Origin of the sequence: Frankia sp. CgMI4 (assembly GCF_001756285.1) — a bacterium.
Taxonomy (GTDB): Bacteria; Actinomycetota; Actinomycetes; order Frankiales; family Frankiaceae; genus Frankia; species Frankia casuarinae.
Window position 1 is genome coordinate 1 of record NZ_MAQZ01000070.1, and the last position, 57,671, is coordinate 57,671.

48 protein-coding genes (1 of these 48 running past the window's edge) are annotated in these 57,671 nt (G+C 69.4%); 18 read left to right on the plus strand and 30 right to left on the minus strand.

What is annotated here, in order from left to right:
- Positions 1-52 precede the first annotated feature (52 nt).
- Entirely contained in the window at positions 53-481 is a 429-nt protein-coding gene (locus Manayef4_RS11660; RefSeq protein WP_070131594.1) for an organic hydroperoxide resistance protein, read from the minus strand.
- 917 nt (positions 482-1,398) lie between these two features.
- Entirely contained in the window at positions 1,399-2,727 is a 1,329-nt protein-coding gene (locus tag Manayef4_RS11670; RefSeq protein WP_070131595.1) for a lipase family protein, read from the minus strand.
- Positions 2,728-3,212: 485 nt separating this feature from the next.
- Between Manayef4_RS11670 and Manayef4_RS11675 the strand changes: the two genes are divergently transcribed.
- Positions 3,213-4,019: a VTT domain-containing protein gene (locus tag Manayef4_RS11675; RefSeq protein ID WP_011434507.1), complete on the plus strand. Its 807-nt coding sequence runs from the start codon at positions 3,213-3,215 to the stop codon at positions 4,017-4,019.
- 400 nt (positions 4,020-4,419) lie between these two features.
- Here Manayef4_RS11675 and Manayef4_RS11680 read toward each other — a convergent pair whose 3' ends face one another.
- Positions 4,420-4,758, minus strand: a complete 339-nt coding sequence (locus tag Manayef4_RS11680) for a P-II family nitrogen regulator (protein ID WP_070131596.1) — start codon at positions 4,756-4,758, stop codon at positions 4,420-4,422.
- A 146-nt stretch (positions 4,759-4,904) separates the two neighbouring features.
- Between Manayef4_RS11680 and Manayef4_RS11685 the strand changes: the two genes are divergently transcribed.
- On the plus strand, positions 4,905-5,447 hold the full coding sequence (locus Manayef4_RS11685; RefSeq protein ID WP_070131598.1) for a YbhB/YbcL family Raf kinase inhibitor-like protein: 543 nt from the start codon (positions 4,905-4,907) through the stop codon (positions 5,445-5,447).
- Between the two features lie 40 nt (positions 5,448-5,487).
- Here Manayef4_RS11685 and Manayef4_RS11690 read toward each other — a convergent pair whose 3' ends face one another.
- From Manayef4_RS11690 to Manayef4_RS11710, 6 genes are all read right to left on the minus strand, one after another.
- Positions 5,488-7,638, minus strand: a complete 2,151-nt coding sequence (locus tag Manayef4_RS11690; RefSeq protein WP_070131599.1) for a conjugal transfer protein TraC — start codon at positions 7,636-7,638, stop codon at positions 5,488-5,490.
- Positions 7,635-9,137, minus strand: a complete 1,503-nt coding sequence (locus Manayef4_RS11695; protein WP_070131601.1) for an SCO6880 family protein — start codon at positions 9,135-9,137, stop codon at positions 7,635-7,637. The genes Manayef4_RS11690 and Manayef4_RS11695 overlap by 4 nt, the downstream gene beginning before the upstream one ends.
- A 47-nt stretch (positions 9,138-9,184) precedes the next feature.
- On the minus strand, positions 9,185-10,567 hold the full coding sequence (locus Manayef4_RS11700) for a hypothetical protein (RefSeq protein WP_083282406.1): 1,383 nt from the start codon (positions 10,565-10,567) through the stop codon (positions 9,185-9,187).
- Complete coding sequence (locus Manayef4_RS22920; RefSeq protein ID WP_254665601.1) at positions 10,564-11,301, minus strand: hypothetical protein; 738 nt, start codon at positions 11,299-11,301, stop codon at positions 10,564-10,566. The genes Manayef4_RS11700 and Manayef4_RS22920 overlap by 4 nt, the downstream gene beginning before the upstream one ends.
- A 117-nt stretch (positions 11,302-11,418) precedes the next feature.
- Positions 11,419-11,835 carry a DUF6112 family protein gene (locus Manayef4_RS11705; protein ID WP_070131605.1) on the minus strand — a complete coding sequence of 139 codons (417 nt, stop codon included), beginning with the start codon at positions 11,833-11,835 and terminating at the stop codon, positions 11,419-11,421.
- The gene (locus Manayef4_RS11710) at positions 11,832-13,049 is read right to left on the minus strand and encodes a hypothetical protein (protein WP_023840585.1); all 1,218 of its coding nucleotides are present in this window, start codon (positions 13,047-13,049) and stop codon (positions 11,832-11,834) included. The genes Manayef4_RS11705 and Manayef4_RS11710 overlap by 4 nt, the downstream gene beginning before the upstream one ends.
- Before the next feature lie 1,492 nt (positions 13,050-14,541).
- On the opposite strand from Manayef4_RS11710, the gene Manayef4_RS25965 reads away from it, so the two are divergent.
- Genes Manayef4_RS25965 through Manayef4_RS11725 form a run of 3 tightly spaced genes read left to right on the plus strand, consistent with a single transcriptional unit; the run spans position 14,542 to position 16,672 of the window.
- Positions 14,542-14,985 (plus strand): helix-turn-helix domain-containing protein, encoded by a 444-nt coding sequence (locus tag Manayef4_RS25965; protein ID WP_254665602.1) that lies wholly within the window; start codon positions 14,542-14,544, stop codon positions 14,983-14,985.
- Positions 14,986-15,025: 40 nt separating this feature from the next.
- Positions 15,026-15,670: a hypothetical protein gene (locus Manayef4_RS11720; protein ID WP_023840588.1), complete on the plus strand. Its 645-nt coding sequence runs from the start codon at positions 15,026-15,028 to the stop codon at positions 15,668-15,670.
- A gap of 6 nt (positions 15,671-15,676) precedes the next feature.
- Positions 15,677-16,672, plus strand: a complete 996-nt coding sequence (locus tag Manayef4_RS11725; protein WP_070131609.1) for a bifunctional lytic transglycosylase/C40 family peptidase — start codon at positions 15,677-15,679, stop codon at positions 16,670-16,672.
- A 45-nt stretch (positions 16,673-16,717) separates the two neighbouring features.
- On the opposite strand, the gene Manayef4_RS24975 is transcribed toward Manayef4_RS11725, so the two are convergent.
- The 3 genes from Manayef4_RS24975 to Manayef4_RS11735 all read right to left on the minus strand — a co-directional run bounded on the left by Manayef4_RS24975 (position 16,718) and on the right by Manayef4_RS11735 (position 21,335).
- Entirely contained in the window at positions 16,718-16,876 is a 159-nt protein-coding gene (locus tag Manayef4_RS24975; protein ID WP_023840589.1) for a hypothetical protein, read from the minus strand.
- Positions 16,877-17,201: 325 nt separating this feature from the next.
- The gene (locus Manayef4_RS11730; RefSeq protein ID WP_070131610.1) at positions 17,202-18,800 is read right to left on the minus strand and encodes an FAD-binding oxidoreductase; all 1,599 of its coding nucleotides are present in this window, start codon (positions 18,798-18,800) and stop codon (positions 17,202-17,204) included.
- 123 nt (positions 18,801-18,923) lie between these two features.
- Positions 18,924-21,335, minus strand: a complete 2,412-nt coding sequence (locus tag Manayef4_RS11735; protein WP_070131611.1) for a serine/threonine-protein kinase — start codon at positions 21,333-21,335, stop codon at positions 18,924-18,926.
- 269 nt (positions 21,336-21,604) lie between these two features.
- Here Manayef4_RS11735 and pgi point away from each other — a divergent pair, with 269 nt between their 5' ends.
- Both pgi and Manayef4_RS11745 read left to right on the plus strand, forming a co-directional pair.
- Positions 21,605-23,275 carry a glucose-6-phosphate isomerase gene (pgi, locus tag Manayef4_RS11740; RefSeq protein WP_070131613.1) on the plus strand — a complete coding sequence of 557 codons (1,671 nt, stop codon included), beginning with the start codon at positions 21,605-21,607 and terminating at the stop codon, positions 23,273-23,275.
- Between the two features lie 93 nt (positions 23,276-23,368).
- Positions 23,369-23,710, plus strand: coding sequence for an STAS domain-containing protein (locus Manayef4_RS11745; RefSeq protein WP_011434522.1), 342 nt, complete (start codon positions 23,369-23,371; stop codon positions 23,708-23,710).
- Positions 23,711-23,752: 42 nt separating this feature from the next.
- Here Manayef4_RS11745 and Manayef4_RS11750 read toward each other — a convergent pair whose 3' ends face one another.
- A complete protein-coding gene (locus Manayef4_RS11750; RefSeq protein ID WP_070131614.1) occupies positions 23,753-24,058 on the minus strand; it encodes a hypothetical protein in 306 nt (101 codons plus the stop codon).
- Between the two features lie 242 nt (positions 24,059-24,300).
- On the opposite strand from Manayef4_RS11750, the gene Manayef4_RS11755 reads away from it, so the two are divergent.
- The gene (locus tag Manayef4_RS11755; RefSeq protein WP_011434523.1) at positions 24,301-24,624 is read left to right on the plus strand and encodes a hypothetical protein; all 324 of its coding nucleotides are present in this window, start codon (positions 24,301-24,303) and stop codon (positions 24,622-24,624) included.
- A gap of 21 nt (positions 24,625-24,645) precedes the next feature.
- On the opposite strand, the gene Manayef4_RS11760 is transcribed toward Manayef4_RS11755, so the two are convergent.
- Positions 24,646-27,915: an adenylate/guanylate cyclase domain-containing protein gene (locus Manayef4_RS11760; RefSeq protein WP_254665603.1), complete on the minus strand. Its 3,270-nt coding sequence runs from the start codon at positions 27,913-27,915 to the stop codon at positions 24,646-24,648.
- Between the two features lie 155 nt (positions 27,916-28,070).
- Entirely contained in the window at positions 28,071-28,406 is a 336-nt protein-coding gene (locus Manayef4_RS11765) for an ATP-binding cassette domain-containing protein (RefSeq protein WP_011434525.1), read from the minus strand.
- Positions 28,407-28,536: 130 nt separating this feature from the next.
- On the opposite strand from Manayef4_RS11765, the gene Manayef4_RS11770 reads away from it, so the two are divergent.
- Both Manayef4_RS11770 and Manayef4_RS11775 read left to right on the plus strand, forming a co-directional pair.
- Positions 28,537-29,163, plus strand: a complete 627-nt coding sequence (locus Manayef4_RS11770) for a nitroreductase (protein ID WP_011434526.1) — start codon at positions 28,537-28,539, stop codon at positions 29,161-29,163.
- A gap of 155 nt (positions 29,164-29,318) precedes the next feature.
- The gene (locus tag Manayef4_RS11775) at positions 29,319-29,855 is read left to right on the plus strand and encodes a hypothetical protein (protein WP_049760795.1); all 537 of its coding nucleotides are present in this window, start codon (positions 29,319-29,321) and stop codon (positions 29,853-29,855) included.
- Positions 29,856-29,889: 34 nt separating this feature from the next.
- Here the strand turns inward: Manayef4_RS11775 and Manayef4_RS11780 are convergent, their stop codons facing one another.
- On the minus strand, positions 29,890-33,234 hold the full coding sequence (locus Manayef4_RS11780; protein ID WP_070131617.1) for a patatin-like protein: 3,345 nt from the start codon (positions 33,232-33,234) through the stop codon (positions 29,890-29,892).
- Positions 33,235-33,428: 194 nt separating this feature from the next.
- On the opposite strand from Manayef4_RS11780, the gene Manayef4_RS11785 reads away from it, so the two are divergent.
- Positions 33,429-35,273 carry an acyl-CoA dehydrogenase gene (locus tag Manayef4_RS11785; protein ID WP_070131661.1) on the plus strand — a complete coding sequence of 615 codons (1,845 nt, stop codon included), beginning with the start codon at positions 33,429-33,431 and terminating at the stop codon, positions 35,271-35,273.
- Positions 35,274-35,336: 63 nt separating this feature from the next.
- Positions 35,337-35,723, plus strand: coding sequence for a hypothetical protein (locus tag Manayef4_RS11790; protein WP_254665604.1), 387 nt, complete (start codon positions 35,337-35,339; stop codon positions 35,721-35,723).
- A 121-nt stretch (positions 35,724-35,844) separates the two neighbouring features.
- On the opposite strand, the gene Manayef4_RS11795 is transcribed toward Manayef4_RS11790, so the two are convergent.
- From Manayef4_RS11795 to pdhA, 4 genes are all read right to left on the minus strand, one after another.
- The gene (locus Manayef4_RS11795; RefSeq protein ID WP_070131621.1) at positions 35,845-36,081 is read right to left on the minus strand and encodes a hypothetical protein; all 237 of its coding nucleotides are present in this window, start codon (positions 36,079-36,081) and stop codon (positions 35,845-35,847) included.
- 130 nt (positions 36,082-36,211) lie between these two features.
- Positions 36,212-37,786, minus strand: coding sequence for a dihydrolipoamide acetyltransferase family protein (locus Manayef4_RS11800; protein ID WP_070131623.1), 1,575 nt, complete (start codon positions 37,784-37,786; stop codon positions 36,212-36,214).
- Positions 37,787-37,838: 52 nt separating this feature from the next.
- On the minus strand, positions 37,839-38,900 hold the full coding sequence (locus tag Manayef4_RS11805; protein WP_083282409.1) for an alpha-ketoacid dehydrogenase subunit beta: 1,062 nt from the start codon (positions 38,898-38,900) through the stop codon (positions 37,839-37,841).
- The gene (pdhA, locus tag Manayef4_RS11810; protein WP_070131663.1) at positions 38,897-40,096 is read right to left on the minus strand and encodes a pyruvate dehydrogenase (acetyl-transferring) E1 component subunit alpha; all 1,200 of its coding nucleotides are present in this window, start codon (positions 40,094-40,096) and stop codon (positions 38,897-38,899) included. The genes Manayef4_RS11805 and pdhA overlap by 4 nt, the downstream gene beginning before the upstream one ends.
- A gap of 126 nt (positions 40,097-40,222) precedes the next feature.
- Between pdhA and Manayef4_RS11815 the strand changes: the two genes are divergently transcribed.
- Together Manayef4_RS11815 and Manayef4_RS11820 are read left to right on the plus strand one after the other, a co-directional pair.
- Positions 40,223-41,134 (plus strand): LLM class F420-dependent oxidoreductase, encoded by a 912-nt coding sequence (locus Manayef4_RS11815; RefSeq protein ID WP_070131625.1) that lies wholly within the window; start codon positions 40,223-40,225, stop codon positions 41,132-41,134.
- A gap of 231 nt (positions 41,135-41,365) precedes the next feature.
- Positions 41,366-42,478 carry a CapA family protein gene (locus Manayef4_RS11820; protein ID WP_254665605.1) on the plus strand — a complete coding sequence of 371 codons (1,113 nt, stop codon included), beginning with the start codon at positions 41,366-41,368 and terminating at the stop codon, positions 42,476-42,478.
- Between the two features lie 77 nt (positions 42,479-42,555).
- Here the strand turns inward: Manayef4_RS11820 and Manayef4_RS11825 are convergent, their stop codons facing one another.
- On the minus strand, positions 42,556-42,984 hold the full coding sequence (locus Manayef4_RS11825) for a Fur family transcriptional regulator (RefSeq protein WP_011434537.1): 429 nt from the start codon (positions 42,982-42,984) through the stop codon (positions 42,556-42,558).
- Positions 42,985-43,339: 355 nt separating this feature from the next.
- Here Manayef4_RS11825 and Manayef4_RS26670 point away from each other — a divergent pair, with 355 nt between their 5' ends.
- Positions 43,340-43,435: a hypothetical protein gene (locus tag Manayef4_RS26670; protein ID WP_023840601.1), complete on the plus strand. Its 96-nt coding sequence runs from the start codon at positions 43,340-43,342 to the stop codon at positions 43,433-43,435.
- A gap of 90 nt (positions 43,436-43,525) precedes the next feature.
- Positions 43,526-44,251, plus strand: coding sequence for a hypothetical protein (locus tag Manayef4_RS11830; protein ID WP_070131626.1), 726 nt, complete (start codon positions 43,526-43,528; stop codon positions 44,249-44,251).
- On the opposite strand, the gene Manayef4_RS11835 is transcribed toward Manayef4_RS11830, so the two are convergent.
- From Manayef4_RS11835 to Manayef4_RS11845, 3 genes are all read right to left on the minus strand, one after another.
- Entirely contained in the window at positions 44,193-45,824 is a 1,632-nt protein-coding gene (locus Manayef4_RS11835; protein ID WP_254665606.1) for a hypothetical protein, read from the minus strand. The genes Manayef4_RS11830 and Manayef4_RS11835 overlap by 59 nt on opposite strands.
- 61 nt (positions 45,825-45,885) lie before the next feature.
- Positions 45,886-47,133 (minus strand): pyridoxal phosphate-dependent aminotransferase, encoded by a 1,248-nt coding sequence (locus Manayef4_RS11840; protein WP_070131628.1) that lies wholly within the window; start codon positions 47,131-47,133, stop codon positions 45,886-45,888.
- A 133-nt stretch (positions 47,134-47,266) separates the two neighbouring features.
- A complete protein-coding gene (locus Manayef4_RS11845) occupies positions 47,267-47,449 on the minus strand; it encodes a hypothetical protein (RefSeq protein WP_035910939.1) in 183 nt (60 codons plus the stop codon).
- Positions 47,450-47,773: 324 nt separating this feature from the next.
- Between Manayef4_RS11845 and Manayef4_RS11850 the strand changes: the two genes are divergently transcribed.
- Positions 47,774-48,109, plus strand: coding sequence for a type II toxin-antitoxin system VapB family antitoxin (locus Manayef4_RS11850; protein WP_035729259.1), 336 nt, complete (start codon positions 47,774-47,776; stop codon positions 48,107-48,109).
- Here the strand turns inward: Manayef4_RS11850 and Manayef4_RS11855 are convergent.
- The 4 genes from Manayef4_RS11855 to mscL all read right to left on the minus strand — a co-directional run bounded on the left by Manayef4_RS11855 (position 48,088) and on the right by mscL (position 54,539).
- Positions 48,088-48,444: a hypothetical protein gene (locus Manayef4_RS11855; RefSeq protein WP_070131629.1), complete on the minus strand. Its 357-nt coding sequence runs from the start codon at positions 48,442-48,444 to the stop codon at positions 48,088-48,090. The genes Manayef4_RS11850 and Manayef4_RS11855 overlap by 22 nt on opposite strands.
- Positions 48,445-48,570: 126 nt before the next feature.
- Positions 48,571-49,941, minus strand: coding sequence for a DUF222 domain-containing protein (locus Manayef4_RS22925; RefSeq protein WP_349257441.1), 1,371 nt, complete (start codon positions 49,939-49,941; stop codon positions 48,571-48,573).
- Positions 49,942-52,264: 2,323 nt separating this feature from the next.
- Entirely contained in the window at positions 52,265-54,004 is a 1,740-nt protein-coding gene (locus Manayef4_RS11865; RefSeq protein ID WP_070131631.1) for a trypsin-like peptidase domain-containing protein, read from the minus strand.
- Positions 54,005-54,143: 139 nt separating this feature from the next.
- The gene (mscL, locus tag Manayef4_RS11870) at positions 54,144-54,539 is read right to left on the minus strand and encodes a large conductance mechanosensitive channel protein MscL (RefSeq protein WP_011434546.1); all 396 of its coding nucleotides are present in this window, start codon (positions 54,537-54,539) and stop codon (positions 54,144-54,146) included.
- Between the two features lie 1,087 nt (positions 54,540-55,626).
- On the opposite strand from mscL, the gene Manayef4_RS24190 reads away from it, so the two are divergent.
- Complete coding sequence (locus Manayef4_RS24190; protein ID WP_083494738.1) at positions 55,627-56,310, plus strand: hypothetical protein; 684 nt, start codon at positions 55,627-55,629, stop codon at positions 56,308-56,310.
- Between the two features lie 28 nt (positions 56,311-56,338).
- Here the strand turns inward: Manayef4_RS24190 and Manayef4_RS11880 are convergent, their stop codons facing one another.
- A complete protein-coding gene (locus Manayef4_RS11880) occupies positions 56,339-57,538 on the minus strand; it encodes a PHB depolymerase family esterase (RefSeq protein WP_070131632.1) in 1,200 nt (399 codons plus the stop codon).
- A 27-nt stretch (positions 57,539-57,565) separates the two neighbouring features.
- Positions 57,566-57,671 carry the 3' end of a hypothetical protein gene (locus Manayef4_RS11885; RefSeq protein WP_254665607.1) on the minus strand. Its footprint extends 293 nt past the window's final position, so 106 of the gene's 399 nt are visible here — the last part of the coding sequence; its start codon lies beyond the right edge, outside the window — the gene reads right to left on this strand; its stop codon occupies positions 57,566-57,568.

Consider the following 57,671-nt stretch of genomic DNA (forward strand, 5'->3'; position numbering starts at 1 on the left):
CGAGCGTCGTCCCCGCACGCGCGGGGATCTTCCGGTGAGCAGGGGAGCCGGGTCAGTCGCTCTCGACGAGGACCACCTCGGAGGGGATGTTGCCCCGGGTGGCCACGGAGTATGGGCACAGGGCGTGCGCGGCCTCCAGAATCTCCTGGGCGCTCGCCCGCTCGATGYCGGGGATCTGTGCCTCGATCCGCGTACTCAGCCCCAGGCTGYCGTTGTCGTTCCTGATCAGCCCGACGGTCACGGAGACCGCCGAGTCCTTGATATCGATCTTCTTCCCGCGCGCGATGGCCTTGAGCGCGCCATGGAAGCACGCCGCGTAACCGGTGGCGAACAACTGTTCCGGGTTCGTGCCCGGTCCGTCGTCACCACCGAGGCCCTTCGGGGCGGAGAGCTGGAGGTCGACCCGGTTGTCGCTGGACACCACCCGTCCGTCGCGTCCACCCCAGGYGGTCGAGGTGGCGGAGTAGATCGTGTTCGCCATGGTTGCCTCCGTGCATCAGGTGTTGCCGAAGCTCCGGAGAGCCTGTGACATTTATGCAACCAAACTGGTGCCCTAAAAACTTCGCGGCCCACACCTTCGATTCCCGCCTAGCCTGAGCGGACGGCGGAGGAGAAGACCGGTGAGCTCGACCGACCGCGACGGGGACGGCCCCGGGATACGACGATCGACACTCGCGTGATCTCCGCCGCAGTCGCCGAGTTGGCCGAGCACGGCGTCGGCGGATTCCGCGGGTTCCACCGGTCCCGCACGCTGCCCTCCGATGGCTGCCCTCCCATGGGCAGCGTGCGGGCGATATCTCCAGGCGGTACGGGATCCCCAGGCGGTACGGGGCCGTGCTCAGGTGACGATGCCCCACCCGGGCAAGAGCGATATGAGCTGACGATCAACCAGCTCGGGCAGGGTCCATCGGCTTTGGCCGCCCGTGCCCACGCTGCCCGTCTCCGGACGATGGTTGACGGTTCTGCCGGTCACCTGGCCTGGTGCTGGTGGCCGGATTGCCCCTTCGCCGTTGATGGGCACGGTGGGGACGGTCAGTGGAAGGTCGAGGGACGGTCGGTCGACGGTGCTCCACACAGCCCGGGGTGGGAGAACGACGGCGGTTTCGTCGGTCACCGTCGTGGGTGCTGGTGAGCGGATTCATCGCTTATCGCCTCGGGGCAGTGYGACCCGAGGGGGCTCTGCACCGCGCCCGCGGACTTATCCACAGGGTGGGTGTGTCGCCATGGGCAGCGGGCGGCGACGTTTTCCACATCAGCTACCCGATCAGCTACCGGATCAGCCACCTGACGGTCCCCATAGATGGGCAGGGTGTGCTCGGGCGCACGGTTGTCCACAGGCCCTGTCGTGAGCCGGGCCCTGCCGTGAGCCGGGGACGGGCCCGTTTAGCCGGGGACGGGTYATCCGAACCGAGCTGCGCGCATCTCGCAGATGTCGGTGACCGGCGGCGGGTGCGGGGCGAAGCGCTGCGCGACCCAGGCGGTGAGCTCGGCCATCGATGCGCCGAGGACGGTGCCGTGGTCCGCGTCGGGGTAACGCCGGTAGTCCACGGTCGTGCCCTTCCGGCACAGCCCGGTGACCACGCTGTCGGTCACCGGGCGTCGGATCACCAGGTCGAGGTCGCCCTGGAGAACGAGGGTCGGAGCCATCTTCCGCAGGGCCACCTCTCGCTGCCGGGCGAATCCGGCTGCGAATGGCTGATGATCCAGTGGATTGACGGTAAAGGCGGTGCTGACGGACGTACCGATGCTTGCCCTGATGAGGTCGGTGGCGCAGCGGTCGCGGGCGATCGACAGCAGTCGCCGRCCGGTCGGGGTGAGTACCCGGTCCAGGTTGATCGTCCGGTCCTCGACGGACAGCCCGATCATCGCCAGYAGGACATAGGCGACCCCGTCGGCATTGTGCTGCAAGGTGGCGAGGGACGCCGGCAGGTCGGCCAGGGGGGCGGTTGCGACGACTCCCCGGATCCGTAGCTCGGGTGCGTAGGCGGCGGCAATCGCTCCGGCGGCCAACACCGCCTGGCCGCCCTGCGAATAGCCCCAGAGGACGACGTCGCGACCGGCACCGGTCGCCTTGAGGGCGGCGGCGGCGCGCGCCGCGTCAAGCACGGCCCTGCCCTCYGGCTCGGCAACATAGATCGCGTGTTCGCCGGGACTCCCCAGCCCCGGATAATCTGTGAGGGCCACGACATAACCGGCCCGGACGAGCGGAAAAGTCGAGGCGGCGGCGATCAGCGCGGGTCGTGCCGCCGACGGTGCACAGGCATCCTTGAGGCCCGTGGTGCCATGCCCGAACGCGACGATTCTTCGGCCGCCCGGCGGAACCGGAACGTTCTCCTCCGGGGCCAGGATTATCCCGGACACCGGAATGTCGACGCCCGACGTCGCGTGGGATCGGTACATCACCCGCCACGCCCGGATGCCGGTCGGGGCCGGCGCGACCACCTGACTGGACAGAATTTCCCCGCGGGTTCCCGGTGGTAACGATGCACCTCGCTCATCGGGTCCGCCGGCACTGATTGCGGGGGATGATCCGTCRTTGCCATCCCGCTTTCCGCAGGCCGCAAGGGGCAGCAGTCCGAGCAGGAGCCCGAGCAGAAGCAGGACCATGAGCAGCGGGGTACGGACCGGGTGGGAAGGGCATCGGTGCGCCCCGACAGGGGTGGCCCCCGCAGCCGGTCGCRTCGGTCTCCCTGACCGCGCTGACCGCGCTGACCGCGCTGACCGCATCGGCCGGGAGCGCGGGGTCCGTGGCGTTAACGCATCCGGCCAGGCCGGCGGATCACTCGGATCACTCGGATCACTCGGGACAACAGGCCGCTGATCCTGGCTTGGCCGCCGATAACGCACGAATTAAGCCTAATGAGGCACATCCGGCCATCGACGTCGGCGGTCCACCTGGGCCGGCCAGATCTTGACTGGCGGCGGATCGCTGCACTGGACAATTTGGGAACTCATGATCGGAAACTCATGATCGGGCACCTATGGTGGGGAACCTATGAGGGACGTACCGGGCGCACCCGGGCATGCCGCAACCTGCCGGGACGCGCCCGGGACGCCGGGGAGCCACTCTTGCGGGTGCCCGGTGGGAGACGGGAGAGCGCTCGATACCCTTACGGTGTCCTCGGGCGGGTGCGGTGGCGGTCCCTCGACGGTTGCCGCGGTCTCACGGACGTGTCCAACCCGTCGTCAAAGCCTGTCGGAGGCCCGCGATAGTGAATGCATTCGCGTCGAACACCCTCGCTCTCGGCCCTGGCGTCCTCAGCGCGGACAGCTTGGCCAAAGCGGGYCTGGCTGTCGTTCTGCTGATCGTCTTCGCGGAGTCCGGCCTACTGGTCGGGTTCTTCCTCCCGGGTGACTCCGTGCTGTTCACCGTGGGTATGCTGATCGCCCGCGACGAGCTTTCCACCCCGCTGCCGGTGGCGGCTGTCCTGATCGGGCTCGCCGCGGTGACTGGBGACCAGGTCGGCTACCTAATTGGTCGAAGAGTCGGTCCGGCGTTGTTCCGACGCCCCGACTCGCGGCTGTTCAAACAGGAGTACGTCGAGCAGGCACACGAGTTCTTCGAGAAGTACGGGCCGCGGTCCATCATCCTGGCGCGGTTTGTTCCCGTGGTCCGCACCTTCACTCCGGTTATCGCCGGCGTGAGCCGGATGAACTACCGCCTCTTCATCACCTACAACATCGTGGGCGGGGTGGTCTGGGGTTGCGGCATCACGGTTCTGGGTTTCTACCTCGGCAAGATAGACTTTGTACGGAACAACATTGAGCCGATGTTGATTCTGATTGTCGTCGTCTCGGTGCTTCCCATTGCTTTCGAATTTCTCCGGGCCCGCCGTAGGAAGCGGGCCGGGAACGGTGCCGTGCGGGAGGGCTCCGCTGGATTCGGCGGGAGTGCCCCGGTCGCCGACGAGGCTGAGACCTTCGCGGTACGGCCACGCCGCGGCGGCGGGCGTCACTCGGTCGCCCATCAACGTCAGACGCCGGGACTGACCGAGGCTGATCGAGAAGACCGAGGCTGATCGAGAAGACCGAGGCCGATCGGGATACCCCGATGGTCATCGCGGCCGCGCGAACGGTTACCTGCGATGCGGGCCAAGTCGCGAGGACAGGTCCCGGCGGGCTCCGCACCGATACGGGGGGAGTCGGCGAGACGCCCGCCGGGACCCGTCAACCGTATCGGGTCAACGGGTCATTGTCGCCTCTCCTCGTCACCCAAAGGTGGGAACAGCCGCTGGTCGCACACCGAAAGCATCGTTTGTATGACGATCGTCTCACTATTGATGGGTGGTGCCGTGGCCTTGGGGACCATCGAGCGATCGCGGCAATCGAGCTGGTCACGGTCGGTGCAGTCTGCTGGTCACCGTCACCGCAGCCGGGTGACCGCAGCCGGTCGCGTCCGGACTCACAAGGCGTCCGGACTCACAAGGCGTCCGGCCCGCGTTCCCCCGTGCGGACGCGGGCGATGGCGTCGACGGGAAGGACCCAGATCTTGCCGGCTCCGCTGGCCGCCGATCCGCCCGATCTCMGGATCACCTCGATGACGTCCTCGACGTCGCAGTCCGCGACGACGCACTCGACCCGCACGGCGCTCACCGACTCATCGTGGAAGGTCTGCCCGCGATACGTCTGGGTACGCCACAGTTCGATGCCGAATCCGGTCACCTRGCTGACCGTCATACCCTGAATACCGAAGGTCTCAAGGGCGGTGCGTACGTCATCGATGCGATGTGGACGCRGGATGGCGGTGACCAGTCTCACCGGGACCTCACCAGGTTGTCTGGAACCGCATGCCGACGGCCCGGCGCACCTTCGGGATGAGGTTTCATCGCGGAGAAGCGTAGAGCCGGCAAGCGACGGTTCCGTCTCGGGAATGTCATCGAATGGCGTAACGGAAGGAATGGYAGATGTCCCTGCTCGACCGCGGTACACCCCCCGACCCGTTCGACGTGCTGCCCGCCAAACCGCTGTTCACCGTGACCAGTACGGACCTCGTCGACGGTGGAGTCGTTCCGTCCGATCAGGTGCACACCAGCGCCGGGGGCGCCGACATCTCCCCACAGCTGGCCTGGTCCGGTCAGCCCGCCGAGACCAGGAGCTTCGTCGTCACCTGCTACGACCCGGACGCGCCCACCGGCAGCGGATTCTGGCACTGGGTCCTGGTGGACATCCCCGCGGCGGCGACCGAACTTCCCCGCGGCGCGGGCAGCGGCGACTTCACCGGCCTGCCCGCCGGCGCGTATCRCGTGCGCAGCGACTGGGGCTCCAAGGCGTATGGCGGGRCCGCGCCGCCGCAGGGCGACGTACCGCACCGGTACATCTTCACCGTCCACGCGGTCGACGTGCCGAAACTAGAGATCAACGACGAGGTCTCACCGGCCGTCGTCGGCTTCAACCTCACCTTCCACACTCTCGCCCGGGCCGTGCTGCGGGTGACCTTCCAACGCTGACGGGGCCGCCCTGCCGGCGCGGCGAGATCCCCGGGGATCGTCAGCCGGTGGAGCTGGGACTGGGCTCCACAGGCGGGTAACCGAACCCGCCCGTGAGGTCGGCGGCCCGTGGGACGGCCGGGCCGCCGGCGAGCTCCCGGCCGGCGAGCTCCCGGTCGCCGAGGAGTTCGTCGGCCATCCGGCGCAGCCGGCCGGGACCGAGATCCGGCGGGTCCAGCTCGGCCGGATCCAGATCGTCGGGGGTCAGGTTAGTGTCGTCGACCTCGCCGTGCATCTTCGAGCCGTTGAGCACCACGGGGATCTCCAGGTCGCCGACGACGTGCTCGACGTAGAAGGCGCGGGCGCCGATCAGCCACAGGGCGTAGCCCGGGTCGAGCCTGGGGAGCAGGTCGGCGGCGACGTCGGTGAGCCCGAGCGCGGCCTGCGTGTCGGCGATCTGATCGGACGCCTGCTTGTAGAGGATCCGGATCGCGGTTTCGGCGAGCAGGCCTTTGGCGATCTCCACCGAGTCCGGCGAGGCGGACAGCAGGTCGGAGATGCGGTGGGCGACGATCGCGTTCGCGCATCCCCACTGTCGGGCGAGCTTCTGCTGGGCGGACAGCCGGCGGACGAGGCCGGCGAACCGCRTCAGCCGCCAGCACTCGTCGTAGACGACGTAGCGCTGCACGCCGTCCTGGCGCATGAGTGCCGCTTCCATCCACGCCTGCGCGCAGGTCATGATCAGGGCGATCATCTCATCGCTGCCCTGGACCCGCTCCAGGTTCAGCACGGCGATCGGACGGTCGAAGTCCAGGGGAGAGGTGGTCGGCCCGTCGAACAGACCGCCCAGCGCGCCGTGTGTGAGCCGGCGCAGGGTCAGCGTGGCATCCCGGGAGGCGTCGCGCAGCTCGGTCGCGGTCATCGGGAGGTTGACACAGTCCTCCTCGGTTGGATCCGTCATCGCCTCCAGCACGTGYGGCAGGATCGGGGTTGCCCACCGGTCCGGGGACGCCCCGGTGATCTGCCGGGTCACGACGTCGAGAGCCAGGTCGACCGCGGTGTGCTCGGCCGGGGTGAGCGGCACCCCCTTCGCCGTCTCGATCAGGGACGACAGCAGCGCCGAACGAGCCCGCTTCACCTCACGGGCCCAGTCCTCGTCGGCGATGCCCATCGGACGGGGTGGGGCGTCGAGCGGGTTCAGCCGGGTGGCCATGCCGGGCCCGATGTAGGTGGGCTCACAGCCGAGGCGCCGAGCCAGCCGCGTGTACTCGCCCTTCGGGTCACAGGGTACGGCGGCCTGGTAGCCGAACGCCGCCCCTCGCGAGATCAGCGTCTTCAGCAGCGCCGACTTGCGGGAGCCGACCGCGCCGAACACGGCGAAGTTCGGATTCTCGATGACCTGCTRGCGGTACAGCTCGAAGACGTCGAAGTCGAACGAGTTCCCGGACCAGACGTGCCGACCGATGTACATGCCGGGCGCGGCCAGGCCGGAGTCGACGACGAACGGGTAGATGCCGGCGATCTGCGCCGTCGTCTCCATGTGCGCGGGAAGCCGCAGCTTGTGGAACGTTCGCCCGCCGAACGGCCCGAACAGCCGTGGCGGCTGTGCGMCCCGGCGCAGGGCTATCTGGGCCCGGCGCATCGCAGCCTTCTCGGTGGCCGCCGCGGCCCGTTCCGCGCGCCGGCTGCGCCGGGGGGGCTCCGCGGATAGGCGTCCCTCGCGCCGCCGCCGCGGACCGCCGCCGAGGTCCACATAGCCCTCGGCATCGCGTCCCGGGTCGTGGGAGGTGGCCTCGTAGTCCGCCGCCTCGTAGCCGTCGGGGTCGTAACCGGTCTCGTCGTAGCTGGGCGGGTCGTCGAAGTCGCTGTCGTCGAAGTCGCTGTCGTCGAAGTCGCTGTCGTCGAAGTCGCCGTCGCCGAAGTCGCCGTCGGGGCCCTCGTCGTCGGGGCCGCCGGGGCTGCTGTCGGCGCGCTCGGGGTGACCGGCCACGGCTTCACCGGCTGGATAGCCGRCCGGCACGTAACCGCCCACCGCATGRCCGTTGCCCGCATAGCCGTTGCCCGCATAGCCGTTACTCAGCTGGCCATTGCCTGGCTGGCCATGGCTCGTGTTGCTGTTACCCGGATAGTTGTTACCCGGATAGCCGCCGGTCGGGTAGCCGGTCGGGACCGGGTACCCGCGCGCCGAGGCGTCGTCGTGTGCTGAGCTCACGAAACCCCCACCGCCAACGGTAGCGCTCCGACGCTGAAGCCCTGATCCTGCTCGCCGACGAGACGCACCATCTCCAACCGGCTGCGTGAGGCCAGCGTTTCGGCCTCACCGCAGGCGTCGGCGAGCCCGTCGAGGTCGTCGGCGGAGACCGTGACGAAGCCGTGGAAGCGGAAGGCGCCGAATCCGGCGATCAGCTCCTGCTCGCGGCGTTCGACCTCGTCGGCCTCGGCCACGTCGCGCTGGGTGGTGACCTTCCCGACCTTGTCCCGCATCTGCTGTTCACCGAGGTGCGCCATCCGCCGTCGGTTCACCGCCTTCTCCGCCTTCCGGCCGGGCAGCGGCTCGACCATCAGTGAAACCGTCCGCCGACAGGTCGTCTCCATCAGCAGCGGAGCGAGGAACGCGGCGGGGGAGGGCACACGCGGCCAGCCATTGATCCAGTACGTCGTGTGGAAGCCAGAGTCGGTGCGGTAGTGGTCCCAGGCGGTGACGGCCCGGACCGGGCCGGCGACCGCCGGGTCGATGCCGGACGCCAACCCCTTCAGGCCCCCGGCGAGGTCCGTACTCGCACCACCCCGCGCGTCAATCATCTCGATCGAGTACGGATCGTAGGTGGTGYGGATGACCGCGGCGAGCGCCCGTGGCGGCAGCCATCCGACCGTGTTGATGGACGCACGGGCGAGAGCCGCCTCCATCGTGCGCAGTTCGCCGAGCAGGACGGCGCAGGCCGCCTGGTCACCGCCCCCGGCCCGCTGGATCGCGCGCCGGGCGTCCCTGGTCCGAAGCTGGAACGAGAGGTAGGTCTCGTGTCGCTGCGCCACCGGACCCGCCGCGTCGATGACCTGTTGGTAAGCGTCGGCGGCCCAGGAGTCGTCGTGATGCCCGCGGACCCGCCAGTGCCGCTGAAGCTGGTCGCCGGAGTCGGGCAACGTGCGTTCCAACCACTGGATGCGCGACAGTTTGCCGCCCCCGGCGGTCAGTCCGGCCAGCAGTTCCCCCCAGGCGTCCACCCTGGCCTGCTGGTCACCGGACTCCAGCAGGGCGAACTGGCTACCCTGCACCTGCAGGACGGCGGTGTAGGTCTGCTGCTTGKCATCCTTTACCACCGCCACGTACCGGCCGCCGCCGACCGGTACGGACAACATCACCAGCGACGACAGYGGCCCCGGGAGGACCGTTCGGCTGAGCTGGTCCTCCCCGGCGCCCAGYCGGAAGAACGCGCCACGGAACACCGTTTCGCCCGTCACCTTCTGCATCGTGAAGCCGAAGAGGATCGGCACCCACTGGTCGAGATTACGATCCTCCACCCGGACGAACGCAACAAACAGGAGCGTTACTCCCACCAGTACCCAGAGTGGGATGAACAGGAGCGGAGAGCGAAGTGCCCCGAGCACACACAGCATCACGCCGATCATCAGGCCGAGCTGCGGCCAGCGCATGCCCAGCATGACTCCGCCGCGTTCCAGCGGTCCGAAGCGGTAACTGCGTTCCGCGATCATCGACTACCTCGCTACCTCGCYACCTCGCTACCTCGCCACTCAACTACTCACGTGCCGCCGGTGCGGGACGGCGGCACCGCCGCCGTCATCTTCGGAGGCCGGGACGCCGGCGGGGGCACGGGTACCCGCCTCGTGGCCTGACCGGTCCCGCGTGCCCCGCCCGTGGCGGAACCCGGGCGCATCGTCCTCGTGGCGCCGACCGGCCTGGAATTGCTGCCGACCGTGACCGTCGCCCTGGTGGGGGTGGCGGCTCTTGCCGGTTGCCGGGTACTGCCACCGCCGGCCCGGGGCCGGCCGGCCGTCGAGCCGCGCACCGCGGCCGTGGCGGCACCCGTCCGGGATGACGTGCCCGCCGGAGCGCCGAGGCCGCTGCCACGACCGGTCCGTAGCCCGRCTGGCCGGGGCAGCGCGGGCTCGCTGCCGACGCCACCGACGCCACCGGCGTCGCCGAGCATGCCGCGGTTGCGGGTCTGCAGCCGTGCGCCGATTCCGCGGAAAGTCTCCCGCGACGTCGATCCCAGCAACGCACCCGCCCCTTGGCCGAACGACGCCGCACTGCGCCGACCTGCCGAACCGACGGCGCGCATCAGGTGGATGTCGGCGAATCCCATCAGATGCAGCAGGACGAAGGGAGCGAACACCGCCGCAATCATCACCACGGCCCCGCCGAGGATCGTCRGTGTCTGATCGACTGTGGAGCCGCTCGAGTCGCTTGCCACACCGGCACCGAGTGTGAAAATCGCGTAAATAACCGGCTTCGCGAAAATCAGCGCCAAGAGGATCTCGGTCGCCCGCTTGATCCAGGCGCTCGTGGACATCGTCGGCTGCCCGGCCAGATACACCGGGATGAACACCGCCATCACGATGATCGCGACCTTGCGGATGTACAGCACCACGAAGAGCGCAAACGAGAACAACGCCACCAGCAGCGACAGCACGATGTCGAGTGCGAAGTTCCCCTGCTCCGGTAGGGCCCGYAGTTGGGTTACCAGGGCCGAGCCGAGTGGCTTCCCGTCACCGAAGGCGTCGGCGATCCCATCCGAGGCGGTGAGCACCATCTGTAGCAGGGTGAGTGCGACGAACGAGCCGAGGATCGCGGTGCCGGTGGAGGCGAGCGCGCGTGCGAAGATGTGAGGATCACCGCGCACGGCGCCCATGATGCAGGCGCAGATGAACAGGCCGGTGACGATCAGGACCGCCACCCCAAACGCGATGTTGTAGTTCTGGACGACGTAGTCGGCATTCAGGTTGATGGTCGTCTTCTGCGCCGCGAAGCTGAATACGGAGCTGGACAGGTCCGCCGCCATGCCGCAGAAGGCCTTGCCTGTCGAGTTGAAGTACGCATCCGCACTCCCCGCTATCGCATCCTTGATAGCACCGAGTGGGTGAAATGGGAGGGCTTGCAGTTGATTATCCACGGTCACGGTCACTGTCCGGCTCCGACCAATAGAAAATCACGGAAACTCTCGGCTGCTCGTTCGGTGATGGCTGGCGTCCAAGGTCCATCGCTTGCATCTTTAAGCTTCCAGTCCCCTGAACTCCATACAACCTGACAGTTATCCGTTCCCCAGCCTTCATGTGGGGCAAGCCTTGGATCGGGATTTCCGTAAAGCCCGATWCCAACTAGTCCCCAGAGTGTTATGTTAGCTTCATCGTTGCGATATGAGCGAACCGTGTAGCCCGTGACCCGTCCAATCCAGTTTACCGCCGGAGATTGAAGAGAGTTCAATTTAAAATATTTTGCGTTTTCCTTGTCGATTGAAATAACGGTGTTAGCAAGTCTGTCGGCTTCTTCTGGAAGTGCCATCGATTTGAAGACATCTTTGACGCGGGAAGGTGTGCGATTCGCGGGATTTCCATAAGCTCTGTCGTAGTTGGCGCAGGCGCTGACGGCGCCGGCTTCGGTGTGGGGGTAGCCGACCGGGATACCGAACTCGTTGATCCGGGTGGGGACACCGGGGACTGAGGTKGGGGCGGCGGTGTTGGCCGGTTGGCTGGACGGTTTCGRCGAGGGGACCAGCGTCGGCGTCACTCCGGGCGGGGTAGCGCTCGGAGAGGTCTGCGGCGCGACGGACGCGGTATCCGGGCCATTCGAACCATTGTCTGGGACCACGTAACGGCCGATGACCAATCCGCCGATCACACTCACCGTGCCAGTGGTCACGATGATGATGATCAGGCGTCTGGCCGCCCACTCCACAAGGCTTACCAACGYCCACTCCCCTCACAAGACGGCACGGTCATCATCGCAATGTCCGCCCGCTGGTATCCGGGGAACAGGTCAGAAGAGCGTTGACGATGGGTCATGGACCACGCCGGGGTCAACGGCAACGGTGAGCTCTACGGCGGGTTGACGCTGGCCAGCCGGGTTAGGGTCGGGTGCGGTGGCCGTTGCACCGGTGGCAAGGAAGAAGTTGACGAAGGCTGCCGCGGYACCGACGAGGAATGCGAGACCGAAGCCTGCGATCACACCGCTCTTGCCGACCATCGACGCGCGTTCGAGGCCCATCCGTTCGCCGAGTGCCCATGCGATACCGCCCAGTAGCACAGCGGCGACCGCAGCGATCACCGCATAGGCCGCCAGGCCGTTGACCAGGTCTTTCAGAGCATTGATGCCAGGCGCCTTGGAGTCATCCGGTTTGACCTGTACCTCAGCGAGGACAACGGTCGCCTTGACGGCGGCGGCGTCCAGGATCATCTCGGTTCCTTTCCCACAGGCGGGGGGCCGCCCGGCCGATCCGGTCCGGCGATCCTTGTGGGTGCCGTTGGTGACCGTAGGTCGCCAAATGATACGCCCTGCGCCGCAGGGTGATCCTCGGTAGTCGCTCGTGGGCCGCCGGAAGCGCCAGAATCTGCACGGGTGGTGACCGCTTCCACAGCGCCGCCGGCCGCAGCCCCCGGCTGATCGACAGCGCCCGCAGCAGCCGTGACCTCGGCTTTCGCGAGAGTGAACAGGGCTTCCACGGCGGCCGCGGCCAGCTGGAGGTAGGCGCGGCGAGTACGTCGGCGTAGTCGAGGAATCCGCACCGGAGTATGCCTGCTGGGGTCGAGCCGGGCGTCGTACGGGATTCGGATCAGCGTGTCGACCTGGCGCCCGAGCCGGGCCGCCGCCGCGCGGGTCCGGGGCGAGGGACGGCCCCGGCGCGGCGCAATCATGGCTGCCACGATCATCGGCCCGCCGTGTCTGGCTGAGCCACCACCCGCCGCGTCCCGCAACGTACGCAGTCCGGTGAGTGTCGCCTCCAGATCGGCGGCGGTCGCGAGTGTGACGAGGATGATGAGGTCCGCGGCCTGGAGCGCCGCAGGCGTCAGCGGTGCCTTGGCCGGCGCGTCGACCAGCACCAGCGGATAGGAATGCGCGAGCAGGCCGAGCACGGACCGCAGTCCGGTCGGGGCGACGGTGTCGTCCGCGGGGACGACGGCGGCCGCCTCGTCGCCGGAACCGCCGCCGCCGTGCCGGTCGGATCCTCCGCCAACACCGCGTCGCACGGGAAGCACGTCGAGGTCCCTGGTGCTGCCTGCGGGACGACCGCTGATCATCAGAGGTAGATCGGTCACCGTACTGTCGGAGGCTTGCCGGCGGGCGACGTCGGCGACCGTCGTCGTTCCGGCCGCGCCGACCCGGATCGCGAGCGGATCACCGCGTGGTTCGTCCTCGTCCTCGGTGCCGGCGCCCACAGGCGACGATGGCGCCCCCCCGGGAGACTCCCCCGGCCAGAGATCGACCGCGAGGACCGGCTGCGCCCGCACCCCGGCGAGGGTCAGCCCGACGACCCCGGCAAGGGTGGTGGTCCCGGAGTAGGGGAACAGCGAGGTCACCGCGATCCGCCACGAACCGGGCAACGGGATACGGGCCCGGTCGCGCAGAGAGAGCCGTACCGGGATCTCTTCCCATGGCTCGAGATCGCGCACGCCGGCCCACGGCTCCTGCCACGGCCACAGCCGACCGTCCGACGACGGCCGGCGACGCGAGACGGTCTGGCCGCCTGCCGCCGCGGCCTCGGGGGTGGATCGAGACGCCGGGTCCGGCTGCGGTTGCGCGGGGGGGAGCACTGGAGCCGTCGGCTGCTTCGTGTCCGCGGCTGGCGCGGCCGGCGTGTAGCGGGCGACCGGCGGTGTGACCGGCACCGCGCAGACGTGGCCCGGGACGGACGATTCGGAGGGGACCGGATCGTCCGTGGGAGGGGCCTGCGCATCCCCGGGGCCGGTTACCTCGATCGGGCCGGCCGCGGCTGGCCGGCTGGCCGCGGCGGATGGAACGGTTGCCGTCGGCGGATCGKTCGGGCCGCTGATCGGCGCCGCATCCGTCGGCGCGGCCGGTGTCGGCCGCGGAGGCTGCGGATGGCGGGGCGCGGAGGCGCGCGGCGGCCGGACGCGTGGCCCGTTCGGGGCAGGCAATGGCCCGTTCGGGTGTGGTGGTACCGCAGTTGGGTCGCCACCGGCACCAGGACTCGCGGCCGGGCTGACGCCTCGRCCTGACGCGCTGCCACCCGGCGCGCTGCCACCCGAGGCGGTGTCCGCCTTCCGCGAGGATTCCACCGCGCCCGGGGGGATCGGGGTCGAACCGCGGGGATCTGCCGGCCGGGTTGGACGGCGGGAGGGATCAGCCTGGTTACGGGGCGGAATCGCCGACGGGCGGCCGGCGCGCCGGGCAGCGGCGCCGCGGGTGCGCCGGGAGCTGGTGTCCGCGCCCGTGGTCGCCCGGCCCGGCCCGGCGCCGGGTGCCTCGGTCCTGGCGCCCGGCACCGATGGCGGTGTGTCGTCGGACGTGTTTGTACGGTCCGCACCCGAACGGGCCGCCGATGTCGCATCATCGAGGTGGAATGCCTCGCTCTGCCACGCTTCGTCGAGTGGCTGCGGCGAGCCCGTCCCGCCCCGCCGTCGATGCCGTCGGCGCCCGGATCGTGAATGGGGAGGTGACTCTACGTCTTCGGTGCCTGCTGCTTCGTCCCGTACGTACTGATCGTCTCGTATGTACTGATCGTTCCGGATGGGCGGACCGTCGGGAGGGGAGACCGACGAGGGGATGCGGGCACCAATGAGCGAAACGGGCCGCGCGTCGCCTTCCTCACCGTACGGTGCCTGTGGCACATCGCTCACGCGCCGTCGACCTCCCGGCCTTCTAAGGTTAGCTAGTGCCAGTTAAGGTTACTTACTGTTATCTGCGCTCGGCTGCGGTCGGATCGATGTAACACGAGTCATTCGAGTATGACAAGCTCTGGTCGAAGCTACCCATCATGGGTGGGTCGGTGTACCTTCCGGAACCGGAGATGTGCCGTCCGGATTGAGGGGACGAACCGGCGGACGGTTTGGCGGACGGTTGGCTGTGATCCGCGACGTGGCGGGCTGGGGGCGGCCTGGACGACACGGCACCGTGCGTGCGGCAGATGGGAAAGGAGCGTCGGTGGCGCAGGACGGCTTCTCGATGGCGACGCCTCGGCCATCCCAGCGCTCCGGCGCACCGCAGGGGGTGACGCCCGCGAAATCCCCGGTCGGCTCGGCCCCGGCCCGGTCTGCTCCGGCGGCATCCGGCCGGGTCCGCACGGCCTCGGCCCGCTCGACCGGCATGTCACCGACCGTCGCATCCCGCGGCACACCGGCGCCCGCCGCCGCGGCGCCTCCGCTCGCGCCCCCTCCGCTCGCGCCGACGTCGGCCGGTGGCGTGCCGTCCCGACCCTCCGACGACGACGAAGTGCTCACCGTTGACGAACTGGTCGCCTGGTTGCGGTTGTCGGAGAGCACCGTCCTCAAGCTGCTTTCGGAACGGGYCATCCCGGCTCGCAAGGTCGGTCACCAGTGGCGGGTGCGTCGGGGGCGGGTGCGGGACTGGCTGGACGGTCGGGAATGAGCGCTCTCACCCCGGTGCCGCCTCGCTCCGGCCGGCCGCGGTGAAGCCCCGCCCCTGGCTGGCCGTCGGGCTGCTGCTCACCGTGGTCACCGTGGCCGGATGCGGCGTGTCGGGTAGTACTGCCGGTCCGTCTCCCGCCCCGTCCGCCACCACGGGGCCACCGCCCGGGGCGAGTCAGGCGCCGGGTCCGCCGCTGGCCACCGCGTCCGCGCCACCAACCGGCGAGGTGGACCGGAAGGACCCGTCGGCGGTAGCCGCCGACTGCTTCACACGCTGGCAGTCCTTCGACGCCCGGACGGACCCCGGCCCGGCAGCCGGTGTCGAGCGGGCCCGCGACTGCCTCACCGAGGACTTCGCGGCCAGCCTGGGCGCCGGGGGCGCGGGCGCCGGGGGGTCCGGAACCGCTGCCGGTGGGGACGGTCAGGCGTGGCAGGAGGTGCGCGCCGCGGGCACCCACTCGCGGGTGACCGTGCTGGCGACCACGCCCCTGGGCGGGATCGACACGACGGCCACCGGTCGGGTGGTGCTTCAGCTGAACGTGCGCCGCGAGACGGCGGCGGGCGGCGCCGCCCCGGTGGTGACGCTGTCCACCCCCGCGCTCACCCTCCTGCGCCAGACCGACGGGACGTGGCGGGTCGCCGGTGCGGATCTGTCGAGCGTCGCCGGTGACGCACCGGGCCGGTGAGGCGTGATGGCCCGCGGCTTCACCCRTAAGCGTTCCCGCTGGCTGGTCTGGACGGGGGCGGGCATGGCCCTCGCCGTCGGCGGCATCGTCATGCTGGTCGCCGTCCTCATTCTGATCATCACCGGTCCCTTCATCCAGGATCAGGGCGGGGGTAACCGGACCATCAGGAACTCCGACGGCATCCCGGCCGAGTACCTGCAGACGATCATTGATGCGGCGAACGCGGCCGGGTGCGCCGAGGTGACTCCCGCCCTGCTGGCCGCCCAGTTACATCAGGAGTCGGGTTTCAACCCGCGGGCCCGGTCACCCGTGGGCGCGATGGGGATCGCCCAGTTCATGCCCGGGACGTGGGCGTCCCACGGGCAGGGCGACGTGTGGAACCCGGCCGACGCGATCCCCGCGGCGGCCCGGTACGACTGCGCGGTGGCGGCCTCGGTCGCCTCCGTGTCCGGCGCGGCCCAGGAGAAGATGCTGGCCGCGTACAACGCGGGAGCGGGCGCGGTGCTCGCCTTCGCCRGCATTCCGCCGTACACCGAGACGCGTAACTACGTCCGCACGATMCTCGCGCAGGCGCAGGTGTACGGTGACGCCTTGGAGCTCGGCGTCGACATCCCCGCTGGTTCGGTCGCCCCGATGGTCGCCTTCATGCGGTCGCAGATCGGCAAGCCCTACGTCTGGGGTGCGACCGGTCCCGACGCCTGGGACTGCTYGTCGCTGGTCCGGGAGGCGTATCGCCGCATCGGCATCGAGCTCCCCCGCGTGACGACCGACCAGCTGCGGTTCGGCCCGCAGGTCGCGGGCGTCGATCCGCAGCCGGGGGACCTACTGTTCACCCCGGGCACCGACGGCACCGCCGAGGCGCCGGGTCATGTCGGGATGTACATCGGCGACGGCCGGGTCATCGCGGCCAAGGGAGCGCGGTGGGGGGTCGTCGAATCCGACATCTCGGACTGGAGTGGGACCGTGGCCGTGACCAGGCCGCTGGCCAGGCAGCGTTCCTGATCCGGATTTCCTGCTCCGGACACTCCGGGTGTGCCGTTGCTCCGCTCAGGTAGCCGCCTGGGACACGAAGGTGGACAGCCCGTCGGCCACGCCACCGAGCGCACCGACGGCGCTGTGCACCACATCGGCGGCGTTACCCGGTGCTGTCACCGCGAAGAACAGGGCGAACAGCCCGACGCCATACGGCCAGAAGATTTTTTTCATCGAGGACCTCACAGAAAACCCAGTCGACACGGCCAGACGGACACCAACGTCGGTGCGTTACCGACAGCATGTGTGTACTCACCTTGAGTAGTCACCGCAAGATGAATCGCCGGAGCGATGAGTGAACTGCGCGGTGGCGGGGCCGGGGGACAGCGGATGGACAGGGATCTGACCATAGGTGGGCAGTAGGCAACGGATGGGTGAACGGATCTAATAGTGCATGCCACCCCGGGTCGGTTGACTTCGATTCCCGGCGCGGGGTGGCTGTCCGGGGCAATGGCCGGGGCCCGGCCGGGGAAGCTCCCGCCGGAGCCGCTCAGGACCGTCAGGACGGCGCGATGCTCTGCGCGAAGCGAAACAGGTTGTCCGGGTCGTAGGCGCGCTTGACTTGGCGCARCCGCGGAAGGTTCGCCCCGTAGTACGCATCGGYCCAGGTGGTGAGGTCCGGGTCGATGTAGTTCTGGTACGCCGACGACGACATGAACGGCGCCGTCGCCGCCACCGTGGATCGCAACCAGCTCTGGTTAGCCTCCTTGTCCGCAGGGGATGCGTCGACGGAGTAGCCGGCGACGAACTGGGCGCTGGCGAGCGTGTTGCGGTGCACGAACGCCGTGTCACCCGGGCCGACCCGGTTGATCGCGCCGCCCCAGGAATCCAGGATCACGCCACCCGGACCGGCCCCGGGTGTGCGCTGGCGTCGCTCGAGCGCGGCGAGCATCGTCTCGATCCCGCCGGCAGGCATCGGTTCGGTGAGGAATGCCGAGGCAGCCCGTTGGGCCACCCGTGGCAGGGTGCCTCCGGGCGTCCGGTCGCGCAGGTGGCACGCGTCGACGCTTTTGCCCGCGCAGCCCGCCTCAAGCAACATCGTCTCGAGATGGCCACGCTGGGCGACGAAGGTGCTCGAGGGCCTCCGGCCGACGGCGGCGACGAGGTCGGCGAGTCGATCCCGCAGCCACGTGATCCGCGTGTCGTCGGCGCCGCCCGCGAGCACGCCGCTCACCCGCAGGGCTGGGCTGCCGGTGGCCCCGGTCGTCGGCATCGAGGTCACGACGCAGGTCGACCACAGGTCCTCCGGCGCGCCGCCGCTGTCGGCGATCCAGCCCTGCCACGCGGTGAGCACGTCCGCCGCCACGTCCCAGGGCCAGCGGTAGGTGAACAGCGCCAACGGTGTCGCCCGATGGGTGGCGAAGGTGAACGACGTCACGATGCCGACGTTGCCCCCGCCCGCACCGCGTAGCGACCAGAAGAGGTCCGGCTCGGTGTCGGCGTCGGTGCGCACGGTCTCCCCGGAGGCCAGCACGACCTCGGCGGAGACCATCCGATCGCAGGTCAGACCGTAGCGCCGGCTCAACACTCCGATGCCGCCGCCGAGGGCGAGCCCGGCGATGCCGACGGTCGGGCATGATCCGGCTGGCAGCGCCAGCCCGTTCTCGGCGAGTGCGGAGTAGACGTCGATCAGCAGCGCTCCGGCCCCGATCAGCGCGGTGCCGTCGGGCCCCGGCCGGACCGACGCCATCGCAGTCACGTCCACGACCAGCCCGGTCGTCGTTGAGTAACCCCCGTAGCTGTGGCCACCGGCCCGCGCGACGAGATGTATCCCGGTGGAGCGGGCGAAGTCGATGCAGGCCGTGACGTCCCCCGCGGACATGGCACGGACCACCGCCTGCGGACGTACCGCGTCGAAAGCCGGGTCGAACAGCATGCTGGCGACGGCGTAGTCCGGATCGGTCGGTCGCAGCAGCGGACCGGTCAGTCGTTCGTCGAGCGTGCGCCAGTCGATCTCCGTCGGTATTGGGTGGGGGGCGTCCTCCTGCTGACAGGCGCTCATCAGGCCGCCACCGAGCCCGAGCGCGGCGAGCCCGAGCCCGCCGGCTCCGGCTGCGGCGGTCCGTAACACCGATCGTCGGTCAGGCTCGTAATCCACGGTCAGTCCTCACGGCTGCTACGAGTCCGGGGAGTGGACGATGGTCGTCACGAGTCGTCCGACCATCCGTGCCATCGGCGACAGCCTAGGTCACCGGCGACACCCTAGGTCACCGGCGACACCCTAGCCCGGTTGGGCGACGGTCGTGATGGTGCCGTTCGGATCGATGCGGCGCACCCGATCGTTGCCGTTGTCCGCGATGTAGAGCGCGCCGCTGCCGTCGACCGCGACCGAGCTCGGGTTCTTGAACTGGGCCGCGGTCGCCGGGCCGCCGTCGCCGCCGGAGCCTTCGCCGCCGGTGCCGGCGATCGTGGTGATCACGCCGTTCGGGTCGACCCGGCGGATCCGGTGGTTGCGGTAGTCAGCGAGGTAGAGCGTCCGGCCGTCCGGGCCGACGGTGAGCGACGGCACGTTCAGCCTGGCCCGGGTGGCCGGGCCGCCGTCACCCGAGAAGCCCCCCTCACCGGTCCCGGCGACGGTGGTGATGATCCCGTCCGGGGTCACCTTCTGAATGGTGTCGCTGGCGAGGTCGGCGAAGTAGAGGGTGCCGTCGTCGGTCATCTGGAGATCGTTCGGGCCGTTGATCTTCGCTGCGGTGGCCGGGCCGCCGTCGCCGGTGTAACCCGCGACTCCGGTGCCCACGTACGTGGTAATGATCCCCTGTGGGCTGATCTTGCGGATCCGGTGGTTTTCGTAGTCGGAGAGGTAGACGCTGCCGTCCGGCCCGGTGGTCACCTTTTCCGCACTGTTGATCTTCGCCGCGGTGGCCGGGCCGCCGTCGCCGCCGTAACCGGCGTCACCGGTGCCGGCGATCGTGGTGATGATCCCGGCTGGGCTGATCTTGCGGATCCGATTGTTCTTCGCGTCCCCGATGTAGATGTTGCCGGCCTTGTCACGGGCGGTCGATCCGGGCCCGTCAAGCTGCGCCGCGGTGGCCGGGCCGCCGTCGCCGCTGATCCCGCCGGCTCCGGTGCCCGCGAGGTCGCTGACCGCCCCGGCGGGGGTGATCTTCTGGATGCGGTCCGTCGCGAGGCTGGAGACGAGTAGCGAGCCGTCGGGATCGACATCGACGCTGTAGGGGCTCAGGCCCTGCACCGACAGCGCCGTTCCCCGGTAGGCGGTTGCGAGGCGTGCCGTGCCGCCGCCGCGGTCACCGCCGCGGCTGCCGCCGCCCGAGTTCGTCACCGCTGCCACGATGCCGACGGTGATGGCGACGATGACGACGAACGCGACCGCTCCGATGATGAGCGGCGTCCGGTTACGGGCGTTCGGACTCGACTGGTGCCCGGCCTGGCGGGTGGCGGCCGGCGGTACCCCCGCCATCCCGTGCACCGGTCCCCCCGGACCGGGCCGGTACGTCTGGCCGCCGGGACCGCCGGGGGCACCCGGTCCGCCTGGGGCATCCGGTCCGCCATAACCGGGGCCGAGCGACCGCGGCGCTGGGGTCGACCGCGGCGGTGGAGTGTTGCCCGGCGGGAATCCACCCCAGCCCGGCCCACCCGGTGGTGGATATCCCCCCATCGGATGGCCGGCCGGACTACCGGGTGCTCCGGGGCTACMGGGGAAGCCCGGACTACCGGGTGCTCCGGGGCTACCGGGGAAGCCCGGTCGACCGGCGGCCGGCGGGCGCGGGGTGGTCGAGGTGGCGAGCGCCGCCTCCCGGATCTCGTCGTCKATCCGCACCTTGACGTCGGACCGGGACAGCCAGGTCGGGCCGAACGCGCGGCTGCTCGCTCGGGCGAGTTCCAGGGCGAAGTCGGCGGCGTCGGCGAAGCGGATGCTCGGATCCTTCGCCAGCGCCCGCAGGATCACCGCGGAGACGGGTGGCGGAACCATGGTGAGCGGTTCCGGCATGATCGTCAGATGGTGGTGGGTCAGCGGTTGCACCGCCATCTGACGGCCGAACAGCGGCCGGTTGGCGATCATCTCGTAGAGCACACCCGCGAGGGCGTAAAGATCGGTGGACGGGAAGAGACGCGTCCCCATGATCTGCTCGGGAGCCATGTAACGCGGCGTTCCCAGGATCGCGCTGGCGGTGGTCTCCGCTCCGTCGAAAATCTTGGCGATGCCGAAGTCGGTCACCTTCAGCAGCCCGTCGCCGGCGAACATGATGTTGTCCGGCTTGATGTCCCGGTGCAGCACTCCGTGGCCGTGCGCCGTGGCGAGGGCGRCCGCGGCCGCGAGCCCGATCGAGCAGGTGGTCTCGGCGGAGACCGGTCCCGAGCTCATCCGCTGTTTGAGCGTGCCGCCGGAGAGCAGCTCCATGACGAGCAAGCAGGTGCCCTCATGCTCCACGTAGTCGTGGATACGCACGATGTGCGGATGATCCAGTTCGGCCAGCACCCGAGCCTCGGACAGGAAGCGGGTACGCAGATCGGGGTCGTCGGAGGTGTCCAGCAGGATCTTGATCGCGACCTTGCGGCCGATGAGCCGGTGCTGGCCGGCCAGCACGAGCCCGTAGCCACCCCGGCCCAAGTCGCCCTCGACGGAGTAACCGGGAAGCRCCGCCTCCACCCGAGATTTATCTATCAACAAGGTCCAGATCCGTCCGCTACCACGCCGGGCATCCGCTGTACCGCCACCCGTGCGCCGAGAACCATCCTGGCCTGCAATGACGCCCTTCGTCGGATTCCTGGTGATCCTACGGCCCTGACCCCCCATTCCCTACCCCCGGCAGGCCGATCCGGCGTGCCGGATCGGCGACACGGGCATGCCGACGGGGCTGACGAGCGCCGCCGCCGCCGCAGTGCGGATGATGGGCACTGCGGCACACGTTGAACCTGCGAGGAAGGGCATCCCACGTCATGTCGACAACCGAGCCCGCTGCCCCGGTGGCTCCGCTGGACATCACCGCGACCGAGGAATGGGCGGCGCTCACCACGCATCTGCGCGAGATCTCCGAGGTGTCCCTGCGGGATCTGTTCGCCGCCGATCCCCGGCGTGGCGAGACGTTCGCCGCCGAAGCGGACGGACTCTATCTTGACTACTCCAAGAACCGGCTGACCGCGCGCACCGTCGAGTTGCTGACCGCGCTGGCCCGGCGCGCCGGGCTGGCGGACCGGATCGAGGCGATGTTCCGGGGCGAGAGAATCAACGTCACCGAGAACCGACCGGTGTTGCACGTGGCGTTGCGCGCCCCGGCCGGAACCCGGATCGAGGTGGATGGCGTCGACGTCGTCCCCGACGTGCATCGGGTGCTCGACGCGATGTCCCAATTCGCCGACCGGGTGCRGTCGGGGGACTGGCTGGGGGCCACCGGTGAGCGGATCCGGACGGTGGTCAACATCGGCATCGGCGGCTCCRACCTGGGACCCGCCATGGCCTACGACGCCCTGCGCGACTATGCCGACCGGTCGATCGAAGTCCGGTTCGTCTCCAACGTCGACCCCACCGACATCTGGGAGGCTACCGCCGATCTCGATCCGGCCAGCACCCTGTTCATCGTCTCGTCCAAGACGTTCACCACCCTGGAAACGATCTCCAACGCGCGGGCCGCACGGTCCTGGCTCACCGGCCTGCTCGGCGAGGACGCCGTTTCCCGGCACTTCGTCGCGGTCTCCACGAATGCCGAGAAGGTCGCCGAGTTCGGTATCGACAMCGTGAACATGTTCGAGTTCTGGGACTGGGTGGGCGGCCGGTACTCGGTGGACTGYGCGATCGGCCTCTCGCTGATGATCGCGATCGGGCCGCCGAACTTCCGGGAGTTCCTCGCCGGTTTCGCCGCTATGGACACGCACTTCCGGACGGCTCCGTTCGAGCGGAACCTTCCGGTTCTGCTSGGTCTGATCGGCCTGTGGTACCGCGACTTCTTCGGTACAGCGACGCACGCGGTGCTGCCCTACAGCCACTACCTGGGCCGATTCCYGGCTTATCTCCAGCAGCTGGACATGGAGAGCAATGGGAAGTCGGTCGATCTCACCGGGCGGCCCGTGTCGACGCCGACCGGACCGATCGTCTGGGGGACTCCCGGCACGAACGGACAGCATGCGTACTACCAGCTCCTGCACCAGGGGACAACGATCGTTCCGGCCGATTTCATCGGCTTCGTCCGGCCGAACCATCCCGGGGTGGGCACGGCGGATGGCGCCGGGGTGGACCAGCACGCCCTGCTGCTGGCCAACTTCCTGGCGCAGACAGAGGCCCTCGCGTTCGGCCGGACAGCCGCGGAGGTGGCCGCCGAGGGTGTCACGCCGGACCTCGTTGCGCATCGGACCTTCCCGGGTAATCGACCCTCGAACACCCTGCTGGCCCAGAAGCTGACTCCGTTCGCCCTCGGTCAGCTGATCGCACTGTACGAGCACAAGGTGTTCACCCAGGGGGTCATCTGGGGGATCAACAGTTTCGACCAGTGGGGCGTGGAGCTCGGCAAGGTGCTGGCCGGTCGGATCATTCCGGAACTCGGGTCCGAGCAGGAACCGGAGCTGGGGCATGACAGYTCGACGAATGCTCTGATCAAGCGTCTGCGGGCCGGCTGACGCCCGCCGGGGATCCAGCCAACCGAGGCATGTTACTCTGCGTAATCGATCGGGGGTGGCCCCGCGCGGTGACGACATCGGGGGGTGGAAGTCATGCGGGTGGATGCTGGAGCCTTGCGGATGTCCGTGCGGCGGACAGGCGAGGACGTGCTCATCGAACTCGCCGGGGAACTCGACACGGCCGGGCGGCTCCGGTTCCGTGAGCAGATCGGCGAGCATCTCGGCCGGGGCGGGGGGACGGTCACGGTGGATGTCGCGGGCCTGCGCTCGATCGACGTCCCGGGGCTCGCAGCTCTGCTCCGCGCCGATCTGCTGCTCCGCCGGGTGCACTCATGTCTGGAGATCCAGGCACCCACGCCGGCGTTCGCCGCGTTGTTGCGGGAGGCCGGTCTCGACGGTCGGCTGCGGGTCGGTGGGGGATCCCGCCGCCGCTGACCGCCCCCTCGACTGTCCGCATCCCGCTGGCTGGGAGACGGCTCAGCCGATGAGCGGTGACGTCCGATCGCCCGATGACGCGGGTGCGCTGGGGGTGGCGGGTGCGCTGAGGGCTGCGGGTGCGCTGAGGGCTGCGGGTGCGCTGAGGGCCGCGGGTGCGCTGGGTGACGGTCGTGCACCGGATGGTCCGGAGTCACCCACCGAGGCGGTGCCGTCCTCGGTGACCAGGGAGAGCAACCCGCGGGAGCCGATCAGACGTTTCTCGATTCCGCCCATCATGAGCATCCCCGCCATTACGAAGAGTGGAAAACCGAGCACCATCAGCAGGACGGGTGGTGTGAGACTCACCGAAAGACCCCCAGGCTGGCTTACGGATCTGATCGGCACCATGGACGCCGTACCGTAGGCGTTACCCTCGGACCTCCGTTGCTCACGTCCCGACAGTCGTCTCACCCGACTCGGGTGTCCACCGGGTTCTCCCCGAGGGGGCCGCCGATTCCGGCCGGGTGGAAGAATGAACCGCAGCTCAGAGGTCTGTTTCGGGATGCGTGTTGTTCCCGGTGTCCGCGGGCTCGTACCCTTCCCCCAACATGTCTGCGCGGCCCGCTCCATTGCCCGCTTATAGCGGCCGTCCGTGGGTTCGTGACGCGGACCTGCTTGCGCGTCTCGACCTGCTCTCCGAGCAGATCGATTTCGCCCTCGCCGAGATAGCCCTGCGGCGGGCCGCCTACCAGCGAGCCTGCGAGGAGGAGGCCGCCTGGCCGTGGGCGCCCGTCGGCGTTGAGGTACTGAGCCGGCCGTCCGTGGCGCAGGCTCTGGCCGGCGAGCTCGCCGCCGTCGAGCGGCTGCGGTTGTGGGCGCAGGAGATGTACTGGTTGCAGGAACAGGCGCGGCTGCGCGGACTGCTGCGCTGAGCGCGCGGGCGCGGACCCCCGCTAGCCAGTTCCTGGCGAGGGGTCTCCCGTCCCTGCTGAGGGGTCTCCCGTCCCTGGTGGGGGGCCTCCGGTTCCCGGCGGGGGACCGTCGAGCGCGTCGAACAGCCGGCGGCCGAGGTTTGCCGCGGCGACGTTGCCCCGGTGCAGATACCGGGTGATGCCAGCCTCCAGGCTCTCGGCGGCGTCGTCCTTGCGGCCGGCCCGGTAGAGAACCTCGGCGCGGGACAGCAGCGCATGTCCCTGGCCGTCGACGTCGTCGGTGCGGCTGGCGAGATCGACGGCGGTGTCGGCGAACCGGAGGGCCTCGGCATCGCGGCCGCGCAGCGCCAGGAGCTTCGCGTGGACCCCGCACCATCCGGCCTGGGCCGGTAGCTGGTCGGCGGCGGCGGCGTCCCGACACCGGGTGACATACTTGCCCGCGTCGTCAACCTTGCCGAGCCGGACGAGAACGTCGGCGAGTGCCGCGGCCCGGTTGGCCAGGAACGCGCGTTCCCCCATCCGGGACAGCTGCCGGCAGCTTCGCCGCAGCTCCCGCTCGGCGACTGCCAGCTCGTCGGCGAGCAGCGCCACCCGGGCCACGACGAACCCGCCATGAAAGGGGTCGGTCCGCGGGGCGCGCAGGTCGTGAACGATCTCCTCGGTCGCCTTGAGATGGATCCGCGCGCCCTCCAGATCCCCCGACATGGCGGTGAGGACCGCGAGCTGGGCGAGCACGGCCCGACGCAGAGCCCGGTCGTCGCCGGCGGCGTCGAGGGCCTCGTTCGCCCGGGTGATCCCGACGGCGACCGGCCGGGGCCCCCAACTCATGAGCATGGTGAGCTCGCGGCGCAGCGACTGCGCGGCCCGGGGCACGCCGGACTCCTCCGCGTGCCGGACGGCGTTCTCCATCGCCCGCTCGGCCGCGGCGAACTGCCCGGCCGCCAGGTAGGCATTGGCCTGGCTACGGCAGGCGAGCGCCGCGCCGACCTCGTCGCCGGCCTGCACGAAGTTGGTCAGGCACACCGCGGCTTCGGTCAGCGTCCTGGCGACCAGGCCCTCCGGATCGGTGGAGAACAGCACCCGCAGGTACGCGAGCCGGGCGTGGGCCCGCAGGCCCTCCTCCCCGGCGCGCCGGGCCCGCTCGGTCACCTGGCGCAGGATGCGCTCGGCGTCGGAGAGCCGGCCGAACGAGTACAGCGCCCAGCCGAGGTCGATCTCGGCCCGTAGCCGCAGTGGGTCCGTCTCGGGCAGCAGGGTGATGGCCCGCTTGAGCAGCTGGGCCGCGCCGGTCTCGTCGCCCTGGCGCACCCGGTCCGCCGCCTCGATCAGACAGGTCGCCGCGGATCGGCCCAGCTCGATCGTCTCGGTGTCGCGCTGCCCGATCTCCACCCGGTAACGAAACGCCTGCTCCAGATGGTAGCCGACCAGTTCGTCGTGCTCACCGGGGCCACCCTCCAGCCGGGTCTGCAGCCACTGGGCGAACCGCTGGTGCAGATCGGCGCGCTGCCGTTTGGCGGTGGACTGGTAGGCGCAGTCGCGCAGCAGCACGTGCAGGAACCGAAACGCCTCGACGCCGGGCAGGTCGGACCGGTCCGGATGCACCAGTTCCTTGCGGACCAGGCTCAGACAGTGGGCGGCGACCATCGGCTGTTCGCTCGGGTCCGACAGGTCGATGACAGCGTCGAGGTAGAAGCGTTCCCCCACGATGGCGGCGCGTTCAAGGACCCGCCGTTCGGGCGGGTCGAGCCGGTCGAGCCGGGCCGCGAGCAGGGACGAGATGGTCGGCGGCACCGTCACGTTGCGCAGGCTGCCGGTGGCGATCCACCGGCTGCCCTCCCGGCGCAGCAGGCCGTCGTCGACGAGGGCCGCCACCATCTGCTCGACGAACAGTGGGTTGCCGGCCGCGGAGGTAGTGATCCGAGAGACGAGGGCCGGGTCGAGGTCGTCGGAGCCCATCAGGGTGCGGATCAGGCGCTGGCAGCGCGCCTCGGTCAGCGGCGCCAGCAGCATCGAGGTGGCGTTGAGCTTGCCGCCTCCCCAGTCCCGCCGCTCCTCCAGCAGTTCCGGGCGGGCCAGGCACAGCAGCATGATGGGGGCGTCGCGGGACCAGTCGGCGATGTTCTCCAGCAGGTCGAGCAGGGTCGGCTCGGCCCAGTGCACGTCGTCGAACCACAGGATCAGCGGGYGTCGGGCCGCCAGCGCCTGGAAGAAGGACCGGACGGCCCAGAAGCTTTCCTGCGGACCGAGTTCCGCGCCGCCCAGCCCCACCAGGGGCGCGAGCGCCTCGACGATCTCCGCCGCCTGGGTGACACCGTCGAGCAGTTCCCGCAGCCGACGCCGCCCGTCCGGGGCGCTCTCGTCAGCGGACAGACCAGTGGCCTGGCGCACCATCTCCATCAGCGGCCAGTAGGCGATGCCCTCGCCGTAGGACAGGCAACGCCCGGTGAGCACGGTCGCCCGGTTCGCCATGGCCGCGCAGAACTCGCCGACCATCCGGGACTTGCCGATGCCCGCCGGGCCCAGYACGGTGAACAGGTGGCAGGTGCGTTCCTCGACCACGGCCTCGAAGGCGTCCTGCAGCCGGCGGCGTTCCCGGTTACGCCCGATGACCGGGGCGGTGAAGCCGTGGGTCGGGGCCCGGCTGCCGGGACCCGCGGTCGGGTCTACCAGCCCGATCAACCGGTGCACCCGCAGYGGGTCGCGCTTGCCCTGGACGACCAGGGGGCCGAGCGGGCTTACCGTGACGCTGTGCCGGATGAAGCGGTAGGTGGTGTCCCCGATGAGGATCTCGTCGGGGGGAGCGGCGTGTTCCAGCCGGGAGGCGACGTTCACCGGATCGCCGGTGACRCCACCGCCTGCGACGGTCACCTCGCCGGTGTTGATCCCGATCCGCACCCGCAGTTTCAGGCCCCACTCGCGCTGCAGGTCGGCATTGAGCGCCTCCATCGCCGCCCGGATGTCGAGGGCGGCGCGAACCGCGCGCAGCGCGTCGTCCTCGTGCAGCACGGGAATGCCGAAGACGGCGAAGACGGCGTCGCCKATGAACTTCTCGACCGATCCGCCGTGGGTGTAGATCACTTCACGGACGGTGGTGAAGAACCGCCACATGACCTGCTGCAGCGGTTCGGAGTCGATTCTCTCGCCGATGTCGGTGGACCCGGTGATGTCCACGAACATGATCGTCACGGTCTTCCGGGCGCCRCTCCCCGGGGTGGGAAGGGGGTTCCCACATCCGGAGCAGAAGCGGGCCCGCTCGTGGTTGTCCTCCGCGCATGTCGGGYACGGCACCATGTGCCGGATGGTAGGCCGATCGCGACCCGATGCGGTGGGGGATGCGCGTACCCGACGCGCCTGAGGTGACCCATCCCACGCCGGTRCCACCGCCGGGTCCCGGCCGGGACGGCGCGACCCGGACGGCTCATCCRCCGGCGGCCAGCCTGGCGCGGTCATGACGGCAGCTCCCGCCGCACCGCGAGGAGCGCCGCCACCTGGGCCAACACTCCCCAGCCGACTACTCTCCAGCCGGCCGCGTTCACCTCGACCGCCCCGCAGCCACCGAAGACCAGCACACTGCCGGAACCAGGGGTGACCAGACTCAGCAGGATGCGCAGCGTCGTTGTCTTGCCGGAGCCGTTCGGCCGCAGAAAACCGGTGATGTTCCCTTCCCGCACCGTGAAACTCACGTCCCGGACGGCGCGCTGGGACCCGTATCGCTTGGCCAGATGGTCTATTTCAACGACGGCGGTGACGAGAGCCTCCCGGCGGAGGTCCGAGCGGGGCAATATCTACGGTAACCTGTCACCGTTCCAGATCCACCGGCGGCTGTCACCGCTGGCTGGGTCGCGGTCGCCGGCCGGGAGATCGGTACTTCCCGCGGGGGCTCCCCGAACCGCGATCCCCCGAGGAGTTTTCATGGACGCTCTCGCCTGCCTGATGACGCGCCGCACAGCGACCCGGCTCGTCGAACCCGGTCCGACGGTGGAGCAGATTATGATCATGCTTGGCGCCGCCACCACGGCGCCGGATCACAAGATGCTGCGGCCCTGGCGCTTCGTGGTTGTGCGGAGCGATGCCCGCGCCACCCTGGCTGCGGCGATCAAGCGGGCCGCCGAGGCCCTCGGCGGGTTGCCCGAGCCGGTCATCCGCAAGACCGCGGGCAAGGCCACCCGTTCCCCGGCGCTCATCGCCGTCGTCGCATCCCGTGTCGGTTCGAAGGTTCCGGTCGCCGAGCAGGACGCCTCGGCCGCGGCAGCGGCGCAGAACATCTGCCTGGCCGCGCACGCGCTCGGCGTCGCCTCGGCCTGGAAGTCGGTGCCGATGCAGGACAGCGCCGAGGTCCGGGGGGCGTTCGGGCTGACGTCGGACGAGGTGCTGGTCGGCTGGGTGGAGCTCGGGACCCAGGCGGACACCGCGCCGCTGCCGGCGCGGCCCGCCGTTCGGCTGGCCCAGGTCGCGACGGAGATGGAGGTCGACGGGACGCTGGTTCCCGTGGCGGCGGACGATCGGATCTCCCAGTTCGGGCAAGTGACCACGGTGTGAGCGGCAGGTTACCTAAGCTGGAACACAGGTCTTGAGATCGGGCGGCCTGGACCGGGGTATGACTCCGGCTCCCGAGGTGCGACGGGAGGTACGCCGTGTATGGCGGTCTTCGAGGCCGTGGTGGTCTTCGAGGCCGTGGCCGTCTCGGCCTGACCGTGGCYGGAGGGCTGCTGCTCGCGCTGGTCGTCGGATGCTCGGAGCCGGGGTCGAGTGGGTCYGGCGGCTCGGTCGCCCGGCCGGGCTCGGTGGTCACGCCGAGTGCGTCGTCTCAGGACCCGGGCGGCCCGGGCGCGCTCGGGACCTCCGCCGCGGCTGCGACGCCTGACGTCTCACGGGCGCCGGGCCCCTCCGGAACCTCCGCCGCCCCGGACGGTGTCGCGTCACTGCCGGTGCCGACTCCGCGAGCATCCTCCGTCTTCGTCGGAGAGGCCTGTTCCCCCGCCGAGGACACCTCGCCCGCGACCGCCGTCAACGGCCTTGTGCTGTTCTGCGCGCCCGTCGGCGGGACCGGCCCGGCCGGCATCGGTCGATGGTCCACGGAGCCGCCCGCCCCGGCTCCCGTGGTTCGGCCGGATGAGGGCGGGAACTGCGACCCCGAGGACGTCGGGCGCATCGTCCAGGACTCCGCCGGCCGCCCGGTGTCCTGCCTTCGGGACCCGACGGGCACCCTGACCTGGTCCGACATCTCCTGAACTACGTCGCCACGTCGCCACGTCGYCGGGATGATCAGCCGTTGCGGYGGGCCCGGCGGGTGGTGAGGGCCTCGGCGACGGACCAGAGAGCCGGCAGCACCAGGGCTCCGAAGACGGTCGCCCATGCCCACGGATGATCGGCCAGGTAGGGCACGACATCGTCGTGTAGCCAGGGGAAGAGCCGGTCATGGATCACCGGAACGACACCGGCCGCCGCGAACACCGCGATGAGCCCCGCTCCCACGACCGCCAGTCCTCCGGGCAGGTGCCGCCAGCCGGTAAGTCCGATCATCAGCAGGCCGATCAGGCCGACGACGATCCCCAGGCCGCCGACGATGCCCGAACCGGTCAGCCCGCCGGCCGTGCCGAGGCCGACCAGCGCTGTTCCCACCGCGATCGTCATCCGCCGCCGGCCGTGCGTGACATCCCGGATCATCTCGAAGGCGAGACGGGTGACGGTCCGGGCGAGGAACGCGACCGGCCGCAGGGGCCGTGGCAGCCGGCGGGTCGATGTGGCCCAGGCGACGACCACGGCCACGATCTGGGCCAGGGCGGTCACCAGAACCGGGCCCTGCGCCGCGTCGGTGATGCGCTCGTCCGAGACGCGGCAGGCCTCGAGTACCTTGTCCACCGCTCGCGGGGGCAGCGCGCCGGGCGTGACGGGGACGCCGCTGAGCCCGGGTGGCCGGGGCGGTCGGCGCGCCAGAGCCGAACTGTCGACGCCGGCAGGCCGGTGGGCACCGGTCTGTCCCGCGGCGATCCTGGCGGCCACGGCCGCGGCCAGCGAGATGACCTCGGCGCCGCGCGGCTCGTCCAGGTTCGGGGAGCCTGTCCCTTCCGGTACCGCCGAGGCCCCCGGTCCGGTCGTCGTCCCGGGCCGGCTCGGTTCCACGGTCAGGGCCCGGTCGACGGCGGCGAGGAAGTCGGCGGTGGGCCGCGGATCGACCCCGGCCTTGTTGTCGCGCCGCACCGCCTCGGCGACCCCCACCAGCTCCTTGGCCGCGATGTCCCGTTGGATGCCGGCGGCGACCCAGGTCGCCGTGACCGGAAGGTTCGGCGGCACGGGGGCGTCCGGATCGGTCAGAAAGCCAAGCTCGTCGAGTACCTCCCGCGGCGCCGGGATGCCGGCCACCTCGGTGAGATCGTCGACCAGATCCACCAGCCAGCCCCGGCGGGCCAGCGCCGCGGCGTGGGCGTGACCGGCGGGGACGGCGGTGTCCCGGCGGATCACGAGCCGGCGTGGATCCAGCATGATCCGGACCAGCCAGCCCGCACCGTCCAGCCGTCCCCACATCCAGTCGTTGGCCCGCCACGAGGACTTCGCRAAGGCGCCGAAGTTTCCCAGCTGCAGGCCTGTGACCTTCTCCTCGGCCAGTGCGCGGGCGGGATCGAGGCGGTTCGGTRGATCCGCGCTGATCTGGACGAGCTCAACCGGTTGGTCGAGGACCGCGGCGCCGGTGCTTCGTTCGACCAGGTGCACGTCGAGCACGGCGATCAGGGCGTCCGCGGGAGTCGACGGGAGGTACCCGACGAAGTCCGCGAGGGTCCGGGCCGCCACCGCCCGGCGCTGGCCGACGCTGAGACCCTCGGGCCTGGTCTCTGGTCCCGCCGGAGGCCGGGCCGCGGGGGACCGCCGGTCCACGAGATCGGTGAGCTCGGTCCGCAGGGTCTCGATCATCCGCTCCAGGGAGCGCCAGGCCCGGGTGAGCTCGTCCTGCCCCGCGTCGCCCTCCGGGTCGGTCCGCAACCAGCGGCGGGCAGCCTCGGCGATGACGTCGAGCAGCGGTGCCCCGGCCATCGCACCGAGGGTCTCGCTGACCGTCGTGAAGACGCCGGGCCGCAGGGCCGCGGTGGCTGTGGTGGCGGTGGTGTCGGTGTTCCGGATGGTGGCGTGCGATGCGCCGTGCACGGCCGCCGCGAGCCGGGCAAGTCGGATCCGGTCCGCCGGCTCGGGGGAGAGGACGTACCCTTCGTTGATCATGTTGATCAGTAGACCCTTGGCGGCGTCGAGCGCGGGTCGGCCCAGCCGCCACAGGTCGGCGAGGTCGGCCGTGGTCGGCAGCCGGTCGGGAAGCATCTGGATCACGGCGTTGACCGCGGCGTTCGTCATCCGGGCGGGTCCGGCCGCGTCGGTGCGCAGCGCTTCGGTGTCCGGGGGACGGGGCAGATCGAACCGACCACCGAGGACGCGCAGCAGCGCCTCGATCACCGGTGGGGCGATCTCCTCTGCCAGGCTGCGGCGGTAGGCGTCATAGACGCTCTCGTCCGCTAATCGGGGACCACCGGCCGGGGCGAGGCGCAGCAGCCGTCGCCGGTTCGCCCGCGTACCGCGTACGGCGCTGTTGTGGTCGCGCAGCGTCGCCAGATCTGTACCGATCGACTGGTTCAGCGCCGCGCCGAGCACCTGGAGAAGGGTGGGGATCACCGTGGGTGGCACAGGCAGGGCGGGCGGTGTGGACGTCCTGGTTGGTGCCGCCGGATTCGTTGGTGCCGCCGGATTCGTCGGTACCGGCATCCGCGGCGAGGGCACGACGTAGGCGAGCACGCGACGGACTTGGCGTTCGGCGGGCCGGTCGAAGATGGCCGCCAGCGCCGGTCCGATCGGGCGGTTGACCAGGATCCCGCCGTCCGATGCGTGGAATCCGTGGGAGGCGTTGACGTAGCGGGCCATGTCCGGGTGCGCGGCGTCGACGGCGTGCCCCACCGGCACGTAGGCCGGCTCGAAGGCGCCCGGAAAGGCGGAACTGGCCCGTGCGGCCAGGGCGAGACGGGGGACCGCGCCAGGGTCGGTCAGGTCCTGYGTGCCGAAGGCGAACAGGCCCCGGTGGTCGACGTCGTACATKGTGCCGCCGAGTGAGTCGGCGTGCTCGGCGACCTCGCCGCRCAGGATCGTCGTAGTGATGAAGACCGATGTCGGGCGGTCCATGCCGGCTCGGTCCATGCCGGCTCGGGCCGTCTCCCCCACCGCTGTCAAGGCGGTGTGCAGCGCGGGCAGCACGGCGGTGTCCCCGTGCAGCAGCGAGGGATACGTCTTCTCGTGGGGGGTGCGCATGAGCGCGTCAAACGAGCCGAGGGACAGCCACAGGTCCCGCAGCGGGGTGAGATCGGCGTGGTGGGTGTTCGCGTAGCCCAGCATGGCGGCGTTGATGCCACCGGCCGAGGTGCYGGCGAGTACGTCCACACTGACCTCGACGTCGAGGATGGTCGCCAGCCGGGCGTAACGGGCAGCGACGGCGGCGTCCGCGTCGTCGGCCCGGTCACGGTCCGGGCTGGTCGCAAGGTTGATCTCGGTGGCGACCCCGCCCATCCAGACGGCGAGGCTCGCGCCACCGGTCATGACGACCGCGAGCCGTACCTCCTGGGTGGCCGGGTCGCGCATGAGTGGCAAGAGTAGACGTGCCCGGCCCCGGGCCTTCCCCGTTTGTCGGAGAAAAGTTGGATCGCGACGACTTCTTCCCAGCCGCCACTCTTGTCAACGGGTTACTCGTGAGTAGCATGGGAACAACGTACTCACGAGTAGCTAGCCGGCATCGGCCGATCACGGTGTCCGGCGGTCCCGGGAAGGAGCCGTTGATGGGCCACTACCGGAGCAATCTGCGAGACATCGAGTTCAACCTGTTCGAGGTGTTCGGGGTCGATCGCACGCTCGGCACCGGTCCCTTCGGGGAGATGGACGCCGAGACCGCGCGCGAGGTGCTGGCCGAGCTCGATCACCTCGCCTCCGGACCCGTTGCCGAGTCCTTCACCGACGCCGACCGTCATCCACCGACCCTGGATCCGGCGACCGGGTCGGTGACCCTGCCGGAGTCGTTCAAGAAGTCCTACCAGGCCGTTCTGGACGGTGAGTGGTGGCGGCTCTACCTTCCGCCGCACCTGGGTGGGCTGGGTGCGTCTCCGACCGTCGCGTGGGCGGCCTCGGAGCTGCTGCTCGGAGCGAACCCGGCCATCTTCATGTACATGGCCGGGCCGACGTTCGCGGCGATCCTGCACCGGCTCGGCAACGAATGGCAGCGCCAGCTCGCCGAGTTCGCCATCGAACGGCACTGGGGCGCGACGATGGTGCTCAMCGAGCCGGACGCGGGTTCCGACGTCGGGGCCGGTCGTACCAGGGCGATCGAGCAGCCCGACGRCACCTGGCACATCGAGGGCGTGAAGCGGTTCATCACCAACGGGGACTGGGATGTCCCGGAGAACATCATCCACCTCGTGCTCGCCCGGCCGGAGGGGCACGGCCCGGGGAGTAAGGGCCTGTCGATGTTCGTGGTGCCGAAGTTCATGCCCGATCCGCGGACCGGCACGCCCGGCGCCCGTAACGGCGTCTACGTGACGAACATCGAGAAGAAGATGGGCCTGAAGGTCTCCGCCACCTGCGAGCTGCGGTTCGGTGAGCGGGCGCCGGCGGTCGGTTGGCTGGTCGGTGACGTCCACGAGGGCATCGCCCAGATGTTCCAGGTGATCGAGTACGCCCGGATGATGGTGGKCAGCAAGGCCATCGCCACGCTGTCCACCGGATATCTCAACGCGCTCGAGTTCGCCCGCACCCGCGTCCAGGGTGCGGACCTGGCCCGCGCGTCGGACAAGACGGCACCGCGTGTCACGATCATTCATCACCCGGATGTCCGCCGGATGCTGATGATGCAGAAGGTGTATGCGGAGGGCATGCGTTCACTGGTGCTCTACACCGCGACGTTCCAGGACCGGGTTGCGCTGGCCGGCGAGCGGGGGGAGGCCGACGAGCTCGCCGAACGCATCAACGACCTGCTGCTCCCGATCGTCAAGGGGGTCGGCTCCGAACGGTCCTACGAGCTGCTCGCCTCTTCACTGCAGATCCTCGGTGGTTCCGGGTACCTGCAGGACTATCCGATCGAGCAGTACATCCGCGATGCCAAGATCGACACTCTCTACGAGGGCACCACGTCGATCCAGGGCCAGGACCTGTTTTTCCGGAAAATCGTCCGGGACCAGGGGCAGGCGCTGGCCTCCGTGCTGGGCGAGATCCAGACGTTCGTGAAGGGCGAGGCCGGCAACGGCGCGCTGCGGGCGGAGCGGGAGGCGCTGKGGGTGGCCCTTGAGGACGTCCAGAGCATGGTGAATTCGCTGGTCGGGTTCCTCACCGGCGCCGCCGAGGAGGCCGCCGCGATCTACAAGGTCGGCCTGAATACGACGAGGCTGCTGATGAGCCTCGGTGACCTGATCATCGGATGGCTGCTCCTGCGCGGCGCCGAGGTAGCCCTGCGGACCCAGGATTCTCCGGCGTCCGCCGGGGCCCGGCCCGCTCGGGACGCCGCCTTTTACCAGGGCAAGGTGGCCGCCGCGCGCTGGTTCGCGGCCAATGTGCTACCGGAGTTGACGGCGCGCCGGGTAGCGCTGGAGTCCACCGGCCTCGGGCTCATGGAACTGCCGGAGGAGGCGTTCTGATGTTGCCGCGGCGGGGTTGCGTTCTTGCCGCGGAAGGGTATATGGACCGGTATGGGAATCCCGTTGAGTCTTTTACTCTTGGCCCTCGGCGCCATCCTCGCCTTCGCGRTCCGCTCCGAACCGTCCGGGCTCGACATCACGGCCGTGGGCATCATCCTGATGTGCGTCAGCGCCATTGGGCTCGGCCTCACCCTGTACCGCGACCAGTGGCGCAGGAAGATCGTCGAAGAGTCGGTCGAGAACGGCGTGCCCGCGCCCAGACCGCTCGATGACGRCATCATCGTCGACCCGTCCGCTCCGTTCGAGGCCCCGCACCGGCGCGAGCTGGGACTGACCCCCGAGGAGGATCGTCGGCTGAACCCCTCRCGCCATCCGGAGGCGACCTACGGTGACGGGCAGCCGGCCATCCACGTGCACGTCGAAGGGGACCACCCCCTGTCGCCGCACTGAACCGTGCTCGTTCACCGGTCCGCMTGCCCACCGCCCGGTCCGGTTCCCTGGACGGTCCGTGGGGACGGACCAGGGAACCCGGCCGGGCGCTCGTCCGCGGGGGCGAGCCGGGATGGTCGGTTCAGGAGGTGCGTAGCGGCGGGAACGCCTGATCGAGCTCGTTGCGCATGTCCCGCTTGAGGATGTCGTCGGYGTCCGAGGAGGACTGACCCTCGAGCAGAAACCGAGCCACTCGTAGGGTGAGGTCGACCCGCTCAGCCAGGTTGAGCGTGYCGGTGAACCGGCCGCTGGAGTTGGCGGAGGTCAGAACCTTGGCGACGAACTCGTCCGCGGCCTGCAGTGCCTCCACTCGCGTCATGGTTCCACCTCTTTGTGCCGGAAGCCGGTCAGAGGCGCAACCGTACCAGGGAGCGGAATCTGGGCCGTTGTGTGCCCCTCTTGCRTGCAGTGTGCCCGTTTGTGGCCAACTGGTGGATCCGATGAGTCGATCAGGACCAGGCGAGTGCCACCGTGGGATCGGTGATGACGGCACCCACGTCGGCGAGGACCGCGGAGCCCAGCGCGCCGTCGACGATGCGATGGTCGAACGAGAGTGCCAGCTGTACCACCGTACGCACGGTGAGCTGGCCCTCGTGCACCCAGGGCATCGGTCGGATCGAGCCGAGGGCGAGGATCGCCGCTTCGCCCGGGTTCAGGATCGGGGTGCCGATGTCGACGCCGAGGACGCCGACGTTGGTGATGGTGATCGTGCCGCCGCGCAGATCCGCGGGGCTGAGCCGGTCCGCCCTCGCCGCGGTGGTGAGGCCGGCCAGGGCGTGAGCCAGCCCGACGACGTCGAGCCGGCCGGCATCCGGGATGGTGGGCACGACGAGCCCACGCGGGCCCGCCACGGCGATGCCGAGGTTCACCCGGTCGTACACATGTATCTCCGGCCGGCCACCGTTCTCCGGCCGGCCACCGTTCTCCGGCCGGCCACCGCCCGCGTCCTCGACCCAGGATGAGTTGATCATCGGATGTCGGCGAACGGCGATGAGCAGGGCTCTGGCGACGAACAGCAATGGGGTGATCTTGATCCCGGTGAACTCCGGCAGCGCCGCGATCCGGTCCCGGGCGGCCATCGTCGCCGTCGCGTCGACGGTGAGGAACTCGGTGACATGCGGGGCAGCCGAGACGCTGGCGACCATCRCCTGCGCCATCGACCGCCGGATGCCGGTGACAGGCACGTGCCAGGTACGCGTCTCGGCGGAGAAGGTGGCCCCGGCGGGGATGACGCCGATCGGCGGGGCATCGCGCGTGGGCGGCGCCGCGAGGGGCGCGGTACGGGCGGCGGCACGCACCGCGGCCTCGACGTCGGCCCGGCTGATCGTGCCGTCCGGGCCGGTGCCGGCGAGGGATGCGAGGTCGACACCGAGGTCACGGGCGAGCTTGCGGACCGGCGGTTTGGCGAGCACCGGACCGGCTGTGTGGACCGGACCGGCTGTGTGGACCGGACCGGCTGTGTGGACCGGACCGGCTGTGTGGACCGGACCGGCTGTGTGGACCGGACCGGCTGTGTGGACCGGACCGGCTGTGTGGACCGGACCGGCTGTGTGGACCGGACCGGCTGTGTGGACCGGACCGGCTGTGTGGACCGGACCGGCTGGCGTAGGTGGTCGTCGAGGGCGGCGCCGGCGGCTCTCGGCCGTCCTCGGTCCATAGCCCACGAGGACGGGGGTGCGCTCGATGCTGCCAGCGTCCCGGGATGTCGGCAGGCTGTTCGCACCCGTCCCGTTCCCACCCGTCCCGTCGGCGTTGGTGTCGGTGTCGACGTAGGTGTCGGTGTCGGCGGTCTGGATGGTCAGCAGGGGTGCGCCGACCGCGAGGGTCGTTCCCTCGGCGCCGTGGGTCTCGACCAGGATCCCGGCGAACGGGCTGGGGACCTCGACGACYGCCTTCGCGGTCTCGACCTCGACGAGGGGCTGGTTCACCGTGACGGTGTCCCCGACCTGGGCAAGCCACCGGACGATGTCCGCCTCGGTCAGACCTTCGCCGAGGTCAGGGAGCCGGAACTGTCGCTGCGTCACGGTAACCCCAGTCAGATAGCCGGTTGGTCGGTCCTCATGCTTCTCAGTACGCTCAGTACGCGAAAGAACGGTCCACGGCGTCGAGGATGCGGTCGACGTCGGGGAGGTAGTGATCTTCGAGGCGGGCCGGGGGATACGGGGTGTCGAAGCCGGTGACCCGCAGGACCGGCGCCTCCAGGGAGTAGAACGCCCGCTCCGTCACCCGCGCGGCGACCTCGGCCGACACCGAGACGTTGGACGGTGCCTCATGGACCACGACCAGCCGGCCGGTCCGGCGTACCGAGTYGAGCACGGGTTCCAGGTCCAGGGGTGAGAGCGTCCGCAGGTCGATGACCTCCAGCGACCGGCTGTCGTCCGCCGCGCTGATCTCGGCGGCGTCGAGGCAGGTCCGTACGGTGGGGCCATAGCCGACGAGGGTCGCGTCCGTGCCGGTGCGCACGACCCGGCTGGCGTGCAGCTGGGTGAGCTCGCCCGCGGGCAGTTCGGCGAGGGGGCGCGGGTCGACCACGCCCTTCTCCCAGTACCGCCGTTTCGGTTCGAGGAAGATCACCGGATCGTCGGACCGGATGGCCTGCTGGATCATGTGATGGGCGTCGACCGGGTTCGAGCAGGCGACAACCTTCAGGCCGGCGGTGTGACAGAAGTACGCTTCCGGCGACTCACTGTGATGCTCGACGGCGCCGATCCCGCCGCCGAAGGGGATGCGGATCGTCACCGGCAGCCGGATCCGGCCGGCCGACCGGTAGTGCAGCTTCGCKAGCTGGCTGACGATCTGGTCGAACGCGGGATAGACGAACCCGTCGAACTGGATCTCACAGACCGGCCGGTAACCGCGCATGGCCAGCCCGATCGCCGTGCCGACGATCGCCGACTCGGCCAGCGGGGTGTCGATGACCCGGGCCTCGCCGAACTCCTGTTGCAGCCCGTCGGTCACCCGGAAGACCCCGCCGAGCTTGCCGACGTCCTCCCCCATGATCAAAACCTTGGGATCGGCTGCCATCGCCGAACGCAGCCCGAGGTTCAACGCCTTGGCCATGGTGACCGGGGCGCGGGCAACCCGCTCACCGACCTCGTCGGAGCGCTGCTCCCCGGCGACGACGGCCCCGCTGGTCACCGGTTCCCCTCGGGTACGCCCATCTCGTCCTCCACGCCGGGCCCCTCCACGTCGAACATGGCCGCCAACGCCGATCGCTGGGCCGTCACGAGTTCATTCTCAGCCACCTGCACATGGTCGAACAGGCTGGCCGGGATCGGATCCGGCAGCGCGACGCACTGCGCGCGCAGCTCGTGCGCGAAGGAGTCCGCCTCGATGGCCAGCTGCCGCAGACTCTCCTCGGTGAGCAGGCCCCGCGCCGTCAGGTAGGCGCGCATCCGGTCCAACGGATCACGCCGACGCCACATGTCCAGTTCACCCTTCGGACGGTAGCGGCTGGGATCGTCTGCCGTGGTGTGTGGATTCATCCGGTAGGTCACGGCCTCCACCAGCACCGGACCACGCCCGGCACGCGCGGTCGCCAGGGCCCACCGGGTCACCGCGAGACACGCCAGCACGTCGTTGCCGTCCACCCGCACGCCCGGGAAACCGAAGCCCGCGGCCCGGTGGACGATCTCGATCCGGCTCTGGCGCCGGGCAGGTGCCGAGATGGCCCACTGGTTGTTCTGGCAGAAGAACACCAGCGGGGCGGCGAACACGCTCGCCCATCCGAACGCCTCGCTGACATCGCCCTCGCTTGACGCCCCGTCACCGAAGTACGCAATGGCCGCGTCGTTGGTGCCGTCCCGGGCGATTCCCATCGCGTAGCCGGTGGCATGCAGTGCCTGCGAGCCCACGACGATCGAGTAGAGGGCGCACCCGTGGGTGCCCGGATCCCAGCCACCGAGCGTCGTGCCGCGATAGATCGCCAGGATTTCCCTCGGCCTGACTCCCCGGCACCAGGCCACCCCGTGTTCCCGGTACGACGGGAACACCATGTCGCCGGGCCTCAGCGCCCGGCCGGATCCGACTTGGGCCGCCTCCTGGCCCCGCAGGCTCGCCCACAGCCCCAGCTCGCCCTGGCGCTGCAGGCTGGTCGCCTCCTCATCGAACCGGCGGATGAACACCATGTCCCGATACAGCCCGTACAGGTCGTCGTCGGTCAGGTCGGCGATCTGGGCGGCCAGATCGACGGCTGTCCGGGGCGGGTCCGCTCCCGCGGCGTCCACCCCGCCGGCGYGGGCTCTGGAGKGATCGGGTCCCGGYGCGTCGGGTCCGGCTGCCGTCGTCGTGGACGCGGTGGTGATCCGGTGGCCGGTCGGGGTGAGCAGCTGCATGAGCTCCGTCACACTTGCCAACGATAGACCTTGGACGGACAGTGGCAACCGGATCCGGCGGTCCCGCCGTGACGAGTGACCATCGTTCCTGCTCGGTACGGTTGCGCGGTGACGAGTGCGCAGCACATGAGCCGCCCGCCGGCCCGGCGTGAGATCGGCAAGGTGGGGATCTGGAGTGGCCAGTTCGACTTCTCCCCGGCCGCGGTCGTCCGGGAGGCGGTCGCGGAACTCGACGATCTCGGTTATCCGACGTTGTGGACCGGTGAGGTCAAGGGGCGCGAGGTGCTGGTCACCGCCGCTCTGGCGCTCGCGGCCACCTCCCGGATGACGATCGCGACCGGGATCGCGCAGATCCTCGCCCGTAACCCGCTCACCATGACCGCCGGTCAGCTGGCCCTCGCCGAGGCGTACCCGGACCGGTTCCTGCTCKGGCTCGGGGTGTCCCACGCCGAGCTGATGCACATCCGGGGCGCCTMCTACACGCGCCCACTCGCCCAGATGGCGGCGTACCTCGACGAGATGGACCGGATGGCGGTCGAGCAGTACCGGGCCGTGCCACCGCCCGGTGTCCCGCCACGGGTGCTCGCCGCGCTCGGTCCGAAGATGCTCGGCCTCGCCCGGGACCGGGCCGACGGCGCCCACACCTATTTCGTGCCACCCGAGCACACCGCTGCCGCCCGGGACATCCTTGGGCCCGGCAAGCTGCTCGTCCCCGAGCAGGCGTTCGTCTTGCACACCGATCCGGAACAGGCCCGTGAGCTCGCCCGCCGGCACACCGGGTCCTATCTTCGGCTGCCGAACTACACGACGAACCTGCGGCGCTTCGGGTTCGACGACGACGATCTCGCCGGCTCGGGCTCGGACCGCCTGGTCGACACGATCGTCCCCTGGGGGGACGCGGACGTCCTGCTCGGGCGGATCAAGGAGCATCTCGACGCCGGGGCCGATCAGGTGGCCGTGCAGGTGCTTGACTTCGACCGCCGTGGGCTGCCGCGTCGGCAGTGGCGCGAACTGGCACCGGTGCTGTCGGCACTCTGACCTCGGACGGACCACGGCGGTCGAGTTCGGGATCATGGGAACGGTCGGGACGCGGCCGGTTTGCGAGTGGCTCGTCGTGGCGCGGTCGTCACGGAGGGGGAGCCTGGGGTGGAGCGGGGTGCAGTCAGCCGGCGTGTTCGGCGTGTTCGRCGTGTTCGGCGTGTTCGGCGTGTTCGGTGCAGACGCGGGCGCACGGCCGTCGCCGGTGGCGTCGCCGTCATCGTCGGATTCATGTTCGTGGCCTGCGCCGTGCCCTACGGCGAGGACCATCCGAGGCCGACGCCGACGACTCATGCCGATGGTGCCCCCGTCACCACCGGTCCCTCCGCCTCAGCCGCGGCCACCGGGGGAGCCGGGGGAGCCGGGGGAGYCGCCCCCGTCGGTGACGGCCCGCGGCGGCCGACGGGGCAGCCGGTCACCATCGCCTTCGGCGGCGACATCCACTTCGCGGGTGCTCCCGGTCAGCGGCTCGCCGCCGATCCGCGGACGGCGATCGGACCCATGTCGGCGGCCCTGAGCGCGGCCGATCTTGCGATCGCGAACCTGGAGACGGCGGTGACGGACCGTGGCACCGCGGCCCAGAAGGCGTATGTGTTCCGGGCTTCGCCCACCGCGTTCACCGCGGTACGGGCGGCCGGCATCGACGTTGTCACGATGGCCAACAACCACGGCATGGACTACGGCATCGAAGGCCTGCAGGATTCGCTGCGTTACGCTCGGGAGGCGCACTTCCCGCTCGTCGGCATCGGCGTGGACGACACCGCCGCGTACGCCCCGTACACGACGACGGTCAAGGGGCAGCGTATCGCCGTCCTCGGGGCCACCCAGGTGCTCGACGACGAGTTGATCGCGGCCTGGACGGCGGGTCCRCACAAGCCCGGCCTGGCATCGGCCAAGGAGGTCGATCGGCTGGTGCGAGCCGTGCGGGCCGTGCGGGCCGCGGCGGACACGGTCATCGTCTTCCTGCACTGGGGGACCGAGCAGCAGCAGTGCCCCAACGAGGCACAGCGCGCCCTGCTCCCCCGGCTGGCGGCCGCGGGCGCGGACGTCGTCATCGGGAGCCACGCCCACGTTCTGTTGGGCGCTGGATGGAACTCCGATGGAGTGTACGTCGGCTACGGGTTGGGGAACTTCGTGTTCTATTCCTCCGGCGCCGGCCGGAACACCGAGTCCGGGGTGCTGGAACTGACCGTCGCCGGCCGGGCGGTCACGGTCGCCGCCTGGCTACCCGCCCGGATCGTGGGGGGCATCCCCCAGCCGGTGACCGGTGCCGCGGGAGCCCGGGCCCTGGCGAGTTGGAACGCTCTGCGCGCCTGCACCGGCCTCTCGGCGACGGCACCCTGACCGACGGCTGCGCGCACTGTGCTCCGCCGCGCGCACTGTGCTCCGCCGCGCGCACTGTGCTCCGCCGGGAACCTCGCTCAGGTGGCTGGTCGGGCCGCGCAGATGGTGCAGGTGCCGTAGATCTCCACGGTGTGCACGACGTCGACGAATCCCTCGGCGTTGGCGACCTTGGCGGTCCACGCCTCGATCTCCGGTCCGGCGATCTCCACCGTCCGGCCGCAGGAGCGGCAGACAAGGTGATGGTGATGGTCGTCGGAGGCACAGCGCCGGTAGACCGTCTCACCGTCGTCCCGGCGGATCATGTCGACCTCGCCGCGGTCGGCCAGCACCTGCAGATGGCGGTACACTGTCGTGAGCCCGACCGCGGCGCCCTGCGCCCGTAGCCGGGCGTGCAGATCCTGGGCGCTGGTAAAGGCGTCGGTCTCGGCAAGCGCGGCGGAGACGGCGTCGCCCTGCCGGGTGGCACGCACGGCCGTCCCCCGGCTCGGCGCCGGACGGCGCTCCACCGTCTCATCCCGATGGTTGCAGGGGTCGCGGGCCGGCCGRCCCGCGCCGGCCGACCTGGTGTCGTTCCCCGCGGTGCTCACGTTGCTCCCTTCGCCGCCGTTCAGGCTGTCTGGTCGGTTCAGTCTGTTGCCGGAGGCGCCCTTACCGTCCGTGCCTCTCATCCCGACTGTGCCGTCCGTCCCGCCCGGGGTGCGCGCCAGCCGTGGGGTCGGCTCGGACCCATGAGCTTCTTGGGGTGTACGGGCCACGTTCTCACTTTCTCATCTCCTCGTCGCGCTGGGCGTGCCTGTCGATGGGAATGGGCACGCGTCCGTTTGTCATTATTGAAAATGGTTTTCATCTCGGAGGCGCTGGGTGTGGCACGACTCCGCCGGTGGCGAGCAGTACCGGCGTTTCGTCTCGATCGGAGCGCAGGTGCTCAACCAGAAACCCGAACTCGCCAACTGCTGACGGCCGCACGCTGACGGTCGCACCCACCGATGATCTGCAACACTCCGAGGCATAACCTTCGCCCAGAGTAGATCCAGGACGGAGGGATGCATGGCGGGGCGTAGCGGCCGACCTGGGTGGTTGCGGGAACCGGATCCGCTCCAGAACCCCCTCGGTAGTCGGCTCGCCATCCTCGGCGCGATCGTGTTGGTGATCGGCGGGGGAGCGGCGACCCTGGCGGGCGGTGCGGATCCGGCGTCCGGGCTGCCCACGTCCACCGCTGGCGATTCTGTGTCCACCGCGAACGATTCTGTGTCCACCGCTGGCGATTCTGTGTCCACCGCTGGCGATTCTGTGTCCACCGCTGGCGATTCTGTGTCCACCGCGAACGATTCTGTGTCCACCGCTGGCGATTCTGTGTCCACCGCGAACGACTCTGCCGAGCTGGCCTCCTGGTACCACGGCAGCGAGGGTCTGCGGGCCCGGGTCGCCACGGACGTCGCGGCGGCCCGGGCGTATCTGGCCGCCCAGGACGGCGCTTCCCTGCAGCCCGTCTGTGTCTCCCTCGGCACCGACACGCAGGCGGCGCTGACCGCGCCGGTGCCGCCGACCGTGGCCGCGCAGGCGCGGTTCGATGCCGGCGGCAGGGACTACGCCGCCGCTGCGGCGTCCTGCAAGCAGCTCTTCGATGGCACCCGGATCCAGGTCGGCGTGCTGCAGCAGCGCATCGCGGCGTCGTTGGCGGACGGTGACCGGGAATGGGGGGCACTGGCCGCTCTCATCGGACAGCCGATGGCGACCGCGAGTCCCCCCGCGGCGTCGGGGCGCAGCGGGTGAGGCCGTGCAGGGTGCCGGTGAGCGGAAAGGTCCGGATCTCTTGCTCACACCATCCGGCCTGCCGCAGGGACGCGAGTTCGGCGGCCGTGCCCCGGAGGTCGTAGGCGAGGATGAACAGCAGGATCCGGTTCGGCGGTTGCGGGCGGCTGCGGATCGCGCTGTCCGCGCCGTCCGCGCCGTCCTTCCCGATCACGCTCAGGAAGGTCGTCGCCGATCGGGGTACCCGGGGCCCGACCGGCGGTTCCCCGGACGATGCGTCGTCGCTGAGGTCCATGGCGTAGAGCCAGCCCGCCCGTGCCAGTCGGCCGCCGACGATGACGAGATCGCCCGCCCGATACTCGGCGCGGGCGGCGATCGTCGCGTCGACCATGGCCTCGATCGGACGGGGATCGTGGCGTTCGTCCCATAGCGTGACGGTCCCGCCGACCGCGCAGACCGGCATCACCGCCAGCGCGATCAGGCCGACGGCCGCGGGAAGCCGCGCCGGCCCAACCAGCCTGGCTGTCTGGGCCGTGCGGGCCAGGTCGGCGACGCCGACCGCGACGATGATGGTGAGCAACGGAACCAGAAACAGGTTGGTCCGACAGGCCCCGAAGGGCCAGTAGCGTCCGGCGCTGGCCGCGAGTTGGAGCAGTTCGGCGCCGACCAAGGCGACGATAAGGATCATCCCGTCGGGGCGCCGGCGCAGTACCCGGACTCCGAGCGCCAGCGCAACCGCCGTGGYCGTCCCGACGAGCAGCGTCGGGAGGCGATGCCCCTCGAGGAGGGAGTGCACCAGATTGGGGTCATAACGGTCGATCCCGGGCGGGACGCCACCGAGAATCGCGCCGGTCTGTTCGAGCGTGAACCGCAGGCCGCCAAGGATCCCTCGACCGGCGAGGAAGTGATCGTCCCAGAAATGGCTCGCCCGTTGGCTGGACTGGTGCGCCACAAAGATCATCATGTGGGTGCCGGTCAGGAGGAGGGCGGGGCCCACCCGTCCGGCGGTGCGCACCACGGTGCGTCGGGGCACCGCGCGGACCAGGTCGTAGCCAGCGAGGGGAACCAGCAGAAACACCGCTGGCAGCGACAGCAGCGCCAGCGCCCCGGCCGCGGTCCGGCGTGGGAGCGTGGCCTGTCCCGTCCACAGCGCGACCACCGCGAGGGTGACCACCGCATCGAGGACGTAGGGCTTGAGCTGCGTGCCGGTGTCGACGACGGTGCCGGCGAGGGCGGTCGTCACCGTGGCGGCCACGGCCGGTACCCGGCCGGTGAACCGCCGCGCGAGCAGGAAGCCGCCCGTAGCGAGAAGYGGTAGCCAGATTCCCGCTCCGACGAGCCGGAGCGACCAGCTGTGCCAGCCGAGGATGGTCCCGGTCAGCCGGGTCAGTGCCAGTGAGCCGACCGAGGACGGGGTGTTGGCCGCCGTCAGCTCCGACCAGAACGTCGGCCACGGTTCCCCCGCGAAGTGCGGGCGCCACAGCTCGTCGTACCAGAGCGGACGATCGATCCGGGCTCGCAGCGCGATCTGCACCCCGATCGTGGCGGCGACCAGTAGACCCACGAGCAGGACGTCGCCATGCCGTTTTTCCACAGGTTGTCCACAGGACACTGGCGTCCTGTGGACAACCTCCCCGATGGTGTCGATTGCTCCGTCAGTTCCGTCGTTGGGAGGGGCACTGTTGTTGGGAGGGGCGTTTGTAGGAGGCCAGGAAGCGATCGATCCGGCCGATGGCGTCCGTGAGATCGTCCACCGCGGGCAGGGTCACGATCCGGACATGGTCGGGATGCGGCCAGTTGAAGCCGCTGCCCTGGACGAGCAGGATCTTCTCGGCCAACAGCAGATCGAGGACGAAGCGCTCGTCGTCCCGGATCGGGTAGACGGCGGGGTCCAGCCGGGGGAAGGCGTACAGCGCCCCCCGCGGCGGGACGCACGACACCCCGGGGATGTCGTTGAGGAGCTTCACGACCGTGTCTCGTTGTTCGCGCAGCCGGCCGCCGGGCAGGACGAGGTCCCCTGCRCCGCCGTCCTCCGTGAGGGCGGCGACCGTGGCGAACTGCCCGGGCGCGTTGGCGCACAGGCGCATGTTCGCGAGGATGTTCACTCCCTCGATGTAGCTCGAGGCGTGGCCGCGCGGACYGGACATCACCATCCACCCGGCCCGGAACCCGGCCAGCCGATARGACTTCGACAGCCCGTTGAAGGTCATGCAGACCAGGTCCGGCGCGAGCGCTGCGGTCGCGATGTGCTCGGCGTCCTCGTAGAGGATCCGGTCGTAGATCTCATCGGACAGCAGCATCAGGTGGTGGCGGCGGGCGACCTCGACGATGTTCTCCAGCACCTGCCGGTCGTAGACGGCACCAGTCGGGTTGTTCGGGTTGATGACGACGATCGCTCGTGTCCGCGGGGTGACCTTGGCGGCGATGTCGTCGAGGTCGGGCGCCCAGCCGGCGGACTCGTCGCAGAGGTAGTGCACGGGCCGGCCACCGCACAGGCTGACCACGGCCGTCCACAGTGGATAGTCGGGCGCGGGGAGCAGCACCTCGTCGCCGTTGTTGAGCAACGCCTGCAACGACATCATGATCAGTTCGGAGACGCCGTTGCCGAGGTAGACCCCGCCGGGGTCGATGCCGGTGACCCCCTTGCGGAGGTGATRGCGCACGACCGCTTCCCGGGCGGCGAGTAGTCCCTTGGAGTCGCTGTAACCCTGTGCATCCRCAAGGTTTGCCACGACGGCCTCGAGTACCTCCGGCGGTGCGGAGAAGCCGAACGGCGCGGGATTGCCGATGTTCAGCTTGAGGATGYGCGACCCCGCAGCTTCCAGCCGGGTCGCTTCGTCGAGGACAGGCCCACGGACGTCGTAGCAGACGTCGGCGAGCTTGTCGGACTGGGTGAACTCCATCTGCCCAGGGTAGGTGGGCTGTCCAGCGGATTTTCGACCGGTCGGCGGCGTGCCGGCGAGTTCACCCCGAGGGAGTGACTCCGAACTCGACGGTTGCGTGCTCGTCCGGCCTGATCGGCTGATCCCTGTCCGGTCACCGAGAGCCGTGCCGCTCCTTGGCACGAAGATTGACGATATTCGCCTTGAGATCGATCGTATCGATGAGACCGATCTTGACCTGTGATGGAGCTGGAGTCACCTGCACTCCGGTCACCTGCACTCCGGCAATCTTGTCACCGGTCGCCGCAGGTTTCCCGTGCCGGGCAAGCTGCGGCATCTGGTGAGATCAGGTGAATACGCACTGATCAGATCCGGTTCGGCAAGCGCACACGTGGAGAGGTCGATGCGTCGACCGGCGTCTGGAGGCGGGCAGAGCACGACGTCGTCCATGGAATCTCCTTGGCATCAGGTTAAGCTTACTTAAGTCATGCCTGGCTGTGAGATCGGGAGAAGGGGTGCCAGCTGGGGGCATCTGACCTGCAGCCGTGGTCCGGGTGTCCACGCGGCTCGATGCTGCGGGGCCACCGGGGTCTTATAGGAGGGGCGGGGATTCTAGGCTGTCGTGGTCGGAGAATGTCTCGCCCTCGAGGAGGAGGTGCCGGTGATCTTCAGATTGGTCGGAGACGGTCGCCCGTACCCCGAGCACGGCCTTGGCCAGCGGGACTGGGCGGCCATTCCCCCTCGCCAGGTTCGGCTTGACCAGCTCGTCACCACCAAGCGAGTGCTCGCACTCGATGTTCTCCTCGATGAGGACTCGACCTTCTACGGTGACCTCTTCCCTCACGTCGTCGAGTGGGACGGAGCCCTCTACCTGGAGGATGGCCTGCACCGTGCTGTACGGGCCGCGCTGCAGCAGCGCACGTCCATACACGCCCGCGTCTACGTTCTGACCGGCCCGGCCCTGACCGGTCCGGCTCAGTCGTCGGCGGCGCGGTAGATGACGAAGACGTCCTTGCCGACCCTGGCGAAGAGGTAGCGCGGACAGTCTGATGTCGGACGGTACGCCATGATCGGGCGGAACACCGGTGACCGSCTGACCTCCTTGAGGCTGCCACCTGCCATCTGGCGTGCACGGCTTCCTGCGATGTCCAGCTCGTCTGAACGCTTGTACCATCCGCCGCAGTAGCGGATCTCGTCCGGTCGTGATGTCCACGCGGGGGTGCGGAAGAACCACATCAGATACACCGTCCGCATCAGCAGCACAAGCAGCAGGATGATGAACAGGGCTCGGATGAAGTTCCCAGCTCGTCCGGGCGCGAGGATGGGGCTCACAAGGTTGGGAGCCTACGGGCATCCCGTTCGTAGCTGAGCATCGGCTCTCGTGTCCCCCCCCCCCCCATCGGGTCGCGGTACGCCGAGGCAGACATTTGGATCATGTCCATACCCCCTGGGGGTAATTCAGGCTACTCGTCTTGTCGGGACGGTCTCAGCTGGCGCGGCTGAGGTGTTATCGCTGAGGAGCTCCAACAGATCCGGACCCAGATGCAGCCGTGGCGCCTGCTGCATCAGCGTTCCGTCACGATGGCGGGCGACAATCGAACCGTCGCGTCCGCGCTGCAGAACAATCCGCCTTTCATGAATAGTCCGATGATGAAGGGAGCAGATCAGAACGAGATTATCAAGATCTGTATTTCCGCCTCCGGATGCCCATTCCTTCATATGATGTACCTGGAGCCAGCGGGTATGATGGCAGCCCGGATACTGGCATACCCCTCGGTCGCGTGCATAAATTGCTAGCCGCAATCTCGTGGTTGGGTTTCGGCGGGTGCGACCCAGCATGAGAGGGTTTCCCTTGGAGTCTATAATAAGTGTCCGAAGGAGGCTGTCGCAGGACAGTCTTCGAACGACGTTCGGTAGAACGGGGATATGGTCCTTCRTATCACACCTTCGGGTATTCAGTCCATTCCCTTCATGTCGCTGGAGGGGGRATCCATGGTTCTCTCGGCTTGAACCGATAAGTGTATCAATATCTATGTGTACATTTATCGTGTGAGATGTGGAGCTCATCAGCGTGGGAGCGCCGGTGGAGAGGAAAGATTMGGACATAGCCGTCAAGGCATCGGCTTTCATCTCAGGACCTGCGTGTGTTATCGAGGTGTCATTGATCGAGCCCTCGGCATCGGATGTCGTGGAAGAATCTTCCCGGTTAGAGTCTCGGGAGTCGTGCAGGCTTGACATGGCCATGACGAGAGCGCTCTCAATGATCGCACCACGGGCTGGATCGAGGCGGACGGACAGTGAAAATGTTCCATCTTCGTTCCACCGCCAAGAGCACCGCGTATTGTTCGGGCCATCTTCGTCGCGCCCCCCGTTCTCATCTTTTTGATCATGATTGATTTTGGCATGCAAGGACACGAGTCTCTCGAGCTTCTGCGCTGTGCACTGTGCGGCCTGCTCAACCCACCTTGCTTCCGTCTCCGGCTCGGCGACACGTGTTATAGCCCGAACCTTTGAATAGGAGATCTCTCCTTTGGAGAAGGACTCGCGAATGAGGGGAAGGAGTTCTAGTGCTCGGGCGACTCGAAGGTAGTCGTAGCTGGCGCGAAGTCCGAGTCCGCACCGCCAGGACAACCAGTGCGCGCAGGTCGGCATGCCGCTGGCGGACCAACCTTTGCGGCGATCGAAGGCAGCGAGCAGAATCAGCCAACGGCAGGTGGCGGCAGCCAGTCGACCCGCCCAGCTGCAGAGTTCCGTCTCGAGGGCARGGAGGGGAACCGTCTCCAGATCTTTACCGAACATGTGTTCGATTATGGCGCGCGATGGGACCATCGTCAACCGCGTCTGGTGGGCGAACCATCTCAGCGTAGATCGCGTTATAGATCGTCAGCGGGGGCGACATCGAGAATTCTGTTTGCTTGAGGATGCGGTCGCCACAGCCGCAAGTCATGCGCTGTTCCGCGGTGCGGTCTTCCTCGACGGGCGTAGGGGTTGACGCCGTGGCGAGTGTGACGCAGAATCGACCATGTGTTCGGTTGGCTCCTGTCATCCTTTCAAGTGCGCGGGATTTCAAGTACGCGAGCACAGCCAGAACACGGTGATGATCTTCCGTGAGAGGTAGCCAATTATGCCAGCTCATCGGCGAGAAACTCTGCGGCATATTTCTTTTCGACATACTGGCGGAGAACGGGGCCGGGGACCCTGCGTGGGCAATGCGTGATTATGGCGCCGACGGGTCCGGGACCGAACCGCAGTCCCTTCTAGGCCGAGTATCGGCACTCGGCGGATCTCGGGCCTTTTAACGTCTCTCGACCTGGCAGCTTTTGAGTATGCCCGTACCCACATTGTTGTGCAATGTGTACTAGAGAGAGAAGACTAGATGAAAATGGGCAGCGGTATTGTGATCGTATTGGTGATCCAGCCGCCCGTGCTGGKTGAACTTGTCCCTCCGGTGGAGAAACTGCTGGGGGCAGGTCCGGTACTTGGGCTCCCGGGGTTGCCACTCGGCGGGGRCGTCGGCGTCGGAGCGTCCACCCCGGTCGGTGTCGTCGAGGGTGGGGTGCTGGTGGGTGCCGTCGTGGGTCTGCTGGCTGGCGATGGAGCCGTGGTTGGCGGCTGTGTAGGRGTCGTGGTCGGTGGCTCCGTCGTCGGCGTGCGTGGCGCCGGGGCGGTGGATGGCGAGGACGGAGGCGATGTCGCAGGCGTCTTGACAAAAGCAGGGTCGGGACGGTGGGTGGCGGAGGGCGAGGGCTTGCTGACCTGTCGCGCGATGGGCTCCATGAGGTGTGGTTCCAAGCCTCCGGGCGATGCAGCCCGGMTGGTAAACGCTCCGGCAACCGTCGGGACGACTGTCGAGGACGTCGCGGCCGCATTGCTGGGTGCGGCCGCAGGCATGGGCGGACGTATCGCGTCCGGGGTCGGTGCCTGCGTCACCTGCCCCTGCGTCACCTGCGTGATATTCGGCTCGTCCTCCGACAGCAGCTGGGCATCGGAGGTGGGCCAGTTCATGGCCGCCGTGAGGCCGGCGACGGCGATGGCCGTCACCGCGGCGACTGCCACCGCCGACCGCCTGCGCCATCCCGCGCTGCCGCGGCCAGCATGAGTCTGCGGTGCGTCGGTGAGGTCGTTGTCGGAGTCCATGCGCATGAGCGGGAGTACACGCACGGAGTGCGTGGTGGCGGCGATGATGGTTTTCTCGGCGTCGGCGTACCTGTCACCGCTGGGTGGAGCCGTCGGTACCTTGACGAGATTGACCTTCGGTGTCTCCTTGGTGGTCTCGCCGACTTCGCTCTCAGTATCGGCTGCCGCTGCCGCTGCCGCTGCCGCTGCCCGCCGACTGGCGGCTGAGGCTGCGGCTACAGCCGCGACAGCGGCGCGATCGAAGGTGCGCGCGAGGCCGACCCGCAGACTCGCTGGCGCCGGAACCACGGCACCGGCGAGGAGCTCTTCGGGCGAGACTCCATGGGGTACCGGGATGCTGCGCGCCTGGGGCGATCCAGACCAGGCCAGAGCGCTTCCTCGAGCAAGCTCGAGTAGCCAGGACCGCAGCCGGGTGGGATCGCTCAGAGGATTTAGACGAGTGCGGGCGACGAGGGCGAACGCCGTCCCGGCCGCTGCGCGGGCCACGGTGGGATCGCCCAGAATCAGCAGGCACATCGAGAAGACATCATCGGCGTACAGATCGTAGAGATCGTCGAACGCCTGTCGGTCACCACGTCGGACACGGGCCACCAGGTCCGCGTCGTCGTCCATACTCAGCTTCTCCCCGGGGACTAGCGGCGGCCCCGGAACGGGCCGGCATCGCCCCATCGGTAGCCCGGTGAGGCAGTCCCAATGCTAGAAGTTCGTCCCCCGCAGCGGGTGAACGTCGTGAAGATTTTGTTGTCGCCGATTCGACAGTCGATAACGCTTGACTACTGATGCCGTCGCACTTTGATCCTCATCGACTACGGCTGGTTACTTTGCCTGGTAGGTCCCACGGCAGGGTGGCCATGTCCCGTCGGAGACGGGACCAATCCGCCATGGACGAATCTGCCTTCAATGAGTATAAGTCGAAATCTGTCACCAATTCGGCGGAACCGGCGTTCGGAACCGGACCGGCCATTCGCGGCCTTCCGCCGGATGGCACCATGCTTCTTGCGGGTCGGGACATAGCTCAGGATGCCGGTGGTTGTTGGGCGAGCCGGGCCTTGACGGTGCCGCTCTGTCMATCACGGGTATAGGTCACTTCCACCTCGTCGCCGATGGCGTGGGACCGGACCGYCGCGATGAGGGAGTCGACGTCGTTGACGGCACGGTTGCCGACCTTCGTGATGACGTCGCCGGTGCGAAGGCCGGCCCTTTCGGCGGGTCCACCCGGAACCATGGAGCGGATCTGTGCACCGTTGCCGCTGGAGGCGGTGGAGCGGGTGTTCTCCTCCGCGGTGGAGGCGCTGACGCCCAGGTACGGGTGCCGGGCGCTTCCCGTGGAGATCAACTGGGTGGCCACCGACTCGGCATAGTTGCCCGGAATAGCGAAACCGACGCCGATGTTGCCGGACTGCTGGCCGCCACCGAAGGGACTTCCACCACCCACGGTCGCGATCGCGCTGTTCACGCCGATGATCTCGCCGCGACTGTTGACCAGCGGACCACCGGAGTTACCGGGGTTGATCGATGCGTCGGTCTGGATTGCGTCGAGCACGGTGTTCTGCTGATCCCGCACGGTTGAATCCCCGGTGCGCACCGGGCGATGCACGGCACTGACGATGCCGGACGTGACCGTACCGTTCAGCCCGAGCGGACTGCCGACCGCTACCACCAGTTCCCCGATGTTCAGCGTGTCGGAATTGCCGAACGTGGCCGCAGTGAGACCGGTGGCATTGATTTTGATCATCGCGAGGTCCGAGCTCGGATCCGTGCCTACGACCTGCGCATCGAAGGTACGACCGTCCTGCAGGGTGACCGTCAGCGAACCGCCGTTCGCGGCACMCGAGACCACATGGTTGTTCGTCAGGATATGCCCGTCCGAACGGATGATGGTGCCGGAGCCGGTGCCCGACTCGCTGCTCGATTCCTCGGAGATTGTCACGACACTCGGCAGGATCTTCTGCGCCGCGGCCGACACGGTGTTCGCGGCTGCCGGCGACGTTCCACCGGAACTGTCCACGGTGTTGTGCAGACCGGCGGATGTGACGATGGTCTGCCCCCCGTTGTTATCGGCGACCAGCGCTCCGACACCGCCACCTACACCAGCTGAGACCAGGGCAATGGCGAGTCCGGCGGCGACGAGCCGCCGTCGGCGCCAAGGCGGCGAGGCGGCCATGGTTGTCCCGTTGCCGTAGAGGTCCTGGGCGGGTGGCGAGCCGGCGTCGCTCGGGGAACTCCACGGCGGTCCCCAGGAATGCCCTCCGGTCGGGGGTCCCGCGGGGGGGCCCGCGGGGCCGGCCGCGCCGTTCAGAGCTCTCGGGGCAGCGGGACCACTGGGTGGCGGGCCTGAAGGTGGTCCCCACGGGCCGCCGGGCGGCGCCGCCGGAGGTGGGCTTCCCGCGGAGAACGCGGCCTGCTGCTGGCTGGCCTGGGACGGCCCGGCCGGGTACGGAGAATCCGGATACGGACGAGGATCCCCATGCGGGGGATGGGGATTCGGATACTGAGGATGCTGGCCGGAGGATGGCCCCAGCGCCGGCGGTTGGCTGTACGGCGAGCCGGGCGGACGGGAAGGCGGGCCCRCCGGGAGGTCGGGTTCGGAGCTGGCGGGACCAGCCGGGTGAGCTTGGCCGGCTGGTGTCCCGGCCGCGCTGCCGATGGGCGGAGCCCAGGGGGAGGGGGAGTCATGCCCGGCGCCGGACCCCTCCCTGCCGCCGCCCCCGGGGGCGGCCTCGGCGCTACTGCTGAAGGGGAGACGCGGTGTCATGGTAGGCACTTTCCCTTGAAAGCCTGAGCGATTCCTGAATGCCGACCAACGTTCGGGTAAGCGATCCGGCGTGGAGCCGCGCCGCGCCGGGTCGGCCCGACCCGGGCCGACCCGGCCCGGCCCGGCTGGGTCAGCTGGGTCAGCCGGTGGGACGGTGTTCCGCCAGTAGATCACGAATTTCCGTGAGCAGGCGTGCCTCGTCGGTGAGTGCCGGGTCCTCCTCCGGCGGGACCTGCCCCCGCGTCCGCCGCTCGTTGATGGTGTTCAGGGGGAGTACTACCACGAAGTAGATCACTGTAGCGACTGAGAGGAATGCGATGACGCTGTTGATGAACTCGCCGTACCGAAACACGCTGCCGTTGATGGTGAAGGTGAGGGCCGAGAAGTCGGGTTTGCCGAAGATCGCGGCGATCAGCGGGGTGAAGATGGTCTTCACCAGCGACGTCACCACTGCGGTGAAGGCGGTGCCGACCATGACCGCGACCGCCAGGTCGACGACGTTCCCTCGCATCAGGAACTGCCTGAAGCCCTTCATGTGGCGTCCCCCCTGAAATATGTGCCTGATGACATGGGAGGATATCGACGCAGATCAGTGGGTGACCGGCGAGGTGCCTGGCCGATCCCTTTACGCCTTCGGGGGGCTACTGTCAACTAAGCTCGCGCAACGTCGACGCAACGCCGTGGTACACCGGTGGCACGGGTGGACGCAAGCGGAGCTCGGGATCGGAGGTCGTCTGGTGACGGACGGTGTGCGACGGACCGAGTGGGACGACGACGACCGGCAGTCTCCCTACTATCAGGGGAGCGGCAGGGGTCCCTCGATGGAGCCGTACCAACCAGCGGGGCCGGATCCGCGGCCTAGCGGCTACGGCCCTCCGACCGGGCCATATGACGCCGCGGGCCCGGTGACCGGGCCCTACCACCCGGTACCGGCGAGCCATGGCGATCCCGGCCATGGCGATCCCGGCCATGGCAGTCCACGTCAGGGCAGTTCGATACAGCCCGAGGATATCGATTCCCCGTCCACCGGCACCTCGATGCGCCGGGCGCTCGTCCCGCCCGCTCGGACCGCTCGGACCGCTCGGGCTGAGAGCCCGCGGTCCCGAGCCGTTCCTGGTTCCACTCCCACTCCCGCACCCGCACCCGGTTCCACTCCCGGGCGTCGACCACCCGGATGGGCTACCGATGGAAGGTCGGCTCCACGAGGTGGACCGGATCGGCAGAATGAGGTCGGTCTGCCGCGGGCCAGAACGGCGATGCCGACACGTCGGGCCGACGGTGCCTCCACAGGCGGTCCGCCGACCGGCGGCGCCGGGATGAGAGACGGTGGAACAGGCCCGCGGATGCCCTACGGCAGGGATGCCGGCGACGACCTCGGACTCGACCGACGCCATGCCGACCGCACCGATCCTGATCGGCCCGGTCGGCCCGGTCGGCCCGGTCGGCCCRAGGCTTACCCGCCGGGCGCGGGGCGGAGCCGGCCGAGTCCGGCGCGGTTCGGAGCCGATCAGCGGGTCGCGGCGCGTCGCTCGGGGAGCCTGGCCTCCGCCGCGGGCACAGCCGATTTCCCCGACGATGACGACGCTCGCGATTCCCGACAGGGAGATCGTGATTCCGACACCATGCCTTTCCTGCATCGGGTCGGGGTGGCCCTGGTGGTGCTGGCCGTGGCACTCGGGGTGGGCGTCGGGGCCGGTGCCGTCTGGGAAAAGGTCCGGCCCAGCGGCCGGACCGCCAATGCGGCCCCGGCGCCGACGGCAGCATCGTCCGGCGGCCCCGCAGCGGCCGCGCCCAGCCCAAGCACAGGGGCGGCTGGCGGTCAGGCAGCTGGCGGTCAGGCGGCTGCGGGCCAGATCGCGGTGCCGGCGGACTGGACCTCGTTCACCGACACTGTGCAGAAGGCCACCTTCTCCCACCCGCCCGTGTGGAAGCAGCGGCGCGACAACACCGGCATCTTCTACGGCGAGCCCGGCACCGTCTCGGAGTACGGACCGCAGATGATCGGAGTGGCCCGGGTCGCGGTGCAGGATCCGGTGGCAGCRCTCACGCAGGTCCAGTCCGCCGAGTTCAACACGGTCCCCGGTCTGACCAGGGACCATTCCGGTCCGGCGACGGACACCAGCGATCAGCCCACCCAGGAACTTGCCGGCTCGTACGACCGGGAGGGGCAGCGGGTCTCCTACCTCATGCGCACGGTGTCGGTGGCCGGTGCCGTGTACGTGCTCATCGCGCGAGTGTCGACCAACGTCCTGGCGTCGCTCAACACGCTGATGGGCGCACTGCGGTCGTCGTTCGCGCCGGCCTGATCCGTCCCCGCCGGCTGGCCGTCATGGGTCACATCCGTGGGCCGGGCCGCGCGGAACGGGCCGGAGCCAGCAGATTCCAGATCACCCTGCCCGTGGCGAAGGCGGCCGGTCCGGAGACGGCCGGCCAGCCGTGGGCCAAGGCGGGCAGCAGGAACTGCACGACCCGGGCCGAGGAGGCACAGGGGGTCTCCTTGCGCAGGGCGACGGCCGGTGACGTCACTGCGGTCGAATTCGCGGGCACACCCGGGACGGCACTCGGCATCAGGACCCGCGGGGCGGCGTTCACCGGCGCGCTTGCCGGGTTCACCGGCGCGCTTGCCGGGTTCACCGGCGCGCTTGCCGGGTGCACTGGGGGCACGGCGACGGGCGCGGCCACGTCCGCATCCGTTCCAACGCTCAGCGCGGACGGTGATGCCACCGGAGCGTGCCATGGCACGCCGGCCGAATCCGTGAGGACAGYGTCCGTAGGCCGGCTCGGGACGGGGCAGCGATCCACCGACCGGAACGGGATCATGCTCTCCTCGACCGACGTGATCGCGGTCCGTAGCACCGGCGACCAGGGGGTCCCCTGGTAGGGGATATGGCCGTCCGCCCCGCCGTGGACGTCCACGACGGTCAGTGGGGCGCCCGGATGGCAGTCCGACACCTGACGGYTGGCCGCCACGACGGCGATGCCCGCGAGTTCGTCTCCGTGTTCGCAGGCGTACCGGTAGGCCAGCATGYCACCGTTGGACAGACCGATCAGGCTGACCCTGTTCCGGTCGATCGGGTAGTGCTCGCTGAGATGCGCGATCAACGCGCGTAGCCAGCCGACGTCATCGGTATGGTTGGTCACGGCGGGTTCGCAGCAGGTTCCAGCGTTCCATGCCCTGTTGAGGCCGTCCGGGTACACGACGGCGAGGCCGGCGGTACGGGCGAGGCCGTCCAGGTCCCAGTGCTGCTCGGGATCCGTGCCGTCGTAGTACAGGCTGTGCAGCGCCACGAGCAGGGGATAGGGCTTCGGGGCGTCGGACGGGGGCAGGGTCACCCGGATGTGGGCGCCCCGTCCGGAGCGTTCGAATGCATCGGGACCCGTGGTCGGCGCGGGGGTGGCGGCCAGGACCACATGACCACGTCGGGGACCCTCCAGCACGCCGCAGCCGGACGTCGTCAGCAGAAGGGGAACCAGGAGGGCGAGGAGCCAGGCCGCGGCGACGYGGCGGCGACGGACGGCTGGCACGAGGGCCATTCTGACGCGCGTCCAGCGCCCCGGGCGTCACCGGTGTCGGTGATTGCTCTTCGTGTTCGATCTACTACGAGCGAGATCGCCTTCGGGGGCGCGGACCACATTGAGTCTGGGACGATCCGCGTCGGAAGGTACC

Coding starts and splice junctions, on each gene's coding strand:
- Manayef4_RS11830 (WP_070131626.1), top strand. CDS start 43,526: ATGGCGGGGCGTAGCGGCCGACCTGGGTGGTTGCGGGAACCGGATCCG.
- Manayef4_RS24975 (WP_023840589.1), bottom strand. CDS start 16,876: ATGAAAAAAATCTTCTGGCCGTATGGCGTCGGGCTGTTCGCCCTGTTC.
- Manayef4_RS11745 (WP_011434522.1), top strand. CDS start 23,369: ATGCGGGTGGATGCTGGAGCCTTGCGGATGTCCGTGCGGCGGACAGGC.
- mscL (WP_011434546.1), bottom strand. CDS start 54,539: ATGAAGGGCTTCAGGCAGTTCCTGATGCGAGGGAACGTCGTCGACCTG.
- Manayef4_RS11770 (WP_011434526.1), top strand. CDS start 28,537: ATGGACGCTCTCGCCTGCCTGATGACGCGCCGCACAGCGACCCGGCTC.
- Manayef4_RS11845 (WP_035910939.1), bottom strand. CDS start 47,449: ATGCCGCAGCTTGCCCGGCACGGGAAACCTGCGGCGACCGGTGACAAG.
- Manayef4_RS11755 (WP_011434523.1), top strand. CDS start 24,301: ATGTCTGCGCGGCCCGCTCCATTGCCCGCTTATAGCGGCCGTCCGTGG.